The organism is Litorilituus lipolyticus, from assembly GCF_006439335.1.
In the GTDB taxonomy this organism is placed as follows: domain Bacteria; phylum Pseudomonadota; class Gammaproteobacteria; order Enterobacterales; family Alteromonadaceae; genus Colwellia; species Colwellia lipolytica.
The window spans coordinates 57672-115342 of the sequence record NZ_SAWY01000003.1; the positions used below are offsets into that span (position 1 = coordinate 57672).

Annotated in this window: 49 protein-coding genes and 3 tRNA genes (2 of these 52 cut by a window edge); 20 read left to right on the forward strand and 32 right to left on the reverse strand. The window is 37.8% G+C overall.

Translation table 11 applies throughout. The features are described from left to right. A protein-coding gene (gene lptF / locus EPA86_RS01710; RefSeq protein WP_140601265.1) for an LPS export ABC transporter permease LptF crosses the window boundary here: on the reverse strand, positions 1-70 show its 5' portion. Its footprint begins 1097 nt before the window's first position; 70 of the gene's 1167 nt are visible here — the first part of the coding sequence; its start codon is at positions 68-70; its stop codon lies beyond the left edge, outside the window. 353 nt (positions 71-423) lie between these two features. Here lptF and pepA point away from each other — a divergent pair, with 353 nt between their 5' ends. From pepA to EPA86_RS01730, 4 genes are all read left to right on the forward strand, one after another. Beyond that, positions 424-1932 carry a leucyl aminopeptidase gene (pepA, locus tag EPA86_RS01715; protein ID WP_140601267.1) on the forward strand — a complete coding sequence of 503 codons (1509 nt, stop codon included), beginning with the start codon at positions 424-426 and terminating at the stop codon, positions 1930-1932. Positions 1933-2016: 84 nt separating this feature from the next. Continuing rightward, positions 2017-2502 carry a DNA polymerase III subunit chi gene (locus EPA86_RS01720; protein WP_140601269.1) on the forward strand — a complete coding sequence of 162 codons (486 nt, stop codon included), beginning with the start codon at positions 2017-2019 and terminating at the stop codon, positions 2500-2502. Between the two features lie 74 nt (positions 2503-2576). Continuing rightward, a complete protein-coding gene (locus tag EPA86_RS01725) occupies positions 2577-5432 on the forward strand; it encodes a valine--tRNA ligase (protein WP_140601271.1) in 2856 nt (951 codons plus the stop codon). Between the two features lie 442 nt (positions 5433-5874). Further along, positions 5875-6084 carry a cold-shock protein gene (locus EPA86_RS01730; RefSeq protein ID WP_118958254.1) on the forward strand — a complete coding sequence of 70 codons (210 nt, stop codon included), beginning with the start codon at positions 5875-5877 and terminating at the stop codon, positions 6082-6084. A 165-nt stretch (positions 6085-6249) separates the two neighbouring features. On the opposite strand, the gene EPA86_RS01735 is transcribed toward EPA86_RS01730, so the two are convergent. The 18 genes from EPA86_RS01735 to EPA86_RS01820 all read right to left on the reverse strand — a co-directional run bounded on the left by EPA86_RS01735 (position 6250) and on the right by EPA86_RS01820 (position 26444). Next, the gene (locus EPA86_RS01735) at positions 6250-7071 is read right to left on the reverse strand and encodes a hypothetical protein (RefSeq protein ID WP_246058202.1); all 822 of its coding nucleotides are present in this window, start codon (positions 7069-7071) and stop codon (positions 6250-6252) included. Then, positions 7071-7847, reverse strand: a complete 777-nt coding sequence (locus EPA86_RS01740; protein WP_140601273.1) for a PepSY domain-containing protein — start codon at positions 7845-7847, stop codon at positions 7071-7073. The genes EPA86_RS01735 and EPA86_RS01740 overlap by 1 nt, the downstream gene beginning before the upstream one ends. 10 nt (positions 7848-7857) lie before the next feature. After that, entirely contained in the window at positions 7858-9081 is a 1224-nt protein-coding gene (locus EPA86_RS01745; protein WP_246058203.1) for a hypothetical protein, read from the reverse strand. Between the two features lie 20 nt (positions 9082-9101). Beyond that, positions 9102-12254, reverse strand: coding sequence for an efflux RND transporter permease subunit (locus tag EPA86_RS01750; RefSeq protein WP_140601275.1), 3153 nt, complete (start codon positions 12252-12254; stop codon positions 9102-9104). Positions 12255-12257: 3 nt separating this feature from the next. Continuing rightward, positions 12258-13775 carry an efflux RND transporter periplasmic adaptor subunit gene (locus tag EPA86_RS01755; RefSeq protein WP_140601277.1) on the reverse strand — a complete coding sequence of 506 codons (1518 nt, stop codon included), beginning with the start codon at positions 13773-13775 and terminating at the stop codon, positions 12258-12260. After that, positions 13765-15165 (reverse strand): TolC family protein, encoded by a 1401-nt coding sequence (locus EPA86_RS01760; RefSeq protein ID WP_140601279.1) that lies wholly within the window; start codon positions 15163-15165, stop codon positions 13765-13767. Before EPA86_RS01760 ends, EPA86_RS01755 begins: the two co-directional genes overlap by 11 nt. Continuing rightward, positions 15165-15692: a DUF411 domain-containing protein gene (locus tag EPA86_RS01765; protein WP_140601281.1), complete on the reverse strand. Its 528-nt coding sequence runs from the start codon at positions 15690-15692 to the stop codon at positions 15165-15167. Before EPA86_RS01765 ends, EPA86_RS01760 begins: the two co-directional genes overlap by 1 nt. Positions 15693-15937: 245 nt before the next feature. Beyond that, complete coding sequence (locus tag EPA86_RS01770; protein ID WP_140601283.1) at positions 15938-16363, reverse strand: CopL family metal-binding regulatory protein; 426 nt, start codon at positions 16361-16363, stop codon at positions 15938-15940. Positions 16364-16458: 95 nt separating this feature from the next. Then, positions 16459-17568, reverse strand: coding sequence for a bifunctional 3,4-dihydroxy-2-butanone-4-phosphate synthase/GTP cyclohydrolase II (gene ribBA, locus EPA86_RS01775; protein ID WP_140601285.1), 1110 nt, complete (start codon positions 17566-17568; stop codon positions 16459-16461). A gap of 84 nt (positions 17569-17652) precedes the next feature. After that, on the reverse strand, positions 17653-18321 hold the full coding sequence (locus EPA86_RS01780) for a riboflavin synthase (protein WP_140601287.1): 669 nt from the start codon (positions 18319-18321) through the stop codon (positions 17653-17655). A 42-nt stretch (positions 18322-18363) separates the two neighbouring features. Next, on the reverse strand, positions 18364-19590 hold the full coding sequence (gene ribD / locus EPA86_RS01785; protein WP_281284847.1) for a bifunctional diaminohydroxyphosphoribosylaminopyrimidine deaminase/5-amino-6-(5-phosphoribosylamino)uracil reductase RibD: 1227 nt from the start codon (positions 19588-19590) through the stop codon (positions 18364-18366). A gap of 11 nt (positions 19591-19601) precedes the next feature. Beyond that, a complete protein-coding gene (nrdR, locus tag EPA86_RS01790; protein WP_140601290.1) occupies positions 19602-20093 on the reverse strand; it encodes a transcriptional regulator NrdR in 492 nt (163 codons plus the stop codon). Positions 20094-20210: 117 nt separating this feature from the next. Further along, the gene (glyA, locus tag EPA86_RS01795; RefSeq protein WP_140601292.1) at positions 20211-21467 is read right to left on the reverse strand and encodes a serine hydroxymethyltransferase; all 1257 of its coding nucleotides are present in this window, start codon (positions 21465-21467) and stop codon (positions 20211-20213) included. 303 nt (positions 21468-21770) lie between these two features. Continuing rightward, the gene (locus tag EPA86_RS01800; protein WP_140601294.1) at positions 21771-22418 is read right to left on the reverse strand and encodes a hypothetical protein; all 648 of its coding nucleotides are present in this window, start codon (positions 22416-22418) and stop codon (positions 21771-21773) included. After that, positions 22415-23011, reverse strand: coding sequence for an RNA polymerase sigma factor (locus tag EPA86_RS01805; protein ID WP_140601296.1), 597 nt, complete (start codon positions 23009-23011; stop codon positions 22415-22417). Before EPA86_RS01805 ends, EPA86_RS01800 begins: the two co-directional genes overlap by 4 nt. A 48-nt stretch (positions 23012-23059) precedes the next feature. Continuing rightward, entirely contained in the window at positions 23060-24235 is a 1176-nt protein-coding gene (locus EPA86_RS01810; RefSeq protein WP_246058204.1) for an ABC transporter permease, read from the reverse strand. Then, positions 24235-24981 (reverse strand): ABC transporter ATP-binding protein, encoded by a 747-nt coding sequence (locus EPA86_RS01815; RefSeq protein WP_140601298.1) that lies wholly within the window; start codon positions 24979-24981, stop codon positions 24235-24237. The genes EPA86_RS01810 and EPA86_RS01815 overlap by 1 nt, the downstream gene beginning before the upstream one ends. Before the next feature lie 20 nt (positions 24982-25001). Continuing rightward, the gene (locus EPA86_RS01820; protein ID WP_140601300.1) at positions 25002-26444 is read right to left on the reverse strand and encodes an alpha/beta fold hydrolase; all 1443 of its coding nucleotides are present in this window, start codon (positions 26442-26444) and stop codon (positions 25002-25004) included. A gap of 207 nt (positions 26445-26651) precedes the next feature. On the opposite strand from EPA86_RS01820, the gene EPA86_RS01825 reads away from it, so the two are divergent. The 3 genes from EPA86_RS01825 (at position 26652) to EPA86_RS01835 (ending at position 28816) form a co-directional block, all read left to right on the forward strand. Then, on the forward strand, positions 26652-26870 hold the full coding sequence (locus EPA86_RS01825; protein ID WP_118958269.1) for an EF-hand domain-containing protein: 219 nt from the start codon (positions 26652-26654) through the stop codon (positions 26868-26870). A 227-nt stretch (positions 26871-27097) separates the two neighbouring features. After that, entirely contained in the window at positions 27098-27748 is a 651-nt protein-coding gene (gene trhA, locus EPA86_RS01830) for a PAQR family membrane homeostasis protein TrhA (protein ID WP_140601302.1), read from the forward strand. Positions 27749-27856: 108 nt separating this feature from the next. Beyond that, the gene (locus EPA86_RS01835) at positions 27857-28816 is read left to right on the forward strand and encodes a DUF438 domain-containing protein (protein WP_140601304.1); all 960 of its coding nucleotides are present in this window, start codon (positions 27857-27859) and stop codon (positions 28814-28816) included. 112 nt (positions 28817-28928) lie between these two features. On the opposite strand, the gene EPA86_RS01840 is transcribed toward EPA86_RS01835, so the two are convergent. Continuing rightward, the gene (locus EPA86_RS01840; RefSeq protein WP_246058205.1) at positions 28929-31922 is read right to left on the reverse strand and encodes a TonB-dependent receptor; all 2994 of its coding nucleotides are present in this window, start codon (positions 31920-31922) and stop codon (positions 28929-28931) included. Positions 31923-32340: 418 nt separating this feature from the next. Here EPA86_RS01840 and EPA86_RS01845 point away from each other — a divergent pair, with 418 nt between their 5' ends. Then, positions 32341-33432 (forward strand): GGDEF domain-containing protein, encoded by a 1092-nt coding sequence (locus tag EPA86_RS01845; RefSeq protein WP_140601306.1) that lies wholly within the window; start codon positions 32341-32343, stop codon positions 33430-33432. 53 nt (positions 33433-33485) lie between these two features. On the opposite strand, the gene EPA86_RS01850 is transcribed toward EPA86_RS01845, so the two are convergent. The 6 genes from EPA86_RS01850 to EPA86_RS01875 all read right to left on the reverse strand — a co-directional run bounded on the left by EPA86_RS01850 (position 33486) and on the right by EPA86_RS01875 (position 39262). Beyond that, positions 33486-33561, reverse strand: a tRNA-Phe gene (locus EPA86_RS01850). 113 nt (positions 33562-33674) lie between these two features. Continuing rightward, positions 33675-33986: a DUF1289 domain-containing protein gene (locus EPA86_RS01855; protein ID WP_140601308.1), complete on the reverse strand. Its 312-nt coding sequence runs from the start codon at positions 33984-33986 to the stop codon at positions 33675-33677. A gap of 100 nt (positions 33987-34086) precedes the next feature. Then, a complete protein-coding gene (locus EPA86_RS01860; RefSeq protein WP_140601310.1) occupies positions 34087-35643 on the reverse strand; it encodes a SulP family inorganic anion transporter in 1557 nt (518 codons plus the stop codon). Positions 35644-35866: 223 nt separating this feature from the next. After that, positions 35867-36535 carry a GntR family transcriptional regulator gene (locus EPA86_RS01865; RefSeq protein ID WP_140601312.1) on the reverse strand — a complete coding sequence of 223 codons (669 nt, stop codon included), beginning with the start codon at positions 36533-36535 and terminating at the stop codon, positions 35867-35869. A 118-nt stretch (positions 36536-36653) separates the two neighbouring features. Continuing rightward, positions 36654-38174, reverse strand: coding sequence for an aldehyde dehydrogenase (NADP(+)) (locus EPA86_RS01870; RefSeq protein WP_140601314.1), 1521 nt, complete (start codon positions 38172-38174; stop codon positions 36654-36656). 74 nt (positions 38175-38248) lie between these two features. Continuing rightward, positions 38249-39262, reverse strand: a complete 1014-nt coding sequence (locus tag EPA86_RS01875) for a 4-hydroxyproline epimerase (protein ID WP_140601316.1) — start codon at positions 39260-39262, stop codon at positions 38249-38251. 371 nt (positions 39263-39633) lie between these two features. Here EPA86_RS01875 and EPA86_RS01880 point away from each other — a divergent pair, with 371 nt between their 5' ends. Then, positions 39634-40908, forward strand: coding sequence for an NAD(P)/FAD-dependent oxidoreductase (locus EPA86_RS01880; protein WP_140601318.1), 1275 nt, complete (start codon positions 39634-39636; stop codon positions 40906-40908). Positions 40909-40940: 32 nt separating this feature from the next. Here the strand turns inward: EPA86_RS01880 and EPA86_RS01885 are convergent, their stop codons facing one another. Next, entirely contained in the window at positions 40941-42527 is a 1587-nt protein-coding gene (locus EPA86_RS01885) for an ATP-binding protein (RefSeq protein ID WP_140601320.1), read from the reverse strand. A 187-nt stretch (positions 42528-42714) separates the two neighbouring features. Continuing rightward, on the reverse strand, positions 42715-43743 hold the full coding sequence (locus EPA86_RS01890; RefSeq protein ID WP_140601322.1) for a S1C family serine protease: 1029 nt from the start codon (positions 43741-43743) through the stop codon (positions 42715-42717). Positions 43744-43877: 134 nt separating this feature from the next. Here EPA86_RS01890 and EPA86_RS01895 point away from each other — a divergent pair, with 134 nt between their 5' ends. Next, positions 43878-44219 carry a hypothetical protein gene (locus EPA86_RS01895; protein WP_140601323.1) on the forward strand — a complete coding sequence of 114 codons (342 nt, stop codon included), beginning with the start codon at positions 43878-43880 and terminating at the stop codon, positions 44217-44219. Positions 44220-44236: 17 nt separating this feature from the next. Here EPA86_RS01895 and trmB read toward each other — a convergent pair whose 3' ends face one another. Both trmB and EPA86_RS01905 read right to left on the reverse strand, forming a co-directional pair. Beyond that, positions 44237-44962, reverse strand: coding sequence for a tRNA (guanosine(46)-N7)-methyltransferase TrmB (gene trmB / locus EPA86_RS01900; RefSeq protein ID WP_140601324.1), 726 nt, complete (start codon positions 44960-44962; stop codon positions 44237-44239). Positions 44963-44964: 2 nt separating this feature from the next. Beyond that, entirely contained in the window at positions 44965-45303 is a 339-nt protein-coding gene (locus EPA86_RS01905) for a 50S ribosome-binding protein YggL (RefSeq protein ID WP_140601326.1), read from the reverse strand. Between the two features lie 145 nt (positions 45304-45448). Between EPA86_RS01905 and mutY the strand changes: the two genes are divergently transcribed. The 9 genes from mutY to EPA86_RS01950 all read left to right on the forward strand — a co-directional run bounded on the left by mutY (position 45449) and on the right by EPA86_RS01950 (position 52214). Further along, positions 45449-46537, forward strand: coding sequence for an A/G-specific adenine glycosylase (gene mutY / locus EPA86_RS01910; RefSeq protein ID WP_140601328.1), 1089 nt, complete (start codon positions 45449-45451; stop codon positions 46535-46537). 77 nt (positions 46538-46614) lie between these two features. Then, complete coding sequence (locus tag EPA86_RS01915) at positions 46615-46887, forward strand: oxidative damage protection protein (protein ID WP_140601330.1); 273 nt, start codon at positions 46615-46617, stop codon at positions 46885-46887. A 137-nt stretch (positions 46888-47024) separates the two neighbouring features. Then, positions 47025-47100 (forward strand) — tRNA-Phe (locus EPA86_RS01920). Between the two features lie 86 nt (positions 47101-47186). Continuing rightward, positions 47187-47262 (forward strand) — tRNA-Thr (locus tag EPA86_RS01925). Positions 47263-47519: 257 nt separating this feature from the next. Continuing rightward, positions 47520-47933 carry a LexA family protein gene (locus EPA86_RS01930; protein WP_140601332.1) on the forward strand — a complete coding sequence of 138 codons (414 nt, stop codon included), beginning with the start codon at positions 47520-47522 and terminating at the stop codon, positions 47931-47933. Continuing rightward, positions 47921-49177, forward strand: coding sequence for a Y-family DNA polymerase (locus tag EPA86_RS01935; protein WP_140601334.1), 1257 nt, complete (start codon positions 47921-47923; stop codon positions 49175-49177). The genes EPA86_RS01930 and EPA86_RS01935 overlap by 13 nt, the downstream gene beginning before the upstream one ends. 337 nt (positions 49178-49514) lie before the next feature. Further along, positions 49515-50396 (forward strand): LysR family transcriptional regulator, encoded by an 882-nt coding sequence (locus EPA86_RS01940; RefSeq protein ID WP_140601533.1) that lies wholly within the window; start codon positions 49515-49517, stop codon positions 50394-50396. Positions 50397-50504: 108 nt separating this feature from the next. After that, positions 50505-50972: a hypothetical protein gene (locus EPA86_RS01945; protein ID WP_140601336.1), complete on the forward strand. Its 468-nt coding sequence runs from the start codon at positions 50505-50507 to the stop codon at positions 50970-50972. A 297-nt stretch (positions 50973-51269) separates the two neighbouring features. Beyond that, positions 51270-52214, forward strand: coding sequence for a PDC sensor domain-containing protein (locus EPA86_RS01950; protein ID WP_140601338.1), 945 nt, complete (start codon positions 51270-51272; stop codon positions 52212-52214). Between the two features lie 36 nt (positions 52215-52250). Here EPA86_RS01950 and EPA86_RS01955 read toward each other — a convergent pair whose 3' ends face one another. Then, the gene (locus EPA86_RS01955; protein WP_170309538.1) at positions 52251-54917 is read right to left on the reverse strand and encodes a CHASE domain-containing protein; all 2667 of its coding nucleotides are present in this window, start codon (positions 54915-54917) and stop codon (positions 52251-52253) included. A 217-nt stretch (positions 54918-55134) separates the two neighbouring features. Between EPA86_RS01955 and EPA86_RS01965 the strand changes: the two genes are divergently transcribed. Continuing rightward, positions 55135-56976 carry a choice-of-anchor I family protein gene (locus tag EPA86_RS01965; protein ID WP_211664888.1) on the forward strand — a complete coding sequence of 614 codons (1842 nt, stop codon included), beginning with the start codon at positions 55135-55137 and terminating at the stop codon, positions 56974-56976. A gap of 39 nt (positions 56977-57015) precedes the next feature. Here the strand turns inward: EPA86_RS01965 and EPA86_RS01970 are convergent, their stop codons facing one another. Then, positions 57016-57671 carry the 3' portion of a tRNA-queuosine alpha-mannosyltransferase domain-containing protein gene (locus tag EPA86_RS01970; RefSeq protein WP_140601346.1) on the reverse strand. The gene runs 442 nt beyond the window's last position, so only the last 656 of its 1098 coding nucleotides appear in the window; the start codon falls outside the window, past its right edge — the gene reads right to left on this strand; it ends in the stop codon at positions 57016-57018.

Here is a 57671-nt window from a genome sequence, read left to right on the forward strand (position 1 = left end):
TCATCAAGACAAAAAATACTGCCATCTGAGTTTTAGCAACTTCTTTTAATAAATAACGAAATATGATCACAAAAAGATCCCATAAAAACTTAGTTTTTTTCTGACATATTGACAATTTTTAAGTAAACTTGTCGTTTTTGTAAGTAAACTATATAGTCACTAACTAAGTACTATTGATAAATGCGGCTATAATTATAGCCCTGAGCGATATCAATTTAATAGTCAACAGTGCTATTTTTTACTTATTTTAGCAAGTTAAAGCAAATTAATTTGTCACGAATTAACGTGCATTGCCTGAAATAGTCGATATCGCGCAATGTTCAAACAGCTAACACAGCGGTACTCTTTAGTCATTTAGCCTAGTGTAAAAAGGTTTAGCTCGCTGTGTTATTAAAAACAAATAACTATGTAAAAGGAAAGCCCATGGAGTTCAGTGTAAAAAGCGGTAGCCCAGAAAAACAACGCAGTGCTTGTATTGTTGTCGGTGTATTTGAACCTCGCCGCCTAAGTGCCACAGCTGAGCAATTAGATGAAATCAGCGAAGGTTATATTAGCAACCTTTTACGTAAGGGTGATTTAGAAGGCAAATCAGGTCAGATGTTGTTGTTACATCATGTACCAAATATTTTAAGCGAGCGTGTTTTATTAGTAGGTTGCGGTAAAGAACGTGAACTTGATGAACGCCAATATCGTCAAATTATCAATAAAACTATCAATACCTTAAATGAAACAGGTTCAATGGAAGCCGTATGTTTCTTATCAGAATTACATGTGAAAGGTCGTGATACTTATTGGAAAGTTCGTCAAGCAGTCGAGGCGACACAAGATGGTTTATACAGCTTCGATAGTTTAAAAACACGTAAAGCAGAGCCTCGTCGTCCACTACGTAAAATCGTTTTTAATGTCCCGACCCGTCGTGAATTACCTATTGGCGAACGCGCTATTTCGCATGCGTTGGCTATTTCTGAAGGGATTACAACATGTAAAAATGTAGCTAATATGCCACCAAACATTTGTAACCCTGCTTATTTAGCTGAGCAAGCCAAAATTTTAGCTGATGATTATGACAACATCAGCACAGAAATTATTGGCGAAAAAGAAATGGAAGAATTAGGTATGGGTTCATACCTTGCTGTTGGTCGAGGTTCAGCTAATGAATCAATAATGAGCATTATCAAATATGATGGCGCCTCAGATGACAGCAAACCATTAGTTCTTGTTGGTAAGGGCTTAACCTTTGACAGTGGCGGTATTTCCTTAAAACCAGGCGCAGGCATGGACGAAATGAAATATGACATGGGTGGAGCTGCGGGTGTGTTAGGTGCAATGCATTCATTAGCCGAGTTAAACTTACCACTAAATGTTATTGGCGTTTTAGCCGGTTGTGAAAACATGCCTAGCAGCAATGCCTATCGACCAGGTGATATTTTAACAACCATGTCAGGACAAACCGTTGAAGTGCTTAATACTGATGCTGAAGGCCGTCTTGTATTATGTGATGCATTAACTTATGTTGAGCGTTTTGAACCAGAGGCTGTGGTTGATGTGGCAACATTAACAGGTGCCTGTGTTGTAGCATTGGGTGCGCACGCATCAGGTTTATTAAGTAGCCATAACCCTTTAGCACACGAGCTGTTAAATGCTTCTGAGCAAAGTGGTGATAGAGCATGGCGCATGCCATTATGGGATGACTATCAAGAACAACTCGAAAGCCCATTTGCCGACTTTACCAACCTAGGTGGTAAAGAAGCAGGTACTATTACTGCTGCGTGTTTCTTATCTCGCTTCACCAAAAAATATAATTGGGCGCATTTAGATGTGGCTGGTACAGCTTGGCGTAGTGGCGGTAAAAATAAAGGCGCTACAGGTCGTCCTGTAAGTATGCTTACGCAATTTATGTTGAACAAAAGTGGTGTTGAACAAGGCGAATAGCATAATCGTGCAGAAATAAACAAGGCGGCTTATTGCCGCCTTGATGAGTTTTACGCAAAAAATAATTTAGGTACAAGCAAATAAATGCAAACCCAAGTGATGTTTTACCAATTGCCAGAAGTCACTGAACCTTCAGAGCAATCAAGTAACGAAGCTGATGATAACTCTGATACGATCGAGCGCTTTTCTAGTGCCTATCAAGCTTGCCTACAAGCAAGTTATTTTTATCGTCAGGGACAAAAGGTTTATATTTTTTGTGATGAACAGCAATCAGCCGAAACAATAGATGAACTGCTATGGGCTTTTGATAGCGACAGCTTTGTCCCTCATAACTTAGTTGGTGAAGGACCAAAGCAAGGTAGTGCAGTTGAAATTGGCTGGCAAGCACCAAAAGGCAGAAAAAGTGTGTTAATTAATTTATCTAACACTGTACCTATTTTTGCCCAGCAGTTTAACTTTGTCGTTGATTTTGTACCCAGCGATGCAGCACTAAAGCAATTAGCAAGAGAAAGATTTAAAACCTGTCGTCAGTGGGGTTTTCAAGTAGATACCCAAGCGATAGCACAGTAGCAACGGCGCTACTTAAGAAACACATTGAATAGCTTTAATCATAAGGCTTTTATAAATTTATACCGGACATTCTGATGGAAAAAACGTTTAACCCTACTGATATTGAACAATCTCTTTACCAAAGCTGGGAAAGCCAAGGTTATTTTAGCCCAACTGGCGAAGGTGATAGTTATAGCATTGCTATTCCACCACCTAATGTTACAGGTAGCCTACATATGGGGCATGCTTTTCAGCAAACCATTATGGACACATTAATTCGCTACCAACGCATGCAAGGTAAAAACACCTTATGGCAAACAGGTTGTGACCATGCAGGTATTGCCACACAAATGGTAGTTGAACGTAAAATCGCCGCTGAAGAAGATAAAACACGTCATGATTATGGCCGTGAAGGCTTTATTGATAAAATTTGGCAATGGAAAGAGCAATCAGGTGGCACCATCGGCCAGCAGATGCGCCGTTTAGGTAACTCTATTGATTGGTCTCGTGAACGCTTTACTATGGACGATGGTATGTCTGAAGCCGTTCAAGAGGTTTTCGTTCGCTTATTTGAAGATGATTTAATCTATCGTGGTAAGCGCTTAGTTAACTGGGATCCTAAATTCCATACCGCTATTTCTGACTTAGAAGTCGAAAACAAAGATAAAAAAGGCCACATGTGGCATCTACGCTATCCATTAGCAAACGGTGAAACAACTGCTGAAGGTAAAAACTATTTAGTTGTTGCTACAACTAGACCAGAAACCATGTTAGGTGATACGGGTGTAGCGGTAAACCCTGAAGATCCTCGTTATAAAGACCTTATTGGTAGACAAGTATTATTGCCTTTAGTTAATCGCCTTATCCCTATTGTGGGTGATGAACATGCAGATATGGAAAAAGGTACAGGTTGTGTGAAAATCACGCCTGCTCATGACTTTAATGATAATGAAGTAGGTAAACGTCACAACTTACCATTAATCAATATATTAGACAAAGATGCAGCCATTTTAACCGCTGCGGAAGTTTATAATAATAAAGGCGAACCTTCGAATGACTACAGCACAGAATTACCTGCTGAATTTGCTGGTCTTGACCGTTTTGTTGCCCGTAAAGCGATTGTTGCAAAGTTTGATGAGCTAGGTTTATTAGTTGAAGTAAAAGACCATGATTTAGTGGCTCCATACGGTGATCGTTCTGGCGTGATCATTGAACCACTGCTGACTGACCAATGGTACGTTCGCGTAGAAAAACTAGCAGCCCCTGCTATTGCCGCAGTAGAAGATGGTGATATTGAATTTGTACCTAAGCAATATGAAAACATGTATTTTGCTTGGATGCGTGATATTCAAGACTGGTGTATCTCACGCCAACTTTGGTGGGGTCATAGAATCCCTGCTTGGTATGATGAAAGTGGCAAAGTATATGTTGGCCGTAGCGAAGAAGAAGTTCGTGCTAATAATGATATTTCAGCAGACTGTAAACTTACCCAAGATAACGATGTACTCGATACATGGTTTTCATCTGCTCTTTGGACTTTCTCAACACTAGGTTGGCCGAAGGAAACTGACGACTTAAAAACCTTCCACCCTACTGACGTGTTAGTGACGGGCTTTGACATTATTTTCTTCTGGGTTGCTAGAATGATCATGATGACATTGCATTTTAATAAAGATGAAAACGGCAAAAGCCAAGTGCCATTTAAAAAGGTTTATGTTACTGGGCTTATTCGCGACGAAAATGGCGATAAAATGAGTAAATCTAAAGGTAATGTTATTGATCCTTTAGATATGATCGATGGTATTGGCTTAGATGACTTATTAGAGAAACGCACCGGTAATATGATGCAGCCACAATTGGCTAAAAAGATCACTAAGCTTACTAAAAAAGAATTCCCAAATGGCATTGAAGCCCATGGTACTGATGCTCTGCGTTTTACGCTAACGTCTGTAGCAACCACGGGACGAGATATTAGCTGGGATATGAAACGCCTTGAAGGTTACCGTAATTTCACCAACAAATTATGGAATGCGAGTCGTTACGTTATTATGAATACCGAAGAGCATGATTGCGGAGCCAAGGGCGGCGACATGGAGCTTTCATTAGCCGATCGTTGGATCATTGGGCAATTTGAGCAAACCGTAAAAGCAGTACATGAAGCCTTTGATTCATACCGTTTCGATCTTGCCTCTCAAGCACTATACGAATTTACTTGGAATCAATTCTGCGATTGGTACCTCGAATTAACTAAACCTGTTTTATTCAAAGGTAATGAAGCACAGCAACGTGCGACGCGTCATACGCTAGTTAATATACTTGAGAGCTTACTACGCTTAATGCACCCGATTATGCCATTTATTACTGAAACTATTTGGCAGCGCGTGCAACCATTAACAAGCTTCGCTAAAAATGGCGACTCGATCATGACACAAGCATTCCCACAATTTAATGCGCAAAATTGTGATCAGCAAGCTATTGATGATTTAGAGTGGGTGAAGCAGTTTATTATTGCTATTCGTAATATTCGCGGTGAAATGGATATTGCGCCAAGCAAGCCATTACCTGTACTTCTTAAAAATGTTTCCAGTGAAGATCAACGTCGTTTAGACGATAATGAGCAGTTTTTAAGTGCATTAGCTAAACTAGAAAGCATTGAAGTACTCAGTGAAAACGAACAAGGACCTGCATCGGCAACGGCAGTCATTGGCGACTTATCTTTATTAATTCCTATGGCTGGTTTGATTGATAAAGAAGCTGAGTTAGCACGACTTGATAAAGCCATTGAAAAGCTTACTAAAGAAGCGGCGAAAGTTAACGGTAAATTGAACAATGAAAACTTCGTTGGTAAAGCTCCTGCAGCTGTTATCGAAAAAGAAAAAGCTAAGTTAGCCGACGCTGAAATTGCCCTTAAAAAGATGCAAGAACAAAAAGAGCAAATCGCTGTTTTGTAGTGGCGTACAATTAACTTTTTATGACAATGTGGATGGACCAGTAACTCCTTATTTTACTGGTTCATGCCATTATTCACCACGAAACCCGAAAAAGTATAATTTTTTCAAATAAAAATTGAACTATTCTAATATTTTATAAAGCATATTAAAAATAACTGTGCTAGACTAGTTTCTGCGTTGAGTTCTTGCGTTGCAGATGAAGGTTTTACACTAACTTTTGTTGTAGGTTTATCGGGTGCTTCTGATGTACTTGAATATTCTTAACAGACGGATTTAGGCGATGCAGGCTAAATTTGTATGTGACGAATATAGTTTGTTTCCTTCCTCTTCCTGTACTACTTATGGTAGAGGGCATTTACTCGGGTATAACGATCATTACTAATTTAATAATGTTATTAAATTAGGATCACATTTTTAATTATGACTACGGGAAAATGTTGGTATGTCAGATACAGTTACTGGTAAAGTTAAATTTTTCAACGAAACTAAAGGTTTCGGTTTTATTGAGCAAGAAAATGGTCCTGACGTGTTTGTTCACTTCAGTGCAATCACGGGTGACGGTTTCCGCACTTTAGCTGACGGTCAATCAGTATCGTTCAGTGTAAAACAAGGTCAAAAAGGACCTGAAGCAGAAAACGTAACTGCTTTATAATTATTCGCGTTTTTTAAACGCAAATAAGCAAAAAGCGAAGATTGATTAATTTCATCTTCGCTTTTTTGTTTCTGTTCGATAATAAAGTATTTCTGCTACAGAAAATCCCTACTTCATATTGCTTAACTAACCTGGATTCATCTTGGGCTATACTTAGCTAAAGCTTTATATTTTATATCGTCCCTTACGCCATAATCTAACGGTCCAAACAGCCCCTGTAATACTAAATAACAACATCAAAAATGCGAACAGCACACTTTGTCCGTGATTAAAACCACCCGTTCGATTATTTCCAAATAAGCCATAATCCATAAAGTGCAACATAAAGAAAAAATCAACAAAACGCTTATCGTCATTACTATGTCCTACCAGCCGGCCTGAGCCTACTTCAATATAAACACTAGTGTTCACCTCATCATCAAAATTTACCTGCCAAACAGGGTTTTGCTCTTTGAGAAAGTCGTCAATCGGGGGATTCAATCGATTCACTTGGCTAATGGCTCCATCGCCGTTGTAGCTCTGTTTAGCAATACGTTTTGCCATTTTGTCATCAACTAACTTCACTTCACCACTATAGGCATTGACCAGCGAATACTGGTTTACGAAATGTTTATATAACCCTTGTTGGTGATTAACTAGGTAATACGGCGTATCTACTCGTTGTATTAACCGAATTGAGTTTACCGCTTTATTTGTATCTTGTTCTAGTTGAGTTAACACTTGCTTTGGCTCTATTAAGCGAGATACATCAATTTCTTTATTTAACAATTTAGCTCGATACTGGTTACCACGCGCTTTGTCATGATCCATTAAATTAAAAAATAGCCCTGTTCCTAGCCAGATAAAAACTTGTGCAAAGACCAAAACCGCTAGCCATTTATGGATTTTTGCTAATGGTGGCAATTTCATCTTTCTTGATTTTTTAATGGCTTTTTCACTCACTCTTTCATCTAATAAGACATTTTTACGATTAATCTTCGCAGCCATTAATTTCTTCCTACAATTGTGCGTAATTTACCTTGATTCAATACCCGATAGTAAATCAGTATTAAGCCAAAAAAACTTGCTATTGAGGCAATAACGCTCACACAAAGTAATAACCAATTATCAGCCGACTCTTCAATATAATCCATCACATGAAAAGCAAACATCCAATCAAAGACACGCCAATAACTGTGACGTTTAGTTATCACCTTCCCTGAATGAGCGCTTACATATAGTGTTGGATTAGCTGCATCATCGATATCAATACGCCAAACAGGTAAGTGCCTTGCACTGAGCTCCCTTGGCGCTTGATCTGACAAATAACTAACATGAAAATCACTTGAACTCATATCACCACTGTATTGGCTTTGAGCCACTTTTATCGCAGTGCCTATAGAAATAGGTGACAACAGTACACCGTTATCCGCATTGATTAAATGAAATTGTCCATCAACTTTAAACCGATATACCGTATGCGTAAGTAATCTATCTAGCTCAATATTTTCAGCGTCGGGATAACGCTGCATTAACTGCATTATAGAAAAATTCAACTGACTACTGTGTAAACTATAAACAGTATTATTTCCATCGGTGTTGTCTAACGCTAGCTCTTGTATGTTTCCATGATTGTTTGACGGTTTTATCAATGTATCTCCATGAATATAGTGTATGTCCATCACTACCATATAAAGACCTGATATTGACCAAATTAAAAACTGAATACCAACAAACAACATTAACCATTTATGGAGCGTTCTACTCGTTTTATGCCAAGACACATTCATTCCCTTATATATCGCTCAGCGCTTCGGTTAACATGGCTTTAATTTGCAGAAAAATACCTTGATTGACTTGTTTATCAAAACCTTTAATTCTTGGCGTATGAATATGGCCTGTTGGAATAGAAGATGAAAGCTTATTTCTTAACAATATACTGCGATACGATATTTCATTAGAAAGGTAGCCACCACCACCACCCTCAACCGCAATTTCACCTGATAACTCATTAAGATGTTGTGGTGAGAAAGTTTTGCTCATTGTGGTCACTTTCTTATTATCATTTATTTTATAAGGCCCTTTAGCTCGCTGCATTGCTTTAACAGGCAAGCTAAATAACACAAACTCTTCATTAGATAATGCTTTGCCAGAAAGCTTTGGCACGATAGGGTTACTTTTGCTTGCCCCTGTATAAACATTGACATTATCAGGTGCTTTTGCGCTTCGTCTTAGGCCTGGAAAGTGCTCGAGATCGAAGTCCTTTCTGCCCATTGAGATAGTCGCAATTAAATCAACATTGTTAACGGCATAAAAAGGCGCTAACAAGGATTCAACTTCACCTTGCTCAAAATCTTCATACCTTACGGGGATCATTGCAGTATTAATTTCAGCACGTACAAGTCCATCTTCCCCTTGGTATTCAATCACGGTGCCGTCCAGCAAAAGCGCAGCTAGACCAGACGGATTACTTTGCTCGATATTTCTATCAAGTAAAAAAGGATCAAATCCTGTCAGTAGTATTCGTTTCTCGACCGGTTGACGATAAGCTAAATCACTGCGCCCTCTTGAGACATTTTCAAAAAGTTCTACAAGAGCAATGGTCTCACTTTCACTAAAGCCTATACTGTGCTGCTTAATAAAGGCGTTAATCCCTAAACGAGTCCAATATAGAGGCCTGTCATCAACTAACTTCCCTAATTGAGCTTGTTGCTTACTGTATTGCCATAATTCATCACCAAGCAGAGTCACTACTTGTTTTGCTTGATAGAAATCAGTTTGCTGCGGCCATGTTTGCTTAAATTCAGCCCAATCAAAAAAGTGCTGAATATCAGGCATAGCCTGCATGGCTTTATTTAATCGTAATTCTTCCACAGTTAAAGCTAACGTTGTGCTGTGATGACTGCCTTTTAATGCAAGATCATCTTTTGGATAGTTTTGCCTAGGCTCAGTTGCACAGCCCGTTAATGTTAAAGCTAACATTAAAGCAACTACTAACTTTTTTACGTAAAAAACCATAAATCGTCCTAATATTCATCTTATTCTTTGTTAATGTTGGCACTACGCCATAAATAAAATATTGTAGGTAGCACTAAAAGCGTTAATAACAAAGCACTTACCATTCCACCAACCATAGGTGCAGCAATGCGACTCATCACTTCTGAGCCGGTACCTGTGCCATATAAAATTGGCAATAAGCCGACAATAATTGAAAGCGCCGTCATCATAACAGGCCTAACACGCTTGCCTGCCCCCATTAATACGGCTTGATAAACCGCTTGCTTGGTTAAGGTTGCTTTATTGGCTTTACAACTTAGCAAAACATCATGATATGCTTGGTTTAAGTAAACTAACATTATGACACCAATTTCAACAGCTACACCAGCTAGGGCGATAAATCCAACTCCCACCGCCACAGAAAAATTGTACCCTTCAATATACATTAGCCACATACTACCCACCATAGCGAGCGGCAAAGTACCCATGATCATGGCCACTTCAATAATATTTTTAAAGTTCACATACAATAGAATAATAATAATGGCTAAAGTAAGTGGCACAACATAGCTTAATTTTTCTTTCGCACGTTGCATATATTCATATTGTCCCGCCCAAGTAATGGAATACCCTGCGGGTAATACAAGTTGCTCTTTTAAGACACGTTGCGCATTTTCAATATAGTGGCCAATATCAACACCACCCTGCCCTTTTTGTTTTATATCTATGTACGACCAACCCGTTAAACGGGCATTCTCTGATTTAATGCCAGGAGGACCATCTTCAATGAAAATATTAGCAACATCACCAAGCACTATACGCTGGCCATTAGGGGTAACGATGGGTAGCTTAGCTAATTGCTCTGGCGAATCTCGGTACGCCTGCGGATATCGCAAACTAATGGGGTAACGCTCTAGCCCCTCAACCGTTTTACTTACATTCATGCCACCAATGGCCGTTGCAACTACTTGCTGAATATCTGCAATATTTAACCCATACCTAGCAGCTTTAGCTCGTTGTATATCAACTTTAATATAACGTCCACCAGCAACACGTTCTGAATATACCGATGCTGTACCCTGAACATCAGCCAAGATGTTTTCTATTTGCTGCCCTATACGCTGAATTTCACCTAAATCAGGACCTGATATCTTAATACCTACAGGTGTTTTGATGCCTGTTGCTAACATATCAATACGCGTTTTAATTGGCATAACCCAAGCATTAGTAACACCAGGTAACTTCACTAACGTATCAAGCTCTTGTTTTAAACTTGCCAAGGTCACGCCTTCTCGCCACAGTGCCCGAGGCTTTAATTGAATATAACTTTCAATCATAGTGAGTGGCGCAGAATCTGTTGCAGTTTCTGCACGACCTACTTTTCCTAAAACAGACTCCACCTCTGGAATACTGTAAATTAATTTATCTGTTTGCTGTAATAGCTGCCTTGCTTGGCCGATGGAAATTCCAGGGTACGTGGTCGGCATATACATCAAATCCCCTTCATCGAGAGGAGGAATAAATTCACTGCCAATTTTATTGACCGGCCACAAGCCAAGCAAAACAAATAACACTGCTGACACTAAGGTAGTTTTAGGGTAATTAAGTACCGTTTTTAACAGCGGAAGGTATAAGAAGGTAAGTAATTTATTTACCGGATTATCATGCTCTTTGACTATTTTACCTCGAATAAAATACCCCATGAGTACAGGTACTAAAGTAATCGCTAAGGCTGCGGCGGCTGCCATGGCATAAGTTTTAGTAAAGGCCAAGGGAGAGAACATGCGGCCTTCTTGAGCTTCTAAAGTAAAGACAGGTAAAAAGCTTACGGTAATAATGAGCAAGCTAAAAAACAAAGCGGGCCCTACCTCGGTTGCTGAGTCAATCACAATTTGCCAGCGTTTATGACTTGATATCTTGCTCCCTTCAGGCTGTGCTTCAATATGCTTGTGCATATTTTCAATCATGACGATAGCACCATCTATCATGGCACCAATGGCAATTGCGATGCCCCCTAAAGACATGATATTGGCATTTAAACCTTGTAAATGCATCACTATAAATGCAGTGAGAATACCTACAGGTAAGCTGATAATAGCGACCAATGAAGAGCGAACATGGAATAAAAAAACCATGCACACTAAGGCAACAACAATAAACTCCTCAACTAATTTATCAGATAAGTTAGTAACTGCACGCTCGATTAATGCCGAACGATCATACACAGGGATAACTTCTACGCCTTCAGGTAGCCCTTGCTTTAATTGTGCTAGCTTTGCTTTTACCCCTTTAATGACTTGCTGAGCATTCTCGCCATAGCGCATAACCACAATTCCGCCAACAGTTTCTCCTTTACCATTAAGCTCTGCTATACCACGACGCATTTGTGGGCCGATAACCACATCAGCGACATCTTTTAATAAGATTGGCGTGCCATTTCGGTTAGCGCCTAAAGGAATGTTTTCTAGGTCTTGAGGGCTTTTTATATAGCCTGTTGCCCTGACTATATACTCCGCTTCAGCCATTTCGATCACTGATGCGCCAATTTCTTGATTGCCTTGCTTAATTGCCGTTTGTATCAGTGACAAAGGTATATCAAATGCGCGTAATTTATCTGGGTTAACTTGTACTTGATATTGTTTAACCATACCACCAAGCACACTAACTTCAGACACGCCAGTAACCGTTTGTAATTCATACTTTAAGAACCAATCTTGTATGCTTCTTAATTGACTAATATCATGCTGCCCAGTTTTATCAACTAAGGCATACAGATAAACCCAACCTACGCCCGTTGCATCAGGGCCCAATTGTGGTGTGGCACTTTTGGGTAAACTCGCTGAAACTTGACTTAAATACTCCAAAACTCGGGTACGCGCCCAATATAAATCTGTTTTTTCATTAAAAATGACATAAACATATGAGTCACCAAAAAAAGAAAAACCTCTTACTGTTTCAGCGCCAGGCACAGATAACATTGCGGTTGTTAACGGGTAGGTCACTTGGTCTTCAACAACTTGTGGCGCTTGACCAGGATAACTGGTTTTAATGATCACTTGCACATCAGATAAATCAGGTAGCGCATCTACCGGCGTTTGTTTTATCGAATATAGCCCTGATAAAACCAACATAACACTGGCAATGAGTACCAGCACACGATTATGCACAGACCATCGAATAATTGCGGCAATCATGGCTTACTCCTGCTTAACACTTAATGAAAAATGAGTAATGACAAAATCACCATCACGAATCTCAAAGCTAAAATCGATGTTGTCACCGACTTGCAATTCATTCAAATCAATAGATTCAGCAAAAATAAAATCCATCGTTGCTGCAGGTCTATTCCATTTAGCAATGGCCTCGCGCGAGATATTAGCCATGTTATGCTGTGGCATAAGTACGTTAATAACACCCGAAGTTTCCGCTTTACTTGCTGGTTCAGATTCACGGTCTTCTTGCGATTTTACGGAGTGATGTAAGCGCATAAAGTCAGAAGACTTGCTCGACTCAGAATCCAGTAAAAATTGTGCAGAAGTTACTACATCATCGCCTTCATAAAGTCCTGATAATATCTCAACAAAGTACTGGTCAAAACGACCAGAGCTCACTTCAACTGATTTAAAATGCCCATCACCAAGCGCTAATACAACACGAGATTGATTACCTGTTCGAATAAGTGCTTCTTTAGGAATGACTAACCTTTCTTGATTATCACTGGCGTGGATAACAACCTGTGCAAACATATTAGGCTTAAATTGACCGTGACGATTATCTAGCCTGATACGTACTTTAATGGTGCGTGTTTGCTTTGCCAGCACAGGATATACGTAATCAACTTCCCCTAGAAAGGCTTTGCCAGGTAAATAATCCATGGTCAAAGTCACTGGGCTGCCTTGATGCACTTGTGTAGCTTGTCGCTCAAATACTTCTGCCTCTAACCAAACTTGAGATAAATCACCAATAGACATAAGCGTTGCACCAGGCTTTACATAAAAGCCCTCACGAATGTTTAAGTTCTCGACCACGCCATTATGAGGTGCATAAAAGGTAATGCTTTGTTTTACATTCTTAAATCGTTGTATTTCTTCAATAGCTGACTTGGGCAATTGCAGTGCAACTAACCTGTTTTTTGCCGCGGTTATTAACCTTTGGTTATTGCGCGACAGTGCCAACAATAATTCTTCTTGAGCATTAACCAGCTGAGGAGAATAAATATCATAAAGAGGCTGGCCTTTTGTCACCATAGCCCCTGTTGTTTTCACATAAAGCTTTTCTATCCAGCCATCAACTCTCGGATGAATATGATGTAATTTATCTTCATCATAAGTGACATAACCTACAGTCTTTATTTCATTATTAAGGATATCTTTTTTAACGGTGGCTGTTCTGACACCAAGGTTATTAACAACATCAGCAGAAATTCTAATTGTGCCTACACCTTCATCTATTGATGAACTCGAGTCTTGGTAAACCGGTACTAAATCCATACCCATTGGAGATTTCCCCGGTTCATCACGACGGTAATTAGCATCCATAGGCGCGACCCAATACAAAGGCTTTTCAGCTTCATTTTTTTCTGAGCTTTCTGAACTATCATCCGATGCTTTTATGAATGAAGAACCAATAGGAATTAATGCCCCGAAAACTAAAGCACCAAGAGCAAAAGCGATAATTAAATACTTTAACTGAATATGTTGAAATTTATTGTTCATAACTAACTCCCTGAGCCAGCTTTTGGTTTGACTGTTGAGAATTTTCATTGGTTAACGTACCAACAAAAAAATAATTAATTTCTAGAATGAGTTTCTGCTTAGTAACGTCAATAGACAATTGCTCTAATTGGGCCGTTAATACTGCAATCCTTGCCCGCACCACTTCAGCAAAATCTCCCGCCTCATTGGTATAAGCGGTTAACGATGCTTGAACTTGATCATGGATTTGCGGTAATAATTTATCTTTATATAAATCAAGTCGTTTGTTTAATCTTAATAATCGTTCTTTTGCACTAAAAAATCCTGTTAGCATCTCTCTTAATAATAATTGCTTTTCTGTTTTGACTGCTTGCGTTTGAGAATAACTAGACATCACCGATTTATCTTGCTTATTCTCAGTAAACAACGGCAAGTCAAAAGTCACTCCAACAGAGAAAAGATCGGCTCTTGATTGTCCAAAAGGATCATCATCACGATAACCATAACTAGCATTTACTCCCCATTGTGGCTGATATTTTTGCTTGGCTAGCTCTGTCGAAGCCTCACTCATATCAACTTTTTTATCCATTGCTTTTACCGCAGGATGATGAGCAAAATATCCGACTAATACATGATGATTTTCTTGCCTTGATGCCTGCATAGGTTCGCTCGCAAGCAAATCAATATTGGGTAATAAATTCGAGATCATTACTGATGGCTTTAAAGCGGAATCGGCCATTGATTTTTGTTCAAGTTGCACATCAAACAGCCAAGGAGCTAGGCGTCCTTGAATACTGCCTTGTTGCTCTGATAATTGATATAACTTATCTTCTAAGCGCGTTAGCTCCAATTGTGCTCTGACTATGTCTTGCTGTCTTGTTCTTCCTACGCCACTGCCATAACTTGCCTCTGCAACTTGCCCTAATTGCTCAAACAAACTTCTGTTTTGCTCTATTAAGGCAATACTCTGATTAACACGAAATAAATCAAGCCAAAGCTGACCTACTTTAACCGCAACTTTGGCTTTTCTATCAGCCCTCATCAATGGGTATTGCTCGGCTTCAAAGCGCAGCTGTTTTTGCTTGATTGATAAGCTGTTGCCCCGCTCAAACGTTTGCGAAATGCCGAGTTTAAATTGCGTCATAGCCTCTTGCTGAAAATCAAAACCATTGGTGGGTAAATTTGCAATCGCCATAGAAATTTTTGGATCATCTAAGGTGCCTTCTGCATCACTTTTTAATTCGAGGGCTTTTTGACTATGTTTATTTCCATTTAGCCAAGGATCATTTTGCCAAGCTAATTGGATTGATTTTTTCAATGTTAATGGCTCAGCAGTTGCTTTTGCGAAAACCTGTTCTTGACCAACAAACACACTGAATAACACCAACAGTGGTGAAGCTAATTTTTTCATTAAAACTGTTCCTCATAAGAGTCAACTTTGGCATAAATCTCATGACTGCCATCAGCTTTTATGAGCAAAATCTGATAAGGCATAAACTTGTCGCCCACCTCCATTCCTGGTGAGCCAAGAGGCATGGCAGGTGCTGTAAGTCCAATAACGTCTTCATGCTGCTCTGCTAAAAACTTTGTAATATACTTAGCAGGAATATGGCCTTCAAAAAAATATCCTTGTGATGACACTGCAGTATGACAAGAGCGATATCGAGCAGCGATATTAAATTCTTGTTTTATCACGGCCATATTTTCATGATTTATGACATCAGATTGCAGCCCTTGAGAGGACAAGTGAGTTATCCATTTTTCGCAACAGCCACAATTGGCATCTTTATAAACAGTCAGTATTTCAGTCTTCTGACTCACTAAAGTCTGAGGGGCTTTATCAGCTTCAACTGGTGAACAAGCGACAAGTGATGAAAAAACAATTGCGAGGACAAAACGTGGTGCAGTGCGCCACGATAAAAAATTAATCGAAAACATTATGCCTCCAGATGGCAAAATTAATATCTAAGCGTTGAAGCTTAGTCAGCAGAGTAAACTACTAAAACCTTTTTAAAATGGGATCATTACATCAAGCAATACAGTGAATAAACTTTGCCATTCCTTTTTAAGAAATATTGTTAATTGATTTACTGATGTTTAGATGTATAAATTTCAGACGCAGCACTTAAGTTAAAACTTTACTTATAACTTTAGGTGAGTTCTACAGGCACAAAAACGCCGTGCTAGCTAAGGATGGGAGGTCTAAAAAGAGGAGGCATTACTTGCTGAGGCAGCATAAGTGTATTTTGGCTGATTTTATCCGTTATATCGAGGATAACTGACGGAGTTTGCATATTAGATAAAGCAAGCACACTAAAGCAGCCACTGACGAGACACTGGCAATCACTGCTACAGCATTTATCATCAGTATCAGTCATATGGTGTGACATCATCTCCATTGACTGTTTTTGTTGGCTAGTCATATGACCATGATGGGAAGGCATTGACATGGTACTCATACTTTGTGTCTTTGATGCAATCATTTGATAAGACATTAACGACGCAGCCATTCCTTGACCAATAAAGGTCAAAGACACCAGTAGTAAGATTAATGTTCTTTTCACAATAGACAAGAAAGTACCAGCCTGTTCATACCAATTTGAATTCAAATATAAAATAATCCTAGCATTAAGGTAAGTGACAAAGCAAGGTTGCACTTATAAATCACTTGCCCTAATACCTAGAGTAATATTTAAAATAATGCCTAATCAGCAATATACTCAACAACTTCAAGGCCAAAACCAGAAAGCGAGTGATATTTAGTTTGTGAGCTTAATAAGCGCATTTTACTTACTCCTAAGTTTGCTAAGATTTGAGAGCCAACACCTACATTACGAGAGCCAACATGACGATTGATCTCTTTAACTGTTTCTCCGGCATCAATTTTCGCGTACTTCTCAACTAAATTAATTAGTTCGTTAGGAGATTCGTGCTTTCCTAATAAAACCAATACACCACCTTCTTTACCTATTTTTTCTAACGCATCAGCAATAGGCCAAGTTGCTACGCTTTCACGCTGACTATATAACAAGTCTCTAAAGGTATTTTCTAGGTGCACACGCACAAGTGTTGGTTGCTCAGCCTTAATTTCACCTTTTGATAAGGCAAAATGCGCCTGACCATCAATGGTGTCTTTAAATACCGTTAAGTCAAAATCACCGAAAGCAGTAGGTAGTTTACATTGAGAAATGCGCTCAATAGTTGTTTCTGTTGCATTACGATACTCAATTAAATCAGCAATAGTGCCCATTTTTATATCGTGTTTTTGCGCAATCAGTTCTAGATCAGGACGACGCGCCATAGTGCCATCTTCATTCAGAATTTCAACGATAACTGCTGCAGGCTCAAATCCCGCCATCCTAGCGATATCAACACCAGCCTCAGTATGTCCTGCACGATTAAGTACACCACCATCTTTAGCAATCAAAGGAAAGATATGACCCGGTTGCACGATATCTAAATGGGTAGCCTCTTTTGCAGCGGCAGCTAAAACCGTGGTTGCTCTATCAGCTGCCGATATACCGGTAGTAACCCCCGTAGCCGCTTCAATTGACACAGTAAAATTCGTACTAAACTGCGCATCATTTTTATCAACCATTAAAGGCAGTTTTAAAGTTTGACATTTTTCTCGACTCATAGGCATACAAATCAAGCCTCGCCCATGAGTAGCCATAAAATTAATCGCTTCAGGCGTTACTTTTTCAGCAGCCATGATGAAGTCACCTTCATTTTCTCGATCTTCATCGTCCATCAAAATAACCATTTTACCTAGAGCGATATCTTCGATTATTTCCTTTGGGGTATTTAAATTCATGTTGGCCTCTTGCTTGTCGCAACGTATCACATTTGCTGCTTATCTGATTTTATAAAGCCTTGTTATAAGGCTCTAATTTATGAGTTACTTAAGAAAACCTGCTTTAGCTAGCATGGCTTCATTTATGTTTGATTTAGGAGCATCATTTTTACCAAGTTCTTTATTACCTAGTAATAACCTTTCTAAATACCGAGCAATTAAATCCACTTCAATATTTACTTTAGTGCCTGCTTTATAATGAGCAAAAATAGTCTCTTTCACTGTATGTGGCACAATCGTTAAACGAAAACTATCATCGCTTAAAGCATTTATTGTCAGACTGGTACCATCAACAGTAATTGAACCTTTTTCAGCAATATAATGGGCTAAATCGTTTGGCATCGTTAACCAGTATTCAATACTATTACCATTATTGGTAATGGATTTGATTTGTGAAACACCATCGACATGCCCTGATACCATATGACCGCCAAAACGTGTGCTGGCTAGCATTGCCTTTTCTAAATTCACTTGAGCGCCCACTTGATATTCAGCAAAGCCGGTACGGGTTAATGTTTCATTAGACACATCAGCGGTAAAACTGGTTGAATCAAAAGCAATAACCGTTAAACAAATACCATTAGTGGCGATAGAGTCACCTAGCTTAACATCGCCCATATCAAGTGTATTGGTAGCAATAACAAGGCGTGCTCCATTGGCATTTATATCTATTGCTTTAATTGTACCTACGGCTTCAATAATTCCAGTAAACATAGTGTTCTCAATATAATTTTAAATTTGTTAGCTAACTAAGCTTTAGTTAATCAGTTTAGCGGTAATTCTAATATCACGGCCTACCTTGCAGATATCAACAATATCAAGCTCTTTAGCCGCAGATAGTGACTTAATACTTGGCATATTAACGAGACTTTTTGCCTCAGCTCCCATTAATTTAGGCGCTTGATATAAAATAAGTTCATCTACTAAGCCTTGCTCAATAAACGCTCCCGCGAGTTGAGCGCCTGATTCCACCAGCACTTCGTTAAAGCCTTTTTTTGCTAGGCTAAGCAACAAGTCAGCTAAGTCTACTTTAGCTTTAGTATGCTCATTTGACTGATGGTGAGTTTGAATACTTTCACTTACTGTTACATGCTCTACAAAATGTGGCCATTGCTGCGCTTTTTCAAGGCTTGGTTCAATACTTTTATTTTTTGCTACTCCCACAATAATAATAGGAGAGTGTTGCTGAAAAATAGCTAGATCGGGTGTTAATCTATTTTGACTATCAATTATGACTCGTACAGGTTGTCGCACTGTCTCTTTTTTATAGTGATGACGAAGCTCACCAAGCTCCTGCCAGCGCACATTCATTTTAGCATTGTCAACTATCACTGAATCTGCTCCAGTAATAACAGCACAACTTTGCGCTCTTAACCGTTGAACATCTTTTCTAGCATGACTTGCTGTTATCCATTGGCTCTCACCATTAGCCATGGCTGTTTTACCATCTAAACTCGACGCTAACTTACAACGCACATAGGGGAGGTTTTCGCTCATGCGCTTAATAAAACCAGGATTAAGAGCTTTAGCTTCTTGCGCTAATAAGCCAGATTGACTTGTAATACCGGCATTATCCAGCATTGCTAACCCGTTACCCGACACGCTAGGGTTAGGGTCAACCATTGCTGAAACTACACGGCCAACTTTGGCATTAATCAGCCCTTGTGCACAAGGTGGTGTCAAACCAAAATGACTACAAGGTTCTAACGTTACATAAGCAGTACAGCCCTTTAACTGCTCAACAAAGGAGTTAGGAAAGCGTTTTTTTACATCAGCTATTGCGTTAACTTCAGCATGACCTTGGCCTGCTTTTTGATGATAACCCTCACCTATTATTTGATCATTTTGTACAAGAACACAGCCTACACGTGGGTTAGGCGACGTAGTATAAAGCCCCTTTTGCGCTAAACGAATAGCTTGTGCCATATATTCGTAATCTGTTTTTGAAAACGAATAGCCTGTGACTTGCTCTGTGTTGGTCAAATCAAATTACCTTATGACTTTTTTTGACGGGATTTTTTATCTTTGCCATTTTTTTCGCTACCTAGGCGAGCAATTTCATCGGCAAACTCACTAATATCTTCAAACGATAAATACACAGAAGCGAAGCGCAAATACGCGACTTTATCTAGTTCTTTCAATTGCGCCATAATTAAATTACCCAACATTTCACTAGTAATTTCTCGCTCACCTGTCGCGCGCATTTGTGATTTTAGTTTGTTAATTGCTGCTTCTACTTGTTCGGTACCCACAGGTCTTTTTTCAAGGGCTCTCATTAAGCCACTAGCCATTTTTTCTTCATTAAACGGCTCACGTGTTCCATCTCGCTTAATAATGCGCGGCATTACAAGCTCTGCACTTTCAAAGGTAGTATAACGCTCATGGCATGCTAAGCATTCTCTTCTGCGTCTTACTTGGTGACCATCAGCAACTAATCTCGAATCGATAACTTTCGTTTCAAGTGCCGAACAAAAAGGACAATACATAACTTACCTCTATTAAAATATAACCAAAAAAAATGGCCGCTCATTGGCGACCATTTTAATATAATTTTTACTGAATTAGTAAATTAGTTTGCACTATCAACTCGATAGCAACCGTTTCTATTTGTATACAGGGAAACGTGCGCAAAGTTCTTTTACTTTAGCTTGTACAGCTTCAATAACAGATTCATTGTTAATATCGTCTAAGATATCACAAATCCAACCTGTTAAGGCTTGTGTTTCTTCAACACCAAAACCACGACGAGTCACAGCAGGCGTACCTAAACGAAGACCAGAAGTAACAAAAGGAGAACGCGGATCATTTGGTACTGAGTTTTTGTTAACTGTAATATGTGCACGACCTAGCGCAGCATCAGCATCTTTACCTGTGATATCTTTATCAATCAAATCAAGAAGTAACAAGTGGTTTTCTGTACCATTAGATACAACTTTGTAGCCACGTTCTTGTAATACAGCAACCATTGCTTTTGCGTTGTCTAACACTTTTTGTTGGTAAGTTTTAAACTCAGGTGCTAATGCTTCTTTAAATGCAACCGCTTTTGCCGCAATAATATGCATTAATGGACCACCTTGACCGCCTGGGAATACCGCTGAGTTTAATTTTTTATAAACATCTTCGTCATCACAAGCTGAAACAATTAAACCACCACGTGGGCCAGCTAATGTTTTATGTGTTGTTGTGGTAACAACATGGGCATGAGGCACAGGGTTTGGATATAAACCAGCTGCAATAAGACCTGCAACATGAGCCATATCAACCATAAAGTAAGCGCCTACTTTGTCAGCGATCTTACGCATACGAGCCCAATCAACTACGCCAGAGAAAGCAGAGAAACCACCAATAATCATTTCTGGCTTATGTTCTTCAGCTAAGCGCTCTAACTCTTCATAATCAATATCACCTGTTTCTGGGTGTAAACCGTATTGGAACGCTTCGTATGATTTACCAGAGAAGTTCACGTGAGAGCCATGTGTTAAATGACCACCGTGAGCAAGGCTCATCCCTAACACTTTACCGCCTGGAGTAACTAACGCTTGGAATACTGCAGCATTTGCTTGAGAACCGGCATGAGGCTGTACGTTTGCATAGGTTGCACCAAATAACTCTTTAGCACGATCAATCGCTAATTGCTCAGCAATATCAACATATTCACAACCACCGTAGTAACGCTTACCTGGGTAACCTTCGGCGTACTTGTTAGTTAATTGTGAGCCTTGTGCTTCAAGAACACGCGGGCTACAGTAGTTTTCTGAAGCAATTAATTCAATATGCTCTTCTTGACGCTCAACTTCTTTAGTCATTGCTTGATAAAGTTCAGCATCAAAATCTGCAATATTCATATCACGAGTAAACATGTTTTTTCCTCAATTGGCCTGTCAGTGTCAGGAACGGTTAAGAGATTATCCCAAAAATTAATGCGGCGTATTCTGCCTGAAATGAGCCGTTTTGTACATGATAAAAACCATATAGCTTATCTCATTTAGCAATGGATTATGCCGCACTTCCTAGTGTTTAATTCGATAGAAACTTTCACAATACAGATCAAATTTCATAGATAGGGCAATATACCGAATAAAAATCAGAAAGGCAACACAAGAAAAACAGCGTATTCATAAATAAGCAAAATTTAATTCGAAGCCTCTATGTAAAGCTGTTAATTATTCAGACATTAACTGCAAAAGCTGTTGATACTGTTTTTTACGTTTTCGGTGTAAATATTCAAATATAATAAACATGGCCAACATAAAGCCATTTGCAAAAAGTAGGGGGGGAATAATGCTTTTCTCTGTGGTCTCTTCAATAGCAAAAACAAACCAATTCACTAATACAAGAAAAGGAATAAAAGAGTATTTAGACAATTTCATGTAGTTCATTGAAGACCTACAGGCAATTAAAGCATTTTCAATGGCTTTGTCTGGACTATCACACAGTTGACGCCATGTTGCTGCTCGAATTTTTATTTCAAAATAGACAAAAAACACAGAAATTAACGCACCAAAACCAATATAAGTATTAAATGGATCGCCTAATTGATTGTCTATTAAGCCGTAAATAAAAACGACAATTAAACTTAATGTGGCTATCACATTTAACGCAAAGCATAATTTAGCGCCATATGTGCGACGACGTGTTTGCTTTAGCAATGCTTGAATATCTGTTTTTGGTGTAGGTTGCGCCTGCCAATCTTGAGAGAGCTCAGCCCATGTATCATCGAGTACATTCATTTGTTCGTGTGCTTGCGCTGTATTAACTTCTTCATTTTGTTTCGTTAAGCTTTTATTTTCATCATTGTTTGTGTTGGTCATGCTGCCTCCAACATTGTCATTAGTGCAGCTTTTGCTCGCTGCAGCCTTACACCAACTAAATTTGTTGTAATATCTAATACTTCAGCCATTTCTTGATAACTCATGCCTTCAAGTGCCAAAGTGATCACTTGCTGTTGTTCTAGCTTTAATTGACGAATGGCAACAGAAAGGCGTTGCTGTCGTTGCTGCTGGTTTAACTCTTGATAAGGTGTTACTTGGCTATCATCTTGTTCAGCCTCATGGCTTAACTCAGATAAGTCATGAGCAACTTTCACTGATTTGACTGATTTAGCAACATGAGTTGCTAAAATATTATGTGCGATACGAGCAACAAAAGTTTTTACACTGGCATCTTGCCTAAACTTGGGTAAAGCTCGCCATATATTAAGCGCGATATCTTGAAAGAGTTCATCTTGAAGTGCTGGTTTTGCCTCAAAACCATTAATGATATGACGAAGTAACTTCTCATGCTCAGTCATCCATTTTGTAAAGATTACTTGATAATCCAAACCACTATCCTTCGCTTCAACTTGAGCTCTTTTCAATAGTTTGCCAGAGCTTGTCGATATTTTTATTGATTGCGAATTTAACATGATAGTGGTTCGGCTTTCATCTTTTAATTTAACTATTTGTTAACAAACTTAGCTTAAGGCCATGACAACTTTTTCAGATTTTAATTTTTGCGTTAAAATCGCCACTAAACCTGCAGTGATAGCAATAGTTACACCGCTTGTTGCAAGTATTGCTAACCAGTTAACCTCAACCCCTTTAAAGACATCTTCCATAATCAATGATTGTCCCGCAATTGGCACCCAATCTAACCATTGTGGGCGATCGTCCATCATCATAAGAACAAAAGGAACAAAAGCAGGGATGGCAATAACCATACTTACCGTTGATTGTGCTTCTTTAAAGCTTTTCGCTTGAAAAGCTAAAAATAACTGACAAGCTGAAGCGAAGAAACAAATAGGTAATAACAGTAAAAACAGTGTTAAGCCTTTCGTGAAGCCCAAGCTAAATGTTGCGCCAATTTTAGTTAAATCGACAAAACCAACTGAAATCGATGAAAGCACTAAAACTAATGCCACACCAATAACCGCGATAGTGGAAGCACCGCACAGTTTCGCAAGAACTATTTTTAAAGTACTTACTGGCTGGCACAGTAACATTTCAAGAACGTTACGCTCTCTTTCACCTGCACTAGAATCAATGGCAACAGATAATCCAGACATAAAGGCTGCCATAATCATGTATAACCCCATCATCATAGAAATCATAATGAATGTGGCATCAGGCATAGAAGTATCTTGTTCAACTAATTTAACCGGATTGAGTAGCCTAATATCAACACCGCGTAGTAATAAGCGCTTGTAGCCAATTGACAGTGAAAAATCTCTTATTGCATTATTAATACGACGAACAGGCGGCGAAACGGCTTTATCATTAAAGTCTGCTTGTAAATGAACTTTAATCGTTTTGCCATCAGCCATATCTTGGCTGTACGACTCAGGAATATTGATAACAATATTTCTTTCATCCCAAATAGCTTTATCCTTTTCAGGGATATCGGCAAAATCGAGTAAATTCTCTTTTTTCAGATGTGCCATTAGTTTGGGCGCATATTCCGCACCAGTGAACTTAATGTAAACCGGAGGTTTATCAACAGCTTTCTCGATGACAACTTTTGACATTACCATGATCATAATAGGAGCCATAAAGGCCATCATTAACGCCACCATTAATGCGCGTTTATCACGAAAGGCTTCTTTATATTCTTTGATAAGTAATGCTTTAAACTGACCTATATTTGAGTTCATTATGCGGCTACTCCTTCATCCGAACCTATAAGCTTAACAAATGCTTCTTCAAGTTGTGTTTCGCCAGCTAACTCACATAACTCTTGTGGGGTACCTTGAGCGGCTAACTTACCATTTGCCACGATAATGACACGATCACATAACGCAGCGACTTCTTGCATTACGTGTGAAGAGAATAAAATACAATGACCTTTCTCTTTAAATTTTGCTAAGTGTTTGCGTAAAATCCGAGTACTCATCACATCAAGTCCACGCGTTGGTTCATCTAAAACAAAGTTTTTTGGTTGATGTACTAAAGCTTGAGCTAAAGTGACTTTCATCCGCTGACCTTGTGAAAAACCAACCATTTTACGGTGTGCCAACTCTTCAAGCTCTAAGTCTTTTATGACCTGCTCAATCGCCTGTTTTTTGTTATCGCCTGTTAATCCGTGAATACTGGCGAAATAATCAATTTGTTCATAAGCGGTTAAACGCTCATATAGACCAAATTTATCAGGAAAAATACCTAACCGTGCTCGCGCTTTTAAAGGCTCTTCAGTCACTTTTATACCATCAATTGTGGCAAACCCTTCATCGGCAGAAAGTAAGCCGTATAAAGTACGTAAACAGGTTGTTTTACCCGCACCATTAGGACCTAAGATACCGGTGATCTCTCCGTCTTTTGCTGTAAAAGACAAGCCATCCAGTGCTTTTACAGTATTCTTTTTATCTTTAAAGCTTTTATGTAAATTATTTACTTCAATCATTATTTATTTCCTTATATAGCCTATTCAACGCCGTTTACGCTGGTCATAAAAGTTTCTTCTGGAACGTCTTCAAGGCAAGACTCATCAAGAGATTTAGGATCTTTACTTGTTAAAAATTCGCCAATGATGTTGCTCGCACAAGTGCTCATAGCGACAGTATGAGAGGCATTTTTAACAATAATATGCTTACTGTTTGATAGTGTCTTTGCAGGAAAATCTCCATTACTTGGTGGAGTAACAGGATCTAAATCTCCCGAAAGAATTAAAGTTGGCACACTGGCTGTTACTGGCTGATAAAAATCTTCGCTTGGTCTATATTGTGGGAATAATGGACAAATAAGCTCCCAAGCTAAATGACTTGCCGCCCCGTCAAAATCATTGGCAGCATCAATTTCTCGCATTTTTGCTGACACTTTCGGAATATCTTCATTACAGACAATATTGAACAATAAGCCAGTGTAAACGAGTTGCTCACCTTCTGTGCGAGCAATTAGGCCAATTAATGGTTGGTAATTACCCAAATAAGCTTGATGAATAACTAAAGGCACCATTGAACGACCTTCTACGCCATAAAGTTGAAAGCGTAAATTACCCGTAAACTTTGTATCATCTAAAACAAATTGTGTTGGTGTTCCTAATCGAGGGTGTTGAATATCCAACGTTATTGGTTCTTTTGCTAGACGTGCTTTAACCGCTTGGAACTCTTCTGCTAAATTGGGAAATACTTTATGACATGACTCACTATTTTTACAGTTATCTAATAATAAATTAAATGATCTCGCACCTGATTGCCCAAACATCCCTATCGGTACTTCTATAGGGCCGACACTATCTAATACCGCGCTTTCTAAAGACTCAGGGAACATTCTTAAATAAACTAATCCTGCGCGTGTCCCGTATGAACCACCATATATATTAATTTTTTCATGGCCTAATGCCACGCGAATAGCATCAAAATCTCGAATAGCATTTTCTGTGTTGAATTGACTCACATCGCCTTTAAATTGACTAACACAGCTTTTTACATCTTCTATGTTTAAATCTTCTGGTAAAACTCTGTATACATCTTCTTCATCTTCTAAATCGCACTCTAACGCACTACTCTGTCCCGTACCGCGTTGATCAACGAGAATAATATCGCGCGTTTTACGAATTTCTCTAAAGACCCTATTTAACGATGTTGCTAATTCAACAGCCGCTTGGCCAGGACCACCTGCTAAAAACATTAACGGTGCTTTATATTCACTGTTATCAATTGCAGGTAATACAGCAAAGTTAACGGATATTTTATCACCGCTGTTATTAGCGTAGTTTTCAGGCACCTGTAAAGTCCCACATTTTACCTTTGAGCGAATTTCACCTAGGTGACAGTCTTCCACGGTTAGTGCTTGATTATCAGCCCAACTATTATTTACGACTGCTAATAAACTTGCAGCCATGAGTTGTTTCCACATTATTTTCATTTTTATTTCCTTAATAAAGCTCAAATAGGTAGTCGCAGCATTTTCGCTTTTATTACATTATTTTTCATTTTTTTAATTAAAAGTTTTTAATTGGCTGATTTAACTAAAATTTAATCAATATTTAATTTTTTTTTAACGAAGCCATTCCAATATGTTTCAATAAAAGATATTGTTTAACTATTGAGTTTTATTTGTGTTGGAGATGTTATGGAATTAAACCAATGGGTAGATGAGTTATTTGAAGTATTCGATGAAGACAAGGATGGTGTTATCAGTCGAAGCGAGTTTGTAGAATTAATTGATGTACTTCTACAAGACAAAGGTATTCGCATGTGCGAAACCATTTTTAATCGTTTTGATACAGACCATACCAATTCAATTTCAAAAGATGAATTGAAGAATATGGTTATCGAGCTAGCCTTATAAATACTTTAATTAGCTTATTTTTAAACTAGATATTACGTTAATCCTCACATAATTTCCTTTATCGCAAGGGCTTTAATTGGCCCTCTCTGCGATTTCTATTCCAATAATTTCTATTTGAAACTTCTTAATTAAGCTATGGCGACATTGCCTAGTTTAAACGCGGCTTTATATCTTTGTCTTTTTGGTGTACACTTGTACGCTGAAAAATCAAATATTCTGGAAATTTTATGCCAACAGCAGTATCAGGTTATTGCGCTAAAGAAGAGAAAGCAAATAGCATCAGTCATGGCATAGGAGCTATTTTAAGCTGTATTGCTCTATTTTTACTTATCTCACAATCGTTCTCCCATGAAATTAGCCAATACAGTGCAGTATCTCTTACAAGTTATATTATTTATGGCTCCAGTTTACTTATTTTGTTCCTAGCATCGACTTGCTATCACGCAACGACTAGCCCTAAATTAAAACCGATTTTTAAACTCTTAGATCACTGTGCTATTTATTTACTTATAGCAGGCACCTATACGCCTTTATTACTTATTACACTCGCAGGGCCTTTAGGTTATACCTTACTTGGCATTATCTGGTGTATCGCAATCGCAGGCATTGGCTTTAAAGTTAAATTTGGTAACCAATATAAAAAACTCTCACTCATGACATATATTGGTATGGGCTTTATTTCATTTGGTATTATAGGCAAACTCAGTCAACAACTACCCACACAAGCAATTGTATTGCTAGCCTTAGGTGGCTTTATTTACTGTGTTGGCGTTATTTTTTATGTCAAAAAACATATTCCGTATACTCATGCCATTTGGCATTTATTTGTATTAGCTGCTGCTATTTGCCATTTTTTGATGATTTATTGGTACGTCTGATAAATACATGAAAATTGATTAACTATCATTGCGCGTTGATCTACCACAAAACAAATTCACCTTAGATAAGCGATCATAAGATAATATTTTTTATTCATATTATTTCCTATGTCCGCTATCCCACAATATGCTGTAGATCTCCCAGAAGGTCACCCTGTAAAAGTTTACCTCGAAGAAAATGCCTTAATTCGTACTTTGCTAAAACAAATTATCGAAATTGATATTAGCAATGATTTTGAAACCTTCTTTAATGTATTTAATCAACTTGCAACGGTAGAAAAACGCTTTGCCCGAAAAGAAAACCAATTATTCCCATATCTAGAAAAACACGGCTGGACAGGCCCTAGTCAAGGTATGTGGGCTTTTCATGATAAAATACGAGAGCATTTCAAATCGATTAGAGAATGTATAACCAATAAAGATTACTTTCACATAGAAGCTATCATTTATGACATTGCCGATGATCTGCAAGGGTTAATGCACATAGAAGTGATACGTTTATTCCCCAATGCGCTCGAGCTTCTTTCAGAAGACGAATGGAAAGAAATGCGCTCAGGTGATGAAGAAATCGGCTGGATGCTTTCTGAAGACCCAGTACCCTACCCCGCAATTGAAGCGGGTGAAACGCGTCGAGAACAGCGCTTACCTTTTTCTACAAAAGATCGCATTCGCTTAAATGAAGGATTCATGACAGGCGAACAACTCAATTTAATGTTGCAATTTATGCCTGTTGATTTAACTTATGTCGATGAAAATGACAGGGTTATTTTTTATAACCGTGGTGAAAATCGTGTGTTTCCACGCTCTGCGGGTGTAATAGGTCGAGAAGTAAAGTTCTGTCACCCTCCTAAATCGGTAGATACAGTTTTACAAATACTCGAAGCGTTTAAAGATGGCAGCCAAGATAGCGCTGAATTTTGGATTAACTATAAAGACAGAAAAATTCATATTCGTTATTTCGCTATTCGCGATTATGAAAATAATTACAAAGGTGTAATCGAAATGTCTCAAGATATAACCGACATATTAAATATTGAAGGGCAAAAACGATTATTAGATTGGGAATAGCAACTAAGCAACTTAGTTAAACATAAATAGCAGTTCAACAAGATATAAAAATACCCCTCTATCGTAAGATAGAGGGGTATGACATAACATGAATAGACTTATCTATTAACTATTAGAAAGCATAGCGTGCTTCGAAACTAACATAACGAGCACCTAAACGAGAAGTTGTTCTACCCCAATCAGGGTTTAACTCAATACCGTTTGCACCATCACGAGTACGTGTTTGGTTAACACCAGTTTGCGTATCAGAGTCAAATACATTGTAAACAGTGGCTTTAAGCATTAAATCTCCACCGCCTAACTCAATGTTATACGCCAAGCTTAAATCTAATTCTTGAGTCCAGTCAGTAGTACCTGCTGAACCTCGTGGTGCAGGATTGCCGTTCTCATCGTAGAAAGATGTGTGACCGTAGTAACGAGAGTAACAATCTTCCCATACTGAACCAGCCTCACAACTATCCACACCTTCAGGGTGCATACCAAGTTTATTGATTGGAGAGCCAGAAGCAATAATTGCATTAAAGCCAAATGTTAAATCTTCAGTAATGTTATAGAAGCCATTTAGTTTAAATGCATGACGCTTATCATTAGGTAAATCACCATTACCGTGATCCATTAAATCAGCATAATCGTAAGAAGTAGTCCAGCCTGGATCAGCCTGACCATTATCTGTCTTAACTAAACCTTCAGTATTACCCCAACCGTGCGACCAAGTATAAGAAGCATTATAGGTAAAGCTATCACCAGCAATACCAGAAAGTGTTGTTTCTAATGCACCATATTGACGTTCTGCAGGTGGTAAACCAAGCTCTGATGCTGGGATAAACATAGTATCAATAGTGCCATCACCATCAAAGTCATACTTCATTTCGAAATCTTCGCCTGGGTTAGCTAATACATAACCTGGCGTAGCTCCGTCAGCTGGTGTAATACCGTTAGCTTCAAAGTATTTAGTTGCAACACCTTCGTAATCAGTATCTTCAATTGAACGACCTAAATCACGGTAAATAGCGCGCATGCCTAGCACCATATCACCATCCATAAGCTCTTGTTCAAAACCTAAAGTAATTTCATCATTGTACATAGACTCTAAGTTAGAAGTTGCTTTTAATGCAGGTTCGGTAGTACCGTCTTGTGCAATATAAGTACTTACATGATCACCTGTAGATGGAGAACCATCAGGTAGTAATATAACTTCACCGTTAGCGTCAGTGTCACCAATTAAATAATAATCATGTACATCACGACGTGCACCACCTTGAACGATGTTCATATTTGCAGATACAGGCTGATAGTAACGACCATATGTTGCATAAACTTTAGTCGCGCCATCTCCAAATACATCATAAATTGCTTGTAAACGTGGAGCTATTTGCCCTTTTACATCAACATATTTACGACCATCTGGAACTGTATTTGAAACATCAGCATAACGTAAACCTAAGTTTAATACTAACTGATCAGTAACATTCCAAGTATCTTGAATGTAAAGTGCTGTTGATGTAACTTCAGAGTCACTGAAGTCAGTACGAATACGTTGTTTAACATAAGGTGTACCTGCTGGAATACCTGATACATGACCATCCCATGCATAACCTACATCCCACCAACCTTCGCGGCCTGGTACACCATTTGGACGTGCTTGATAATCTACATCAATATGCGTGTAATCTAAACCAAATTTAATATCATGGTTATCTAGCGTCCAGTTAAAGTCAAAACGGAACTGATCACGGATAAACTCACTTTCTCTAACTGTTGAATCAGTATGAGACGAGATAATTTTCCATGAACCAGTCATTTGTGACCAAACTAACGGATCAGAGTTTTCAACTGCATTATAAGTTTTATCAACTGTGCGACCAGCAATTACCTCTACTGATAAGTCATCAGTTAATAGGCCAGTATATTTTAAACCGTAAACATCACCACCAGAGCGAGATGCATAAGTACCTGTTGACTCACCAACTTCCTGTGTTTCCCAGTTATTTTTATAACTAGTACCTTTACCTTTTTTAGTAAAACCAATCGTAGTAAATTCTATTGAATGCTCATCATTAATATACCAATCTAACTTACCGAAATATCGATCTGAGGTTGTCGAACCATCATCCAACGTCGTGCTATGTGCTGCTCTATAGTCATTTTCTTGAGGTGCATATAAAGCATAGAAGAACAAGCTATCTTCTACAATTGCACCGCTTGCCCAAATAGATGCACGTGTAAAAGTACTTTCATCTTGAGCTGAATTGCTGTAAACGCTACCATCTGAATTTAATAGATTATCATGATGACTGCGTGTTGCTTCAGGATCAATGCGGCCATATGCACCAAATTCAAATTCATTTGAACCTGATTTTGATATAGCGTTGACAATACCACCTAATGCACCACCAAACTCAGGGTCAATACCACCAGTTTTAATTTCTGTTTGAGAAATAGCTTCCCATGGCAAATCAATTGAGCCTATACCTGTTTTGATAGTTGTGATGTTAATACCGTTTAAGTAATAACCATTTTCAGCTGAAGAACTACCACCAATACTTGCACCACCAAATGCCGTATTACCTGTTGTACCCGGTGCTAGTAAAGCCATTGCTTCAAAGCCACTTTCTACTGGCATTTTAGCTAAATCACCGGCAGTAACAACAATACCACCTGTTGATGACTCTAAATCAACACGACTAATACGTGAACCTGTTACAGAAATACGTTCAATATCAGCATCAGTGTTACCTTCTGCAAGCAAAACACCATTATAAATAATGGCACCACCAACAGTAACTTCTAAATCACTCTTTTGAATGGTATCAAAACCTTCTTTAGTGATAGTCATGGTGTATTCACCAACAGGAAGTTTTCTTAAGGTATATGAACCGTCAGCATTTGTAGTAACTGTACGAGTTATATTTTTACCTTTGTGCTTCAGTGTAATAGTTGCACCACTTGTTGCAACATCAGATGTATCAGTGATGACACCTTTCACTGAACCGTTAAAAGTATCAGCTGCCATAGCACTCGGAGCAGATAGCATTAATGCTGTACCTACTGCAATTGCTGCTAATGACTTCTTAGGCGTAAAACTCGCCTTGATGAACTTAGCCATAGTTATTCCTTAATTGTTATGTAGTTATTATTAAATTATTTTGTTTTTAGAAATTATGTTCTTTTATTTAATGCGCACGGATAATTCTACGTGACAAACATATTGCATACAATATATTCAGAATCAGTATATTGTACACTCACAATGTGATCAATAGCTTTTTATCCCTTTTATATGACAATTAAATATAACCTTAATTAACAGTACATTACCTATAATTACGACTAATTTCGTACAAATAACAATCGCAGAAAAGCCTTTTTTTGTACAAAAAGGCAATTACTTTTCAAGAAAGGGGAGCATTTGAAGGGATTTGTTACAATTAACCAACGGTTAATTATCAATCTAAATATAACTAAGGTACACTCAGTTATATCAAGAAAAGTTATAATCAATTTTACAAATTTATTTGGGGAATATGCTTAAATTAAAGGCACTTTTAACAGCCTATTTTCAAACGGGCCTCACCGATAAAAAATACGATGATTCAAATCGACGAATATATGTAGTTAACTTATTTTCATTCGTAGGTATGGTTATCACAGGCCTGATGTCATTCAACGCCTTTATCCAGCAAGATTATCTCCTTGCTTTAGTACTATTCATTGCAAGTATTATTTACTTCTCTGGCTACTTGCTTCAGAAAAAAACCCATAATACCGTATTATCAACTGCATTCATTCTGTACTCACTGATCTTTTTAATGATCTATTTAGTCTACAGTGGCGGAGTCAATAATACAGGGCCTTTATGGATATTTATTATTCCCCCTGTCGCCTTATTTATGCATGGACTGAAGCGTGGTGTAATCGATAATTTAGTTTTTATCGTCGTAATAAGTTTTATTATGTTCTATCAAAATGGTGCACTTCTCGACACTGAATACTCATTTCAATTTAAAACACGGCTTATATATAGTTATTTAACAGTAACTTTTCTTTCAAGCTTTTATGAGTTCTCTCGAAATCGTACTTATCAATACACTTTAGAACTCAGTAAAAAATATGAATTGCTAGCTAAACTCGACCCGCTTACAAAGCTTTCCAATAGAAGAGATGCACTGTTATTACTCGAGCAAGAACATAGCAAACAAAAACGCAACCCAATGAACATCTCTCTCATTCTCTGTGATGTAGATAAGTTTAAACTTATTAATGATACCTACGGCCACAACTTTGGCGATAAAGTGTTAATTCAGTTAGCTGAATGTTTTCAAAATGCTTTACGAGAGCAAGATATTATTTCTAGGTGGGGCGGTGAAGAGTTTTTATTTATTTTGCCAGAAACGTCTTTGCGAGATGCAAATATCTTAGCTGAAAAAATTCATCGCCTTGTGCGTAATCTACAATGCCAGCATGATAAAACAACGATTCATATAACAGTAAGTATGGGTATAAGTGAATTAACAGCAACCCAACGAATTAGAGATGCAATTAACATTGCGGACAAGTGTTTATATCAGGCAAAAGTTAGCGGCAGAAATCAAACTATTTCCACTTTAGCAGAATAACAACTAAAACCAGTAAAAACAAAAAAGCCTTAGCGTAAGCTAAGGCTTTAATATGGTGCCCCGACCCGGAATTGAACCAGGGACACGAGGATTTTCAATCCTCTGCTCTACCAACTGAGCTATCGGGGCTTTCTACTAGAAGGCTGATTCAGCATTGCTAGAGAGCGCGTATAATATCGATATTTGCTAACGCTAGCAACCATTATTTTTAATCTTAGTAATAATAATTTCAAGGCGATAAGTTATAACTCAAACTCACTAAAATCGAGGTCACTATCTTTACTCGTTTGAGTTTTTTCAGGTGGATCTAACAGCGAAGGTTGTAAATCAATTTCATTAGATTGTTGTTCTACAGTCTTACTTTTCCCTTGGCCTAACTTACGTTTTCGACGTTGAATACAGCGCTTTATTACCTTTTGTTTATCATCATTATCAAAGCTTCCCCATCCTTGACGTTCATCACGTGTACGCATACAGCCAAGGCAATACCCTTTTTCATCTGATTGGCAAATGCCAACACACGGACTCGGTATATCAAAAAAATCAAGCTGCATACTACTGATAGCTTTGCTCCTTAACGATCTCTAAATAAACAGTGCACTAAAGTACTATATTTGGAAGTATAACTTAATAGTGCACTTTTTTTTAAGGTGATTAAGCCAGTTTATCAGTCGCTATATGATAGTCTGGATCTTCAATAAGATTTAACTCAACTAACTTATCGGCCTTTTCTAGCAAACTCTTACACTCTTGGTTCAAATGTTTTAAATGCATTGTTTTACCACGTGAAAGATAACGTTCAGCTAAAGTGTCAATTGCTTCAATGGCTGAATGATCAGCAACTCTGGCATTCTTGAATTCAACAATCACATCATCACTATCCTCATCAGGTGTGAACTGCTCGAGAAAATTAGAGATTGAACCAAAGAAAATAGGCCCTGTTACTTCATAAACAGTAGAGCCTTTCTCATCAAAAGTACGTGTTACCAGAATATGCTTGGCGTGTTCCCACGCAAAAACTAATGCTGAAACAATAACGCCAACAACAACTGCAATTGCTAAATCTGTTGCCACCGTAACACCAGAAACTAAAATAATGACAAAAGCATCAGCTTTAGGCACTTTGCCTAAAATTCGAAAACTAGACCATTCGAACGTACCAATAACCACAATAAACATGACACCAACAAGTGCTGCTAGTGGGATAATCTCAATCAATCCTGAAGCAAATAAAATAAAGCCAAGTAGCGCTAGCGCGGCTGTAATACCTGACGCTCTACCACGACCACCAGAGTTAACATTGATCATTGATTGACCAATCATGGCACAACCACCCATCCCACCAAAGAACCCCGTTACCGTATTAGCTGCACCTTGAGCCATACATTCCTTATTACCACGGCCACGAGTGCCTGTTAATTCATCAATTAAAGTTAAAGTTAGTAAAGATTCAATTAAACCAATTGCGGCAAGTACCAGAGCAAAAGGAAGAATAACTTTTAATGTTTCCAAGTTAAAAGGGACATTTGGAATCGAGAATTGTGGTAGACCGCCCGCTATAGAAGCCGCGGGGTCATTCGTCATATCACGAACAAAATCAACAACCGTTCTAGCTTCTAACCCTAAGCTTTGTACTAAAACAGTTACCACCACAATCGCAACTAAAGAAGAGGGTACGGCTTTTGTCAATTTCGGAAGTAAATGAATAATCGCCATAGTCAACAAGATAAGTCCTGCCATAGTGAACAGCGCATTACCTTGCATCCAAACCAACTCACCAGCTTCATTAGTCACTTTAAATTGACCTAGTTGAGCTAAGAAAATAACAATGGCTAAACCATTAACAAAACCAAGCATTACAGGGTGTGGCACTAATCGAATGAACTTACCTAATTTAAACACTCCAGCCAGGATTTGTAATAACCCCGTGAGCACCACTGTGGCAAACAAATATTCCACTCCATGAATGGCGACCAGACTAACCATTACAACAGCCATTGCCCCTGTTGCACCAGAAATCATACCAGGTCTGCCACCAAATATTGACGTAATAAGACCAACCATAAATGCAGCGTATAAACCAACTAACGGTTCTACACCCGCAACAAAGGCAAATGCTACGGCTTCAGGTACTAAAGCAAGTGCAACCGTTAAACCAGATAGCACATCATTCTTTAAATTTGCGACTTTACTCGCGTGTAATTCAAACATTATTTTCTCATTGTTTTGATAAAAACTCAGCCGAAGTGACTAAGAGAATTTTAGGTAATCTTAACTACACCTACAAAACAGTATAGGCATAAAATTCAAGATTTATAGTGATTTTGAGGGGCGAGAATACTATAGATTATAAGGAAAAATGTCAATATTTGCCTACTTTTAATACACCTTGCGATGTATAAAAAGCAAACAAATAATTTAAGACATAAACGCTCTAGCTATTATTAGCTTCGCGTTGTTCTAAAAAGCTCTTAATCTCATCTCTTGAGCCAAGGATATGTTGACGTAAAATCTCTACACCTTTTTCAACATCGCCATTTTTACAACATTCTAATAACTGGTTATGCTCTGGACCTGCTTTCGAAATACCACCTGCCCATAGCAAGTGCATACGAATATATCTATCAGCATTTTTATTTAAAGTATTAACTAAATCTTGTGTTTGAGGACGATTAGCTGCTGAATATAAACAATTATGATAATTAGAGTTAAGTTCACTCCATGTGTTGGCAGCATTTTCTTTACCAAGTGCTTTATCTAAATTATTTAAAATATCGGTCGCTTCAGCGATTTTAGCTTCAGTTAAATGTGGTAGCGATGCTGCTAACAAATTACATTCAATCATTGCACGTAATTCAAAAAGCTCATCTACTTGATCTGCATTCAATTCTGTTGCTGTTGCGCCCTTGTGTGGCTCAAAAGATACTAAGCCTTCTGCTTCTAACTGAAGTAATGCTTCACGTACTGGAATACGGCTTACATTAAGTTCATCAGCTAAGGCTGCTTGCCTTAATGGATCACCGGCTTTAATTTCACCACTAAGTATTTTTTCTCTTAGGGTTTCAACCACTAGCTGTGTTCTGGTTTTATAAACTATTGTCATAACTTTCTTCCTAAAAAATATGCATTATATTATAAGGCTTACTTTGCATAAAACCATAAAAAAAGGAGCTATTTTTCAATAACTCCTCATTTTTTTTAATTATTTACCCATTTTTGTCTTATTTCAGCAAACTTGGCAATAATTCTTCTGGCATGTTCTGGTAACAAATTGGTCTTTGGAAGCGAGTAATTGCTTTACTACCAACAGAAGTAGTACGTAAATCTGTTGAAGCAGGGAATGGACCACCATGATTCATTGAAGCACAAACTTCTACACCTGTAGGCATTTGGTTATAAATCAAACGACCTACTTTATGTACTAACAACTGCGCAATTTGACGGGTAGCGTCTAAATCAGCTTCAACTGCATGAATAGCACCTGTTAGTTGACCTTTTATGTAAGAGATAAACTCTTGCTGCTCAGCAGCATCTTTACAACGTACGATTAATGCAGTTGAACCAAATACTTCTTCTCGAAGTAAATCAGTATTTTTAAAAGTAGCTAAATCAGCAGAGAATAAATAAGCACTTGCATGGTGAGCCACATCCGCCGCTTTACCTTTAGCGACTATAGTTGCACCTGAATTTTTCCACGCTTCAACGGTTGCAATATAACCTTCGGCCATTTTAGGCGTAAGCATTACACCAGCTGGTTGCTCACAAATTGCTTTTGCAGCAGCCGCTTCAAATGCAGCATAATTATCGTCTTCTACAATAGCCCATACACCTGGACTAGTACAAAATTGTCCTTGTCCCATCATTAAGGAAGCAACTAGGCCTTGCGCTAACACTTCACCATCTTGAGCAACTTTATTTGCCATGATCATTTGTGGGTTAAGGCTACCTAATTCACCGTAGAAAGGAATAGGCTCAGGACGTTCATTTATTTGCTGCTGTAAAATTAAACCTACGCGTTCTGAACCAGTAAAACCAACGGCTTTTACTAATGGGTGAGTAACAATTTGGCTTGCAATTGCATAGTTTTTACCTTGAAGTAATGAGAACACACCTTTAGGTAATTGACAGATTTCAATGGCTTTTAAAATGGCTTGTGCTACTAACTCTGCCGTTCCTGGGTGTGCAGCGTGAGCTTTCATTACTACCGGACAACCAGCCGCTAAAGCAGAAGCAGTATCGCCCCCCGCAGTTGAGAATGCTAACGGGAAATTGCTTGCAGCAAAAACACCAACAACACCTAATGGAATGTAACCTAAACGAGTATCAGGTTTAGGCAATGGTTCACGTTGAGGGTCTGCTAAATCAATAACACCTTCATATTCGCCACTGTCTAATAAATCAGCGAATAAGTTCAATTGACCAACAGTACGACCACGCTCACCTTGAATACGCATTGCTGGTAAGCCCGTTTCAGTTGTCGCTATTTCAACTAACTCATCACCTAGCGCAACAATTTGCTCACCAATGGTACGTAAAAATTGTGCACGTTGTGCTGGTGCTAATGTGCCAAACGTTTTAAATGCTTCATTTGCTGAAACGATTGCTTCATTAATTTCAGCTTCAGTTGCATCAGCGTATGATTGTAGTAACGCTTCACCAGTATTTGCATCGAATGCAGTAAAACCACCTTCTACTTTGCCAGTCCACTCACCAGCAACTAAATTTTTTCCTGAAATAGTCATAATTATCTCTTCATTAATTAAATCACACGTTCATGTAATACATTTGAAATTGTCTTCTTAAAAGGCACTACAGCCTAGTTCACGATAAAACCAAACGCATATGGATCATCATCATCAATGGTTATCGTGTTTTGTCCAAATACATGCGCCCAACCTTGGATACTCGGTTTAATTGCCGTAATTTCTCCATTTGGGGTTGATATTTGAACCGTATCTTCAATTCTGCCTATAAACTGACTGCCTATATAGCTTTCATGAATAAAGGTATCACCTGCTTTTAAATGACCTTTTGCAAAGAGCTGAGCCATACGTGCACTTGTTCCTGTGCCACATGGTGACCTATCAATGGCTTTATCACCATAAAAAACAGCATTAGCTGCATCTGAATTGTGTTCTTGGCCTTTACCAGTCCATAGCACGTGAGATACACCACATACTGTAGGGTCATCAGGATGAATACATGATACCGCTCTGCTTGCCGCTTCTCTCACAATTGGACTCCATTGCAATATTTCACTGGCACTCCATTCATCAATACCAGGGAAATTATCTTGAGGTTCAACGATAACGTAATAGTTTCCACCATAGGAAACATCCACCGTTAGTGAGCCTAACCCTTCAATTTCTAAAGTAACATCGCGGTGAGCTAAGTAAGCAGCAACATTAAATATTTTTACAGAAGTGATTTTTTTCCCTTCTTGCTGATACTCAACCCTAATTTGACCTGCGGGCACATCGAGTACTAACTGACCAGGCTCTTTCGGGGTAATAAGGCCAGCCTCAAGCGCCGAAGTAACTGTGCCAATGGTGCCATGGCCACACATAGGTAAGCAGCCAGAAGTTTCAATAAAAAGAATACCTGCATCGGCATTGTCACTACAAGGTGGGTAAATAAAAGCTCCAGACATCATGTCATGACCACGGGGCTCAAACATCAAGCCTTGTCTTATCCAATCATAATTTTCTAAAAAATCCTGACGCTTTTCACTCATGGTACTTCCTTTTAAATTTGGATGACCACTGGTAACTAATCTAACTGGATTCCCACATGTGTGTGCATCAATGCATGCATATGTGCCTTTTATCATAACTTTCCCTACGGTTTATCTGCTAAAAAGCCCACCTTATTACCTTAAGGTGAGCTACGTTAGCTTATTCTAAATCAATTTAAACCTATTAAAGGTTAAACTTTGTTAAGTCAATGCGCGTTGCAGCGGTATCATTTAAAATCTTTTTACGTTAGCACGTGTTAGCTCTGAACAACGATCTGCTAGTTGCTCTTATAATTTAATACATTGAACTAATCTTTAAAAAAATCAAAATACTGCATAAGTATCGCTAGCATTTATATAGCATATTGTATACAATAATTCAAAACAAGCAAGTCTTAATTTCATTATTGTATAAGAAGTTTTATATAATGTCTCAATCGTCTGAGTTGTAATATGGGAAAAGTACGATGAAAAACAGTAGTAACAAACATATCGCTGTAATCGGAGCAGGTATAGTAGGTATTAACTGTGCCTTAACACTAAGAACACTTGGTTTTCAAGTAACCTTACTTGATAAAGAAGGTATAGGGGCTGGCTGCTCGCAACGTAATGCTGGCCATTTTGCAACAGAGCAAGTATTCCCACTAGCAGAATCAAGTTTACTATGGCAACTACCTAAGCTCTTGCTTGATCCGCTTGGGCCTATGGCATTATCACCAACGTACTTTCCAAAAGCGCTACCTTGGTTTTTACGGTTTATGGCAAATATGCCGACTAATACCCGCAACAAAAACAGCGACGCTATAAAAGCACTAAATGAAAATGCTATCGAGTATTACAAGCCGCTATTGAAAGAGGCAAACGCAGAGCATTTACTGACCACAGATGGCAGTTTGCTTGTATTTGAAGATACGCCATATAAAGAAGTAGAAAAGCACTGGCAGCATTACCATAATGCAGGCGTTAGCGTTGAGCTATTAGACAGAGAGAAAACAATCTCATTAGAGCCTAACTTGAGTGACAAAGTTAACTACTCCTTATTCTTCACCGATGTAGGTCATACCGCAAGCCCAGCTCAAATATGTGATGTGTTAGCTAAATTAGCCTTTACCAAAGGTGTGACGTATAAAAAGTTATCCGTTACAAATATTACTACAAATGATAATGATGTTACGATACATAGCGATGATAAATCATTAACTTATGATCAATTAGTTATTGCTACTGGCGCATGGTCAAAAGAAGTGCTTGCTAAGCTTGGTTATAAATTACCCTTAGAAGTAGAACGTGGCTATTCCCTAGATTTACCTGAAAATAGCAATAACATACCGTCACTCTCTAGACCTGTCGCCTCAGCAGAGAGAAAATTCATCATGACACCGATGCAACATGGCCTTAGGCTATCAGGTACCGTTGAATTTGCAGGGTTAAAACAAAAGCCAAACTACAAACGTGCTGACTTATTATTTAAGCACGCTGAAAAACTTATTGATGATATCAGTCCATTTGACCCAAACACTGCCGATGAAGACCAGCGTTGGTTAGGTTTTAGACCTTCATTGCCTGATTCATTACCTGTTATAGGCGAAACACCTCGACACAAGAATATATTCTGTGCACTCGGCCATCAGCACTTAGGATTAACACAAGGCGCCATTACTGGTAGCTTAATAGGTCAACTGATATCGGGAGAAAAAACAGATATAGATTTAACACCTTATAGTTTAGCGCGTTTCAACTAGTAATAGGTAAACTACTCTAGATATTATTTAGGCTAACCTGTGCCAATTAGTGACGGTTTTTCAGCTGCAATACTAATTGGCACTTTCACTTTAAAACATACCCCTTGTTCAACTTTTAGCAACTCCACGGTCCCACCCAGCTTTGCGTCAATTAAATTGAATACGATATTAAGACCTAAACCTGAACCACCTTGCCCACGCTTTGTCGTTACAAACGGTTCAAATATCTTATCTTCCACTTCTTGGGGTATGCCTTTACCATTATCAGTGTACAGTAGTGTTATAAAGCCATTCTTTTCTGATAGGCTAATTGTAATTACGCCTTCTTTTATACCGTCGAAGCCATGAATATGAGAGTTAACTAAAAAGTTAGTGATAACTTGGTTCCATGCACTTGGAAAAGTCAATACCTTTAATTCATCGTCTAGTTCAAGTTTTATATTATAGTTTTTTTGCTTAAACATTGTTTTAACAGTATTCACGACATCACGAATATGTTTAGCTAGCGGAATTACAACTTCAGGATCACTATGCTGCTCTACGGCTACAGACTTAAAGCTTCTTATTAAGTCCACTGACTTAATCAAACTACGTTCAATAATTTCTTGGTATTCATTAAGTAAATTTAAGGTATCAACAAGAAAAGACTTGGTAAGTTTTTCTTCATCGATAGAGCGCTGCAAATCAGTAACTTTTTCTTTTAGGGCCGTAATAGAGGTGACACAAATCCCTAGCGGGGTATTGACTTCATGAGCAACTCCAGCAACGAGTTGCCCTAATGAGGCCATTTTTTCCGATTGAACAATCTTATCTTTCGCTAATGTTAAATCATCAACACTTTGTTGTAATTGACGATTACTATCTGCAAGTTTAGCGGTTCTATCATAAACTTTTGCTTCAAGCTCTCCATTTAATCTTAGTAAAGCATTTTCAGCTTCTTCAAGCTTACCAATTTCATCCTTTAAGTTAACCCGCATCCCATTAATGGCATCAACAAGGTAATCTAACTCATCTTTTTGGGTGTAACGATTGTTTAAAGTTAACTCTTGCTCTAAGTGCTGACTATCTAATTGTTGTGCAAACTTAGTTATTTTAAATAAGTTCTTAGTTATCAAGTGGTTAACTATTATCACAATAAAGAAAGCTAATAAAAATATTTTGATAAATTCACTTGTTAAGATAAAACCGGCTTGTTGATATAAATGTTGATAGATATCTTCATAGTCAGCGTAAACTTCGAGCTTACCTACAAGGTTTTCTCCATACATAACAGGATATTCAACATATTTTTTCACTTGAATATCAGCATCACCTAATTGCGCCTGGTAATCATAATCATTGAATATTTTTACGTATTTAATATCAGGTAAATCAACAATACCTTGCAATTGAACAATCACTAAAGGTTCATTGAAATCCCAGAGGCTTGTCGCAATGGCGGGTAAATAACTTTGCTTAATGTTATCAAAGCGTTGCTCTAATAAAGAGAGATCATCTTGAAATGAAGAATAGAGTTGAACAATGGTAGAACAAATAGAAAAAAATATGCTGCACAATAATATGTAACTCAACAATCGTCGACTTAACTTATTATTCAACCCCACAGTTTTAATCATCATTATTATCGTCCATTTACCTTTTATAGTAATAAAACTAACAACTATCCTTAATTAAGGTACATCATCATTAAATGCATGTTTAGAGTAAAAGTCAACAGAGACCATCACAGTTAACAGTTTGTTAACAACAAATAAAAAAACAAATTACAACAGTAAGTCTAATCATGTTTAATTGACTGACTTAGGTTTAATCAACTAACCAAAAAACTTCCTTCAGTTCACCATTTCGTAAAAATTCAAATGAAACTTTGTCACCCTTTTTTACCTGAGAGAAATGTTGCTTTATTTTCACAGCAGAAGCCAAATCTGTTATTTTATTACCTCCAACAGACAGTAAAATATCTCCTCCAAGTAGCACCGGCGTGTGACCAATTACCACGCTAATATATCCGCCTTTAAAGCCAAGTTTATCTGCCAAAGTACCGGGAATAACATGTTGAATTAGCATGCCATGTCCTGCCGAGTTATTCAGTGCTAATGCTTTTTCTTTCGTTAATAGAAAGGGAATAAATCCTGAAAACGTACCTGGATCACTATCAATAACCTGCTGTACTGTATCAACTGATACCACAAAGCCTAAACCGTTACTTCCACCACTTTTAGAAAGAATATGACTAACAATGCCAATTATTTCACCTTTTAGGTTAAACATAGGGCCGCCTGAATTACCCACATTTATAGAAGCGTCAGTTTGCAATAAACGTGGAATTAAGGTCGACCCTGGAATTTCTTTACCGTCTCGGATACCACTTAAATAACCGACTGATAAGCTATGACTTACTCCAAAAGGTGCACCAATAATGACAACTTGCTCACCGACTTCATAACTATCTTTTTTCGCTAGCTTTATCGGTTTAATATGTGATGGTACGCTACCTGCTTGAATCATGGCTAAATCAATTAACGGCTCAATCCACACCACATGACCTGACGTTTTAGTGCCATCAGCATATTCAATTTCAATAGCGGTTGCTTTATCAATAACATGGGCGGCAGTTAAAATACGCCCTTCTTTACTTATTAGCGCACCGGAGCCTAACGATTCCGCTGTTTGTTTTTTATAGGTAACTTGACCAACCTGCGGGTCTGCGAGTGACTTAACATGTAACTCAACAACTGCTGGATTGACTTTTTTAAAGAGTTTTTGAATAGAGTTTTCAGCGCAGACAGAGGATGAAAATAAGATGACTAACAAGAGTAATAAAAGTCTGTTCATGGGTTAAATTCCTTGTAAATTATCAACCCAGTTTAAACAATATCGGAAGGTTTTTCAGTTATTTTTAACGCTACCGCATAAAAATGTTAAGATAATCACCGATCTTATTTTTATAATATTTGGGTATTAAACGAATGGAAGTAATAGTGCTTTTAGCCTTTGGCGCTTTATTCTGGTTAGTCTGGCAATTATACAAAGCCAAAAAATTTACTCAGTTCAAACAAAACATAGAACAAGAGCTAAAAGCTAAAGTTATAGACTCTATAAAGCAAGAGTTAGCAGAAACACGCTCAGAAAAATATCCAAATAATGCCTGCCATGAACAGGCGACAATATTTTATTGGACACAATATAAAAGCCGCATATTACATGCGGCTTTAGATAAAGAAATAATCACCAAAGAATGGCTAAAAGAATCAGGTAATATGCGTAACGCACAACACTTATTTCATGTTGAACAACGATTCTTACCTTAAAAAACTAAGCTAAGTGTTTAAGAGACTCTTTTAAACTGTAGATCCCAAACACCATGACCTAAACGATGACCTCTACTTTCAAATTTTGTTAGTGGTCTTGACTCTGGGCGAGGCACGTAGTCATTAGTCTGAGATAAATTTTCATATCCCGGAGAGTTTTGCATATCTTCTAGCATACATTCAGCGTAGTTTTCCCAGTCAGTTGCCATATGAAAAACACCATCAAGCTTTAATTTTTGACGGATAGTTTCAACAAAAGCTAATGACACAATTCTACGCTTGTGGTGTTTCTTTTTATGCCAAGGATCAGGGAAAAACAACTGCACTGTTGATAATACTTTTTCAGGAATACAATCAGCAAGAATTTCAATAGCGTCATGCTCATATACTCGCAAGTTTTTCACTTCTTGCTCAACTGCATATGAAATACAAGCTCCCACACCAGGTTTGTGTACTTCAACACCAATAAAGTTTAACTCTGGTGCTGCTTTTGCCATTTCAACAAGGGATTTTCCCATGCCAAAACCAATTTCAAGCACGACAGGGTTATCATTGCCAAAAACAGATTTAGCATCAATCAGACCATCAGCATGATTCAAGCCCATATCTTGCCAATGATCTGTTAAAGCACGTTCTTGCCCTTTGGTTAAACGGCCTTCACGCTTAACAAAGCTGCGTACTTTTCTAATGTACTTACCTTCTTGCTCTGCTTGCTCAATGGTTTTATGTGTCTTTTCTGTCATGACTATTCGGCCCACCAAACATCATACAATGCACTGACAGAAACCGACTTTACGCCATGTTCAGTTAACCAAGCTTCAACGGCTTTACGGTGTTCATCTGTACACGAGCCTAGCTTTTGAGTACAAATTAGACCATGCCATAACGTGTCACCTTCACCACCAAAACCTAAACCATTAGGCTGAATAACTTCGGCAAAAAACTGATCCATAAAGTTATCAACTTCTTCATCCGTGATATCTTCTTTAAATTTCCACGCAATATCAAAGCCAAGTTCTTTAAATTCATCTACACGTAATTTTTTACGTAAACGACGACTACGATTTTTTGCTTCAAGTTTCATAATTTAGCCTTAACAGTTTTTGTACTTGGTTGCCTTTGAAAAATACAAGGCAAGAATTGGCGCGTATTATATGATCTAGCATAGACAACTGACAAACAGTTTTGCCTATTTGAGGGTCATAACAAATTTGCTACACTGCTCGCCTATGAATGAATCTATTAAAATTTCAAAAAAATCAGCTCAGCAATTTGCTGAAAATATTGTAACTTGGTACCACAAACAAGGAAGAAAGCATTTACCTTGGCAGCAACAAAAGACGCCATATCGCGTGTGGATATCTGAAATAATGCTGCAACAAACGCAAGTGGCGACCGTAATTCCTTATTATGAACGCTTTATGTCAAGTTTCCCTACAATAAATGATCTAGCCAATGCTGATGAAGATACAGTATTACATCATTGGACTGGCCTTGGTTATTATGCACGCGCTCGAAATTTACATAAATCAGCCAAAATAATTGCCACTGAATTTAACGGCAAATTCCCAAGCAATATAGAACAAGTCATCGCCCTCCCAGGAATTGGTCGTTCAACTGCAGGGGCCATTTTAAGCTTGTCATTAAATCAACACCACCCTATTTTAGATGGTAACGTTAAAAGAGTATTAGCACGTAGCTATTTAGTGGAAGGCTACAACGGTCTTAGTAAGTTTGATAAAGCATTGTGGCAGCTAAGCGAAGTGCTCACCCCAGCAACAGAAACCGCAAGCTTTAACCAAGCTATGATGGATATTGGCGCTACAGTATGCACACGCTCCAAACCTCAATGTACTTTATGCCCTGTTGAAAGAAGTTGTCTTGCAAAAGCCAGTGAACAACAATCATTATTTCCCCAAAAGAAGCCGAAAAAGAAAATACCCGAAAAAAGTACCATCATGGTTATTCCGCGTGTCGTCAATGAAACTTCAAATAAAGTGCTAATGCATAAGAGGCCACCTACAGGTATATGGGGAGGTTTATGGTGTTTTTACGAAATTAGCGATAAAAGCGAACTAGATACTCTTTTAGCTTCACTAAATTTAGCAGGCTCTACCCACCAGCAGTTAGATGAGTTTAGACACACGTTTAGCCACTTTCATCTAGATATTACGCCACTGGTTATCGATTGTGTTGAAACAAAATCACAAGAAATAAACGAACCCTCACAGCAAAGATGGTATGATTTATCAACTAATGAAAGTGTCGGGCTTGCTGCTTCAACCGAAAAACTGCTTAAAATGATAAGCCACTTTTAACAAACCAATATTCAGCATTACCGATAGCACCAATTATTGGTAAACTATTTATACATTAACGCTAGAGATTAAACATTATGAGCCGTACCGTATTTTGCCAACACCTAAACAAAGAATTAGAAGGCTTAGCTTTTCAACTTTATCCAGGAGATGTTGGTAAAAGGATCTTTGATAACATTTCAAAAGAAGCATGGACAATGTGGCAAAAAAAACAAACCATGTTAATCAATGAAAAGAAAATGAATATGATGAATCCTGACGATAGAGCATTTTTAGAACAGGCCATGGTCAGTTATTTATTCGAAGGAAAAGAGCCAGAAATTGAAGGTTACATACCTCCAAGCGAATAATTTGCTGCTTTTATGAGTGAAATGCCGCAAAAACAAGCAAACAAAAAATTATTTTAAAAAAAGGGTTGACGGGGAAAAGGAAAAACAGTTTAATACGCCCCGTCTTAACGAGGCGGCTTCAACAGCCTTAGTAAGATGCCCCGATAGCTCAGTTGGTAGAGCAGAGGATTGAAAATCCTCGTGTCCCTGGTTCAATTCCGGGTCGGGGCACCATTTTTAGAGATGGTGCTTATTTACTCTTTAGTAAAAGCATTATTTCGGTGCCAGGATATCTTTTGATATCGCACACAGTTTTGTGTGCCGACTTAGCTCAGTTGGTAGAGCAACTGACTTGTAATCAGTAGGTCGCCAGTTCGATTCCGGCAGTCGGCACCATTCCTTCTTTTGAAGACAAGCAGCCCTAACTTCGGTTAGGGCTTTTTTGTATCTATTGATTGTTCGAATTTAAACACCAAATTCATTAACAGCAATAACCGCCTCTCCCCACAAAAGCATTCCCTACCCTATACATAATTTAATTCTGTCAAATGAAAGAGCTAATAGGCCAAACAAAACAACTAATTCATAATTACTTTATTATTGATAACTAAAAAACTATACTGTACATTTTTACAGTGTGGTTTTTTAGTTATATGAAAGTTATTCCTATATACATTGAAGCAGGTATTTCAGGATTTGAATCACCCGCAGCGGAATACAAGGAGTTGGGTTTATCACTAGATCAATTATTAATACGTCACCCTAATGCAACCTTTATCGGAGAAGCATCTGGTGAATCTATGCAAGGTGTCGGTATTTTTGATGGTGATTTACTGATTGTTGACCGTGCAATATCAGCTAAACACGGTGATGTTATTGTCGCGAATTACAATGGTTGTTTTGTATGTAAGTTAATTGATAAAGCACAAGCACGATTAATGTCAGCATCTAAGCACCATCAGCCTATCACTATTTCAGAGCAAGATGAATTTCAAGTTGAAGGTGTTGTAACTCGTTCGATTCGACTACACCATAAAGCACCAGAGTTAACGACATGTATTGCTTAGTTGATGCCACTTCATTTTACGCTTCTGCTGAAAAAGTATTTGATCCGAGTATTCGCAATAAACCCGTTGTTGTTTTAACAAATAATGACGGCTGTATTTGTGCAGTTTGTCCTATTGCAAAACAATTAGGTATTCCTAAGTTTACACCGTTTTTCCAAGTTAAAAATTTACTCTATAAACATAAGGTAATTATTAGATCATCTAATTATGAGCTATATGCAGATTTATCTGAGCGAATGATGACTGTTATTTCTAGGTATTGTGATAATCAACATATTTACTCGATTGATGAAGCATTTCTGTATTTTAATAGTTTTCATAGAAATAATGAGGATTGGCATCACTACGGACATCAAATAAAACAAGCTATATGGCAAGAAACACGCTTACCTGTGGGTGTTGGTTTTGGACATACAGCAACCTTAGCAAAAGCAGCAAATCATGCCGCTAAAAAACTTGCCGGGTTTGATGGTGTTGCTGTTATTAATAACTCCCACGATGCAATACCTATTTTAAATCAAATGAAAACTAGTGATGTATGGGGTATTGGTAGGCGCATTTCTAAACATCTTAACTTACAAGGTATAACAACCGCTCTACAGTTAGCTGAGCAAAACCCAAAAGAGATAAGAAAAAAATATAGTGTTGTCACAGAACGAACCGTTAGTGAATTAAACGGTATTTCTTGTCTTTCATGGGATGAAGTAAAAGAGCCCAAAAAAGAAATATTTTCTACCCGAAGTTTTGGGCAACGGATTACTGACCACCATACCTTACAGGCAGCACTTTCTAACCATGCCACTATTGTGGCAAGAAAGCTTCGTAAGCAATCATCAAAAACCCATAAACTCATGGTATTTGCTTCGAGCTCGCCGCATGATGATCACTACTATAAACAAGCAATTGTGTACCCGTTTGCAATACCAACCGATAACACTAGTCAATTAGCCAGCGCGGTATCAACAGTATTACCCAATATTTACCAATCAGGTGTTAACTTTTATCGCTGTGGTGTTGGTGCTATTGAGTTAACAAGTAATAAGTTTTATCAAGCTGATTTATTTACACCTGATAATACTAACCCCAAGCTAATGCAGTGCTTAGATAAAATTAACCACCGCTATGGTCAAGGAAGTATTAACGTAGCAAGTGCAGGACAAACAGAAAAATGGAATATGAAACGCCACTTTCTTAGCCCGCAATACACTTCTAATTGGCAACATATACCTAAAATAAGGTGTTAAAACTTTATAATAAAACCTTTAATAAGTGATTTCAGCCTATACACTTTACTTGGTTCTGAATCATCCCCGATTCTTCTTAAAGCATTTTAGTTTTCTAACTAATTATATGGTTTGCTTACAGGGTATCTAAGATGCCCTTTTTTTTAATTCATCCTCTGCCAATTCAACTGCGCTTCTTTTTATTGTTAAATTGTAGTGCGCATGCTCCACAATAAAGCATGTTATGAGTAGTACTTTATTCAAAAAACATAAAATAACTATAAATACAACAACTTAACATTTGGCACATCTGTTGCTCCTTGATAATGGTCTTCATTTACATATAAATACTATGCCAATACAAACACCAATTCGAGGATTACGTTCTTTTTGTGTCGCCGCTAAGTGTCTCAGCTTTAAACATGCCGCTTCACAATTATTTTTAACACCATCAGCAGTAAGTCATCAAATTAAACAACTCGAAACACAGCTAGGATTCACCCTATTTAAAAGAGGTACGCGTTCAATTGAGCTGACAACTGCTGGCAAACAATTTTATCAGTCAGTTCAGCCTTTAATTTATCAATTAGAATCGACCATTAGTGAATTTACTGATAAACAACAAAATAAAACGATTGTTATTCGTTTGCCTGAGTTTTTTGCCAGTGAGTTATTCATTCCTCGCCTTAGTGAGTGGTCGGCTAGCAATCCAGATATAAACTTACAATTAGAAACAATGAAAACAGGTAGTGAACATTCCTATGCTGCAGATTTATCCATTGTACTTGCAAATGGTAAACCCAATGCAAGTATCGTCCATGAGTTGTTTCCCATTCGTTACGTACCCGCGTGTAATAAAACGCTATATAAAAAACTAAAGCATCAAGAATTTAACGCCTTGAAAAGTACTCCGTTGATATTACATAGATCACGACCGTGGTCTTGGCACCAATGGGCAGATAACAACGGCGTTGATGATTTCGATCCTAAGCAGATCATTCAATTTGATAGCATGTTTGGTGTTGCCAGAGCCGCACAACAAGGCATGGGCATCGCACTAATTCCCCTTCCAATGAGCACAACATGGTTTAGTGAACAATTATTGGTCAGACTTTTTGATGAAGAGCTTAACACCAGAGATAGATATTACTTAATTCAACATGAAAATTTGGATAATAATGAAGAATTGACGCGCTTTGCCGACTGGATAAAAAGCATGTTTGCTTCAACGTTTTTATAAATGAATATATTTCATCTCATAGCTTTATTTTAATCGTTTGTCAGCCTTTCTCTTAATTTTTATAGTGCCAATGTATCGTATTGATACGTCACTTATCGGAGCATAATCATGAGATTAACATCTATTTTCACTACAGTAGCCATATCGGCCATTATTTTATCTAACCTTGTTTTAGCAGAAGTACCTAAAAAATTTAAAGTAGCTACCATAAAAAAAGCCGTTGGCTATCAAACAAATTTAATAGCCACATTTAATAACAACATGAGATTGTGTGTAAATCACCTAACATCTGACAAACCTACCGTCTCTTCAAGTGCATGCAGTGCGGCCATAACAGATATAGAATCAATGAATCTAACGAGCGAAAAAGTAAATTACCTAAAATCGCTAAGCTATAGTAATCGTGCAATATCAAAATACCTCGCAGGCGATAACAACGGAGCATTGACAGACTTAACAAGCGCTACGTTGATTGATTCAAATAGCATCACAATAAATAATTTAGCGCTAATTAAAAACATATCGAAAAATACAGAACTCTCACAAGCCCTTAAATCATCTGAGCATTCAGATTAATAATAATTTATAAAGGAGTGAGTATAGTGATTAAAAACATATTAAAACAACTAACATCAGTCATCCATTTAATCATTGAACTTAAACATATATCGTTCAGTCAATGGGATGTGGAGCTAAGTGATCAAACTATGCATAAAAACGATTACCGACAGCAAAAGTAATACAAATAATATCAATCACATACTAAAGGTATCAATATTAATCACTATTAAGGCACCTAGTGCCTTAGTACCTTTTGATACCTAACTTCTACTGAAGACGCTATTCACTATGTTTCAAAACTAAAGGAAGACTATGAATTATATTAATGTTATGGAACGATATCATGAATATAAAGATGCCATACATGAACTAATGGCTTCTATTATTGCAGGAGCTTTTGATAAGAATTTTTTTGATGATGAACACTTACTTGACCACTCTATGAAGTGGCTTAGTACGCACTACCCTTTTGTAGAGTTAATCTTCACTTTAGATCAACATGGTATTCAAAAAAGTCAAAACTACACTAAAACTCAAGTAAAAAAATACTCTACCAGTAAAGGGAAAGGCGCAGACCGCTCATTCAGACCTTACTATATTAAGGCCTCTGAGCATGAGAGCATTGTTGTTACTGAGCCTTATTTATCATCTTCAAGTCATAACCTTTGTATTTCTACGGCCATAAAATACACCGACAAAGCTGGTGTTAACATAGGGATTTTAGTTATAGATATCGATTTAGCTCATGCTATAGAATTTTTAATGGGCGATATTAAAAGAAAGAAATTTCACCCTTTATTTAGTTTTATATATACCTCAATCGTTATCGGCTTATTTTTTATCGTGGCGATTTTACTTTTTTCTGCTGGAAGTGAGATTGTAAGCTTGATGATCTCCCCTTCTTCCGAAGATTTAAAGCTCAAGCCCTTTGGCATTATCATTTTCTTAACATTAGCCTTAGCTATTTTTGATTTAGGCAAAACAACAATTGAAGAAGAAGTACTCATGCAAAAGGATATTTTAAGACATAGCTCAACAAGAAGGACAATTACACGGTTTATTGCCACTATATTAATTGCAGTATCAATAGAAGCACTATTATTAATGTTTAAATCAGTGCTTGGTTCTTCAGAGTATTTAGTTAATGCTGTTGCGATGATGGCAGCCTCTGTTGGCTTATTAATTGGTTTAGGTATTTACGTGTATTTAGGTGCTAAAGCTGAAGTACTATTGAAATATAGGTCAACGAACGAATAGTTCTTAATCTAATATGAAAATAAGCAACGGTATTGATTAAGATACGTACTTGTACAAGATTTCTGTTAGTTCTTCACACTTAAAGGGCTTATTTATAAAATCATAAATACCCAATTCTGCTGCTTGTCGTTTATCTTCGGCTCCTACGCTTGCGCTTAAAATAATAATGGGAATATGCTTTAGTTGCTCATCGTTTTTAATGATTTTAGATGCAGTAAATCCATCCATATAAGGCATCTGTAAATCCATAAGAATGATGTCAGGACAATGGTTCTCTAAATAGGTAAGTGCCTCTTGCCCGTCATTTGCTATATCACAAGTAACCTCTAACGTTGCTAGTTGCTTTTTAACTACAATTTGATTGATTCGATTATCCTCAACAACAAGCACCTTCAAGTTTTTGAAAGCCGCTCGATGAATGGTCGTTATAGAAGTGTTTTCAGGTGTAGTTAACGGCTCAGTTATTGGTAATTGTATATTGAACAAAAACTCAGAGCCTTGCCCGATATTACTCTTAAGCTTAATATCTCCATTCATCAGGACACATAACTGTTTTACAATCGATAAACCTAAACCTGTTCCCCCGTACTTTCGAGTAGTGGAATGTTCCGCTTGTGTAAAAGGATGAAATAATAATTTTTGTACAGCTTTATCAATACCTATACCGTTGTCTTTAACGAGTACCGTTATTATTCTCATCTCATTTTCACAAGCTTTAGTGCTAGCTTTAATCAGCACCTCGCCATTTTTCGTAAACTTAATGGCATTACTTAATAAGTTCAACAATATTTGCTTAAAACGCGTCTCATCTCCTAGTAACCACACAAAGAAATTTGGCGCTAACTCAGTTCGAATCACAATATTCTTTTCTAATGCTTTCTCATTGAGCATTTCGATAACTTGTTGTGTTGCTAATGTTGGATTAAATGCCCTACTTTCGAGAGTAAGTTCTCCCGACTGGATTTTAGAGGTATCAAGTACGTCATTAACTATTTTAAGTAAAATATCTGAAGAGGCTTGAATTTGGGTTAAATACTCGAGTGCTACTGGTTCCTTAACTTCTCGTTGAGCAATTTCAGTAAAGCCTATGATGGCATTTAAAGGTGTTCTATATTCATGACTTATATTGGCTAAAAATAAATTTTTTGCTTTATTAGCTGCAGTAAGTTCAATGTTTTGATCGACAAGTTGCTTTGTTTTATCCGCCACTTTCTTTTTAAGTGAGGTATTATAAGTAACAATAAAAAAGACAAACATGACGCACATCACACCGATAAAGCAGCTAATTCCAATAACAACTAGTCCTTGCCAATGTATTAACCGTCGCTCAAAACCATTTGTGCTAGCAAAGGTTATGGCCGCATTTTTATCAAACAGCGCTAGTGTTACTGTATGCTTGAAAACACTTATTTCGTTGAATGATGGCGATTGATAGGTATTACTTTCTCCATAAGATAATTTAAAATTATAATCTTTATGCTCCGTACTTTGGTGTACATTATATAGAAGCTTATCCAATTCAAATACAACTTCAACGAGACCAACAAGGCGAGAATGAGTCGCCGACACCTCATCAAAAACAGGAGAATAAACAATAACACCGGTAAATTTATCCATTTGCTGAACAAGTGGAACCATAGGGGTTATCACTGACTGCTTCTTCTCAATGGCCTTAAAAACACTAGTTTTAATTAACGGATGAGATGAAACATCAAGGCCTATTGCAGCTCGATTGACTGCTAACGGACTTAAATACATAATCGGCAAATAATAGGGCTTTTGAGCAGCGGGTACTAAGCCCGATGATGTTAATTGTTTTATCCCTTCTTTTGACAGCGATTGCTTCACAAGCGAGTCTTCAAATTGTGCTCTGTTAGCATCATCAATTTTCGGCAACCAGCCCAATGCACGTATTTTAATATCCTCATTCACAATACTTGCGCTAAAGTCAGAGAATTGCATAATAGAAAGATCTTTATTCACCTTAATAACACCCTTTAAACTTTTTAAGTTCGCGCTGAGTATCTCGGTAGCTAAGTAAGTTCGCTCAATAAATGGTTGTGTTGCCGCTTTAAACTGTCGCTCTCTCTCTAATTGCTGAAAGTGACTTAATGAAATATAAATAGCGTATATCGCCGCGATAATTATTAACGTTGTTAAGGCCGCGGTAAGAGGACGTTTACCTTTTTTAACATATGTGTTTGTTGTTAAAAACAAAATAATTGGTGCAATAAACACCATACTAACCACTTCGCCAACCCACTTGGTTGTACTAATAAAAAGTAACACATCAAAATGTAAGTTTACTTGCCATGCTAATACCGCCAAAAAAGCGACTGCTGGTAAGAATGCTGCTATCGGCCCAGTTATCACTAAAAACTTAATGATATCAGTAGGTAGATGTACCCTAACTGGCTGTATATATCGCTCTGCAAGCTTTCTGCTGATATAAAATTTTGCGATATTTAGAAAAGCGAAAATCACTAAAATATACGTTGGCATTGCGGCCATTTTATCATCTAAAAAATAGCAAAGTAACGTTGAGAAGAATGCACCGATTAAAACAGGAAGACCATAAACGAGGTAAAAGCCTAAAGTGACACCAGCTATAGGCCAAATAACACTCGCATAACCAAAAGGCAAGGTGAATACAGAGCCGAGTTGCACTAGCAAAAAATGTATAACAAAGGCTATAAACGCCAACAAAATCCTTTTCAATGCACATACCATTTAATTTCTGATTACTTACATGGTAATCGATAATTGAAGACTCATCCATATTTGAATCCCATTAATCATTTATGAGCCTTACTTTTCACGTTGAAGCAGGAATGTCATCTGCACATCATAATTCTGTCTTAAATCTGTCATCCCTTACTGTTGATATATAAGTTTTATAAAAACAACTCTAGGACATGAAATGAAATTTAAAAGATCTTTAGTAGCACTACTATTAATGAGCACATTATCTGCTTGTACATTTGATGGTGACGATGGCAATAATGGCGTAGCAGGTGCCAATGGAGTAAACGGTTCAGATGGTAACGACGGTTTGAATGCTCCCACATCATTGAGTATAAACTTAGTCGGTCGCAGTGTTTTAAATGCCCAAGCGCCAGAAGGCGCTGCTGAAATTGTTGAATTCCAAAAATCCAAAAACTGGGTTTATGCCATTAATAGTTCGGTATCCCCTGCAGTTATTGAAATTATTGATATTAACAATATGGAAACTAGTGCATTAACGGCTGATGCGGAAGGTGTTATAGGTAATACCAATTTAACACCTTCAATAACCTTAAACTTATCTGAAACAGCAAACTTATCAGGCGATGCCAATAGTATCGCTATTGATGATAATAATGAACTTTTAGCTGTTGCAGTATCTTCTAGTACAGCTGGTGTTAATGGACACATTGCCTTTTTTGATATAGCTGGTGCAACGCCAAGTTTTATTAAGAACGTCGTTGTGGGAGATTTACCTGATAATGTTGTTTTTACACATGATGGAACCAAAGCAATAGTTGCAAATGAAGGTGAGCCAAGTAAAGATTACGTAATAGATCCTGAAGGAACTATATCAATCATCAACATTAACGATTCAATACCTGAAGACACAGCAACAAACCTTAGCTTTACTTCATTCAATAACGAGCAAGCTGAATTAGAAAGCCAAGGTGCGAAATTTTCAAACCCGTCAGGCCACACAATAAAAGGTAGTGTTCGTCAATATTCTGTAGCACAAGATTTAGAACCTGAGTACATAGCAATATCAAAAGACAATAACTTCGCTTATGTTTCTCTTCAAGAAAACAATGCCCTGGCTATTGTAAATTTGAATGATAACAGCCTTACGGTTAAAGGATTAGGTTTTAAAGATTGGAGTAATTATAAAATTGATGTTTCTGATAAAGATGGCGGAATAAACTTCAAAAATTACCAAAACTTATACGGTATGTATCAGCCCGACACAATTGCCAGCTACCAATGGCAAAACTCTAATTTCATTGTTTCAGCCAATGAAGGTGATGGTCGAGAGTATGTGGTTTATGAGCGAGAAGCCCTTGAAGATGAAGGTAAATTACAATGTGAAACTGACTTCCCCAATGGTATTTATGAATGGGACGACGGTGAAGAAATATGCATTTCTTATACCGATGAAGCTCGTGTAAAAGACTTAGAAGATTTTGGTACAATTAGTGCCGAACTAGAATCTTATGTAAGTGAAAATGGCGGAAAGAATGGCCTAGGCAGATTACTTGTTACTAATGCTCTTGGCAAAGATGACAATAATGAATACACAAAGCTTTATGCCTATGGCGCTCGTTCTTTTACAATATGGGACTCAAATGGACTCGTTGTTTTTGACTCAGGCGATGAGATTGCTCGCATAACCGCATCTATTCACGGTCAAGCATTTAACAATGACGAAGATGAAAATGAAGGCGATACTCGCTCTGATGCCAAAGGCGCAGAGCCTGAAGCATTAACAATTGGTCAAGTTGGCTCACAGACTTATGCTTTTATTGGGCTTGAGCGTATGGGAGGAATATTAGCTTACAATATCACAAACCCATATAACGTTAAATTTGTTGAATACTTTTATAATCGCGGCTTAGTTGAAGGTGCTGATATAACAGGGGATCTAGCTCCAGAAGGTATGAAGTTCATTAAGGCAGAAGACAGCCCAACTAATGAAGCCTTATTAGTCATTGGTAATGAAATATCTGGCTCTGTTGCTGTTTGGCAAATTTCTGAAGAATAAATCAAAGCAAATAACTCATAACGTGCTTGAAAGAGCACGTTATTTTAAATGAGTTTTAGAGCCGCTATTGTTAATTAGCTTTCGATAGTGGTTTCTTTGAGTTTCCCATGAGAAGTGACTAACACAAGGTGCTAATTTAAGGTTTCTTTGCTCTTTTTGTTTAGCAATCGTGATAATCATCGTCGTCAGGTTAGCTAGTTCATTCTCGTTATCATCATAACAATATTCAGGTGCAAATAGCTCAGGATATGCCAATCTATTAGGCACTACGGGTAAACAACCTGCAGCAACGGCTTCAAGGACAGAGATCCCCTGAAAATCATGCAAGGCTGTGGACAAAACAATATCACTTGCTTGCAGTAGTTGCTGATACTGCACTTTATCTTCAATGTATCCCCACACACCAATATGTTCAAACAGCTGTGCTTTAATTCGAGTAAAAACTTCAGGTACTTGACGAAAACATTCCCCAACGACATGAAGAGTAAAATCAACACCTTGTTGCTTCAAATACAGCATAGCATCGAGTAATAGTTTCGGTCCTTTATCAAACTCCCATCGATGATTCCAAATAATTTGTAATTTTCCACTCGTTACTTTGTTTTGTAAAAATGAACTTGGGAGAAGTGGTACAGGAATTACCTGAGATCTGTCTGTTAATATGTCAATAATATTCTTCGGTACCTGATCAGGTA

Bases quoted from the DNA above. Each gene is read 5' to 3' on its own strand.
- EPA86_RS01750 (WP_140601275.1), bottom strand. From the start codon at position 12,254: ATGATTGCCGCAATTATTCGATGGTCTGTGCATAATCGTGTGCTGGTA.
- EPA86_RS01855 (WP_140601308.1), bottom strand. From the start codon at position 33,986: ATGCAGCTTGATTTTTTTGATATACCGAGTCCGTGTGTTGGCATTTGC.
- ribBA (WP_140601285.1), bottom strand. From the start codon at position 17,568: ATGAATTTAAATACCCCAAAGGAAATAATCGAAGATATCGCTCTAGGT.
- pepA (WP_140601267.1), top strand. From the start codon at position 424: ATGGAGTTCAGTGTAAAAAGCGGTAGCCCAGAAAAACAACGCAGTGCT.
- EPA86_RS01880 (WP_140601318.1), top strand. From the start codon at position 39,634: ATGAAAAACAGTAGTAACAAACATATCGCTGTAATCGGAGCAGGTATA.
- EPA86_RS01875 (WP_140601316.1), bottom strand. From the start codon at position 39,262: ATGATAAAAGGCACATATGCATGCATTGATGCACACACATGTGGGAAT.
- EPA86_RS01735 (WP_246058202.1), bottom strand. From the start codon at position 7,071: ATGGCTGCGAAGATTAATCGTAAAAATGTCTTATTAGATGAAAGAGTG.
- EPA86_RS01945 (WP_140601336.1), top strand. From the start codon at position 50,505: ATGAGATTAACATCTATTTTCACTACAGTAGCCATATCGGCCATTATT.
- glyA (WP_140601292.1), bottom strand. From the start codon at position 21,467: ATGTTTACTCGTGATATGAATATTGCAGATTTTGATGCTGAACTTTAT.
- EPA86_RS01805 (WP_140601296.1), bottom strand. From the start codon at position 23,011: ATGTTAAATTCGCAATCAATAAAAATATCGACAAGCTCTGGCAAACTA.
- EPA86_RS01935 (WP_140601334.1), top strand. From the start codon at position 47,921: ATGTATTGCTTAGTTGATGCCACTTCATTTTACGCTTCTGCTGAAAAA.
- EPA86_RS01835 (WP_140601304.1), top strand. From the start codon at position 27,857: ATGTCCGCTATCCCACAATATGCTGTAGATCTCCCAGAAGGTCACCCT.
- EPA86_RS01845 (WP_140601306.1), top strand. From the start codon at position 32,341: ATGCTTAAATTAAAGGCACTTTTAACAGCCTATTTTCAAACGGGCCTC.
- trhA (WP_140601302.1), top strand. From the start codon at position 27,098: ATGCCAACAGCAGTATCAGGTTATTGCGCTAAAGAAGAGAAAGCAAAT.
- EPA86_RS01950 (WP_140601338.1), top strand. From the start codon at position 51,270: ATGAATTATATTAATGTTATGGAACGATATCATGAATATAAAGATGCC.
- EPA86_RS01840 (WP_246058205.1), bottom strand. From the start codon at position 31,922: ATGGCTAAGTTCATCAAGGCGAGTTTTACGCCTAAGAAGTCATTAGCA.
- EPA86_RS01780 (WP_140601287.1), bottom strand. From the start codon at position 18,321: ATGTTTACTGGAATTATTGAAGCCGTAGGTACAATTAAAGCAATAGAT.
- EPA86_RS01760 (WP_140601279.1), bottom strand. From the start codon at position 15,165: ATGAAAAAATTAGCTTCACCACTGTTGGTGTTATTCAGTGTGTTTGTT.
- EPA86_RS01930 (WP_140601332.1), top strand. From the start codon at position 47,520: ATGAAAGTTATTCCTATATACATTGAAGCAGGTATTTCAGGATTTGAA.
- EPA86_RS01820 (WP_140601300.1), bottom strand. From the start codon at position 26,444: ATGAAAATAATGTGGAAACAACTCATGGCTGCAAGTTTATTAGCAGTC.
- EPA86_RS01825 (WP_118958269.1), top strand. From the start codon at position 26,652: ATGGAATTAAACCAATGGGTAGATGAGTTATTTGAAGTATTCGATGAA.
- EPA86_RS01965 (WP_211664888.1), top strand. From the start codon at position 55,135: ATGAAATTTAAAAGATCTTTAGTAGCACTACTATTAATGAGCACATTA.
- EPA86_RS01815 (WP_140601298.1), bottom strand. From the start codon at position 24,981: ATGATTGAAGTAAATAATTTACATAAAAGCTTTAAAGATAAAAAGAAT.
- EPA86_RS01810 (WP_246058204.1), bottom strand. From the start codon at position 24,235: ATGAACTCAAATATAGGTCAGTTTAAAGCATTACTTATCAAAGAATAT.
- EPA86_RS01765 (WP_140601281.1), bottom strand. From the start codon at position 15,692: ATGTTTTCGATTAATTTTTTATCGTGGCGCACTGCACCACGTTTTGTC.
- EPA86_RS01720 (WP_140601269.1), top strand. From the start codon at position 2,017: ATGCAAACCCAAGTGATGTTTTACCAATTGCCAGAAGTCACTGAACCT.
- EPA86_RS01755 (WP_140601277.1), bottom strand. From the start codon at position 13,775: ATGAACAATAAATTTCAACATATTCAGTTAAAGTATTTAATTATCGCT.
- EPA86_RS01860 (WP_140601310.1), bottom strand. From the start codon at position 35,643: ATGTTTGAATTACACGCGAGTAAAGTCGCAAATTTAAAGAATGATGTG.
- EPA86_RS01915 (WP_140601330.1), top strand. From the start codon at position 46,615: ATGAGCCGTACCGTATTTTGCCAACACCTAAACAAAGAATTAGAAGGC.
- EPA86_RS01905 (WP_140601326.1), bottom strand. From the start codon at position 45,303: ATGAAACTTGAAGCAAAAAATCGTAGTCGTCGTTTACGTAAAAAATTA.
- EPA86_RS01895 (WP_140601323.1), top strand. From the start codon at position 43,878: ATGGAAGTAATAGTGCTTTTAGCCTTTGGCGCTTTATTCTGGTTAGTC.
- EPA86_RS01800 (WP_140601294.1), bottom strand. From the start codon at position 22,418: ATGACCAACACAAACAATGATGAAAATAAAAGCTTAACGAAACAAAAT.
- EPA86_RS01865 (WP_140601312.1), bottom strand. From the start codon at position 36,535: ATGACAATAGTTTATAAAACCAGAACACAGCTAGTGGTTGAAACCCTA.
- nrdR (WP_140601290.1), bottom strand. From the start codon at position 20,093: ATGTATTGTCCTTTTTGTTCGGCACTTGAAACGAAAGTTATCGATTCG.
- EPA86_RS01745 (WP_246058203.1), bottom strand. From the start codon at position 9,081: ATGGTTTTTTACGTAAAAAAGTTAGTAGTTGCTTTAATGTTAGCTTTA.
- EPA86_RS01730 (WP_118958254.1), top strand. From the start codon at position 5,875: ATGTCAGATACAGTTACTGGTAAAGTTAAATTTTTCAACGAAACTAAA.
- EPA86_RS01890 (WP_140601322.1), bottom strand. From the start codon at position 43,743: ATGAACAGACTTTTATTACTCTTGTTAGTCATCTTATTTTCATCCTCT.
- EPA86_RS01725 (WP_140601271.1), top strand. From the start codon at position 2,577: ATGGAAAAAACGTTTAACCCTACTGATATTGAACAATCTCTTTACCAA.
- EPA86_RS01885 (WP_140601320.1), bottom strand. From the start codon at position 42,527: ATGATGATTAAAACTGTGGGGTTGAATAATAAGTTAAGTCGACGATTG.
- trmB (WP_140601324.1), bottom strand. From the start codon at position 44,962: ATGACAGAAAAGACACATAAAACCATTGAGCAAGCAGAGCAAGAAGGT.
- mutY (WP_140601328.1), top strand. From the start codon at position 45,449: ATGAATGAATCTATTAAAATTTCAAAAAAATCAGCTCAGCAATTTGCT.
- EPA86_RS01870 (WP_140601314.1), bottom strand. From the start codon at position 38,174: ATGACTATTTCAGGAAAAAATTTAGTTGCTGGTGAGTGGACTGGCAAA.